Source organism: uncultured Flavobacterium sp., from assembly GCF_963974175.1.
Classification (GTDB): Bacteria; Bacteroidota; Bacteroidia; order Flavobacteriales; family Flavobacteriaceae; genus Flavobacterium.
On record NZ_CAXBBR010000004.1, the window covers coordinates 115,344 to 173,014 of the forward strand.

Consider the following 57,671-nt stretch of genomic DNA (forward strand, 5'->3'; position numbering starts at 1 on the left):
TCGATAATTTAGGATCTATTGGGATAAAATCTACTGTGTTTGGTTTTAATGCAGATTTCAGTTTAACAGCTGGTTCTAATAAGGTAGATTACACAGTGGGTAATACATTGAATGTATCTTTGGGAGCTAATAGTCCTACTGAATTTAATGTTGGTGGTTATACTTTCAGTCAGTTAGTAGGTAATGCTGATTTTAGCAGAACTTTTGATAAAGTAACTTTTGGTTTTGGAACAGAATTAAGAAAAGAACAGTTTGAAGCTAGAGCGGGTCAGGAAGAATCTTATGTAGGAGGTGGCGCACAGTCATTCCCTGGATTACAGCCTGCTAATGCATTAAAAAAAGATCGTAACAACTTTGGTGTGTACACTACTTTAGATTACGATATGACAGAGGCTTTCTTAATAGGAGGATCTATCAGATATGAGAATTATTCTGATTTTGGGGATAATGTCTCTTGGAAAGTAAACTCTCGTTACAAGCTTAATAATGATGTTGCTATACGTGCGTCGTATAGTACAGGATTTAGAGCTCCAGCATTGCACCAAATTTATTTGAGTAATATTCAAACTCTTGTTTCTGGAGGTACAATTTCTAACCAAGGAACTTTTAACAATGTTGATCCAGCGGTTATTGGATTAGGTGTTCCTCAATTGCATGCTGAGAAATCACAAAACATATCTACAGGAATTACTTTTAGATCAGGTCCTAATTTTTCTGCTTCGCTTGACTTCTACCATATAAAGGTAAAAGACCGTGTGTTGTTTTCTGGAGAGGTTGGCTTTGACGGAGATGATACAACTACAAACCCGGTTGAACAGGTTTTACTTGCTAATGATATTACTAGTATGAAGTTTTTTATCAACGCAGTTAATACAATAACTAAAGGTGTTGATGTTGTTTTGAATTACAAAAACTTAGAAATAGGAACTGGTAAACTTGGACTTAGTTTAGCATCTAATATTGCTAATACTAAAATTGACGGACAAATTGCTACACCCGCTATCTTGAAAGCTAACGGATATGATATTTTTAACCGTAAGGAGCAAGGTAGAATTCTAAGTGCAAGACCTAATACAAAAGTATTGTTAGGAGCTAACTATGATTTGAAAAAAACAACTTTCATTTTTAATAACACTTATTTTGGTGAAGTTACATGGCAACATGCTACTGATATCTCTAAAGATCAAACTTTCGCAGGAAAGGTTATTACAGATTTAGGAGTTGCTTATAAATTTACAAGTACTATATCTGCTAATGTGATGGTAAACAATTTATTCAATGTGTATCCAGACAAATTGGATCCAAAAGGAGATGTTGTTACTGATTTAGGAGGTCGTTTTAAGTATGCATGGGAAGTAAATCAATTTGGATTTAGCGGAACTACATTTACAGCGGGATTAAACTTTAAGTTTTAAAGGTTGATTAACAAAGACAATAAAAAAAAACGGGATTTATTCCCGTTTTTTTTATGCTTATATTTTGTCTTTTAATGTATTACAAGAAATAGAAGAATGGAAATCTCGCCATTGAAAAACCCTCTTTATAGAGCGCGAAGGGCTAAGTAGGGATTTTTTCGATCAAGATGGCATCAGCTGCTGGATCAAAATAAGTACAGGTCATTTCGATGATGTCCACACGCCATTTAGCAATTCCAGATTGGGCTGCCTGTTGGCAAAAAGTAAAATAATCAGTTTGTCCGTCTTGATGCATTACCAAAAACTCTATAAAACGTTCTTTATTTGCAGTTGAAGCAATCTTAATTACGTCATATTTTTTATCAGTGCTCACGGAGTAGTCATCGCTGCCATAATAGGCAACGCTACCATCGTTGAGTAGGGTATCGTATCCTTTTACACCCAAATTGATTAAGTCTTGGATATAATTTGAAAAATCAGCACCCGTTTGGACTTTATCATGTGCTTGTTTAATTTGTTCTAGGGTAAACATGTTTTTTTGTTTTATTTTTTGAGAGTTCAAATATAGTTTAAAATACTATAATTGGGCATTTATAGGTGTAGCTTTGGATTTTTTCACACCGTAAATTTACAAATCAGCAAAGGTTTAATTAGCGTATTTGTTAGATACGACTCGATAAGAAGGAGCTTATGGAGAGAGAATATGTAATGATTACATCTATTTACTTGACTTTTTTATGAATGCTGAGGCACTTGAACCCTACGTACTATTCTAGATTTTAGTTTCTCCATTTAAATCAGTTGTAAGAACAATACTTAGGTAGTCAAAAAAGGGTCGTACAGATTTAAATAATTCATTTACCTTATAAATAAATTGGGGATCAACTATCTCTTTATCTGTAAAATCATGTCTAAGGATAAATTGTTTATACCGAATTAAATCGATGGCTTCATGATCTTTAGAAAAACCTCTTGGCGAAGTTGGGACTTTATTTCCTGCTAATTCCACAAAATTATCTTTGATTTCCTTTGAGTTTAAAATTTTGCGCCACGCTGTAGGATTTAGCTCAATATCTTTCCTTATTCTTTTAAGATCATCAGGATTAGGAGAAAAGAACCCGCCCGCTAGAAAGTTATTACCAGGTTGTATGTTTAAATAATAACCCCCTCTTTTTAACTTAGTTGCTCTTTGTAAACCTAGCGCAAATCGAGGTTTGTAAGGTGCTTTGTCTTTACTGAAACGGACATCGTTATAAATACGGTACAGACTTTTCTTTCCAGACACATTTTCAATAGCATCATGAGCGTTCATTAGTACTATGAGTTGGTCAGCAAACGCAACAATGTTACTTTGTGCTGTCGTATATTGTGTTTTATTTTCGGAAAACCAGTCTCTGTTGTTGTTCTTTTCTAGATTTTTTAAAAAAGTAATGCTGCTTGATGCTATAGTAGGTTTTTCCATTTTTTTAATTTATTGGGGTTTTTTGTAGTTTGCTTTAACTGGAATGGGTAAGCTCCAAATTTAGGTAACTTTTTTATGTAGTAGAAATGAAAGAGGTTAAAGTTTCGATTGTGAAACGCGTTTTTACGGGAAAGAGCAAGTTTCTAAAATTAATATATTTAATCCTGAATGACTAACAAGATAGCTTATGTATTGGAATACATTTTCACCATTGTTATAGCGAATTGAAACGACAAATGCCCTAGCCCTGATAGCAGCGGCATCCTTTATGTTCTTTCTTTAAGAACATAAAGATACAGCGGAGAGCAGGAATAGCTTCTGAATAGTACTATTGAAACTGCCAACCGAATTTTATTGTTTTATCAATGACAGTCAGCCTAAAATGTCATCTTGGCAGATTATTTTCCGCCATTTTAACAAAAACTGACAATTTATTAGCCCCTGTTGTATTGGCATAGTGATTGACTTATGCACCATGAGTTATTAAAATAAGTATACATTATAATTAAATATAAATAAAAATGGGTAAAATAATCGGAATTGATTTAGGTACGACAAACTCTTGTGTTTCTGTAATGGAAGGTAATGAAGCAGTTGTTATTCCTAACGCAGAAGGAAAAAGAACAACACCATCTATCATCGCTTTTGTTGAAGGTGGAGAGATTAAAGTGGGAGATCCTGCAAAAAGACAAGCGGTAACAAATCCTACTAAAACAATTGCTTCTATTAAACGTTTTATGGGTCATTCTTTTAGCGAAGTTTCGGCTGAGACAAAAAGAGTTTCTTACAAAGTAGTAAAAGGGGACAACAATACACCACGCGTGGATATTGATGGTCGTTTATATACTGCACAAGAATTGTCAGCAATGACTCTTCAAAAAATGAAAAAAACTGCTGAAGACTATTTAGGTCAAACAGTTACTGAAGCAGTTATTACTGTTCCTGCTTACTTTAATGATGCACAACGTCAAGCGACTAAAGAAGCTGGTGAGATTGCAGGTCTTAAAGTTATGCGTATTATCAACGAGCCAACTGCTGCGGCACTTGCTTACGGATTAGACAAAAAAGGAACTGATCAAAAAATTGCTGTTTACGATTTAGGTGGAGGTACATTTGATATTTCTGTTCTTGAATTAGGAGACGGAGTTTTTGAAGTATTGTCTACAAATGGTGATACTCACCTTGGTGGAGATGATTTTGACCACGAAATTATTGACTGGTTAGCTGACGAATTTAAAACTGAAGAAGGTATTGATTTACGTTTAGATCCAATGTCTTTGCAACGTTTGAAAGAAGCTGCTGAAAAAGCAAAAATTGAATTGTCTTCTTCTACTGAAACTGAAATTAACTTACCTTACGTAACTGCTACAGCTTCAGGACCAAAACACCTTGTTAAAAAATTATCTAGAGCTAAATTTGAGCAATTAACTGATTCATTAGTAAAACGTTCTATGGCACCAGTTGCTAAAGCGTTGAAAGATGCAGGTTTATCTGTTTCTGATATTGACGAAGTTATCCTTGTAGGAGGTTCTACTCGTATGCCAAGAATTGCTGACGAAGTGGAGAAATTCTTTGGTAAAAAAGCGTCTAAAGGAGTTAACCCTGATGAAGTTGTTGCAATTGGAGCAGCTATTCAAGGTGGAGTTCTTTCTGGAGATGTAAAAGATGTATTGTTACTTGACGTTACACCTTTATCTTTAGGTATCGAAACTATGGGTGGTGTTATGACAACTCTTATTGAGTCTAATACTACTATTCCAACTAAAAAATCGCAAGTATTCTCTACTGCTGCAGATTCTCAACCAACAGTTGAAATTCACGTATTGCAAGGAGCTAGAGCAATGGCTGCTGACAACAAAACTATTGGTCGTTTCCATTTAGATGGTTTACCACCAGCTCCAAGAGGGGTTCCACAAATTGAAGTAACTTTTGATATTGATGCTAATGGTATCATCAAAGTTTCTGCAACTGATAAAGGAACTGGAAAATCTCACGATATTCGTATCGAAGCTTCTTCTGGATTAACATCTGAAGAAATCGAAAAAATGAAACAAGATGCTGAAGCTAACGCTGAGTCTGACAAAATCGCAAGAGAAAGAGCTGAAAAATTGAACGAAGCAGATGGAATGATCTTTCAAACTGAAACTCAATTAAAAGAGCTAGGTGAGAAATTATCTGACGAAAACAAAGTAGCTGTAGAATATGCATTAACTGAATTGAGAATGGCTCACCAATCTCAAGACATTCCTGCAATTCAAACTGCACTTGATAACATCAATGCTGCTTGGAAAACTGCTACTGAAGCAATGTACGCGCAAGGAGAACAAGGTCAAGCTGATGCACAGCCACAAGCTGATGCTCAAGGAGATGATGTTCAAGATGTAGATTACGAAGAAGTAAAATAATTATTTCCTGTAGAAATACACTTGGGTGTATTTCTACTATATAATAAAAAAAACCGAGCTAGAAATAGCTCGGTTTTTTTTATGCGTTTTTTGTATTTTTTATATGCATCATTTTGAGAATTACTAATACGTGTGGAAATGTGATAGCTGCAAGAAAAGAGAAAAACAGAGCATTAAATATCTCCTCATCTCTAAATACGAAATAGAGAAGTCCGATTCCGAATAATGAAGCCAGCCAATACGCAAAGGCGTTCCTATAATAGGCTATAAAGTTGCTAAGAGTAAATGAACCATAAATAAATTTCATTTGATCTAAAATAGAAGGAATACTATGCCAAATAATAAAGTAGATTGCAAACCCCCATATTAAACTCGAAGTTTTAAATATGATGGCAAAAACCACAAGCAAAAATAATTCTGTCTGTAATTTTTTTCGAAAGGATTCGAATTTCCAATAAAAGTAAGCGCTTATACTTAGAAAGATCAATCCGCTAGTCATGAGGATTTCATTTATATATAACGTAGGGAGTTTAAATCGTATAATCTCAGTTACGATCACTTTGACTTCGTTAGAATGAAAGAAAAACAATAAAAATAATATAACGATTCCGTAAATGAAAGGGTAAAAAATCAAGATGTATTTTGATACTTTAAAATCTAAATAGAACCCTTGCTGATCGCCAAAGTGAAAGGCACTAACTAAAATAAACAGAAGCAAAGCTACTATCGGTATCAAATAGAATAATAATAATCCAAATAGGACTACAATAACATAATACAGTACTATTTTTTTAGATGAAATTATATTTTTTGAATCGTTTGTATTCTTAATTAAAAGCAAATCATTAGCGCCATGTAGAATTCCGAAGCTAAAAATGAGTGAAAATGCAATGATTATTTGAGTTTTTTCTGTTAAAAATGAGTTTAGCCACAAACAAAAAAAGCTTGCCACGATTGCGAAATTGGTGTATTTAAGCATGGAGTTCTATTTTTTGTTTAAAATTAGGTAAAAATAATTAAACAAAATGCATTTTATTTGTTTAACTTTAACTACATTTACTTAAACAAATAGCATTTAACTTCTAAATTTTAATTATGACAAATTTTATGTTTATTTCAGGAATGGTTTCAAAATTATCTCCTACTGACTATGTAGGATTTACTTTTTTCGTAGGGTGCATGGCAATGATGGCTGCGTCTGCGTTTTTCTTTTTATCACTGAGCCAATTTGACAAAAAGTGGCGTACTTCAGTGTTGGTTTCGGGTTTAATTACTTTTATTGCTGCTGTACATTATTTCTACATGAGAGATTATTGGGCTGCATTTGGGGAGTCACCTACTTTTTTCCGCTATGTTGACTGGGTTCTAACTGTGCCATTAATGTGTGTTGAGTTTTATTTAATATTGAAAATAGCAGGAGCAAAGCAATCCTTGTTATGGAAAATGATTATTTATTCTTTAATCATGTTAGTTACAGGTTACTTTGGAGAAGTTGTTTTCACTGAGAGCGCCGCTTTTTGGGGGGCAGTTTCAGGATTAGCTTATTTCGCAATTGTTTATGAAATATGGTTAGGAGAAGCTTCAAAACTAGCGAAAGCTGCAGGGGGTAATGTACTTGCTGCGCACAAAATATTATGTTGGTTTGTACTTGTAGGCTGGTCAATCTACCCATTAGGGTATATGATGGGAACAACTGGATGGTACAACGGAATAATTCCTGCTGGTAATATTGATGTTGTTTATAACATTGCTGATGCAATCAATAAAATTGGTTTTGGATTGGTAATTTATACATTAGCTGTGAAATCACAAACGAACTAAATAAAATATTTTGTTTATTAAAACCGAGCTAGAAATAGCTCGGTTTTTTTTGTTTTATAGTAAAACATGATTTATCTCATAAAACGAAAGTAGCTGTCTTAGTACCTTTGTTTCCTATTATGATGAAATAATAGAAATCTTAGTTAATACTTATTTCAAAAACGTTAAGGAACTATTCATTGAAGAAACTTTTTTGTAATATTACTGTAGATATTATATTGTATGAGAAAAATTAAATTTAAGAAAGGCAGAAAAGCACAACCAAATCAGCTTGAATACACCGGAAGGCATAAGAAGATGGAATCGGAGATGCAATTGTTTGTATATGACACTGCAGACTTTCTTGAATATGAAGATGTTGATATTATCGACTTAAAGAGTTGTATCAATGATCAAAAAACAAATTGGCTGAACTTGCATGGTTTAAATGAGCTTGAAATAATTGAAGCAATAGGAGCTTTTTTCAAGATTGATAATTTTATGCTTTCTGACATTTTAAATACTACTAGGAGAACAAAGTTAGAAGAATCGCCGGACACTTTGTTTTTTAATATAAAATCCATGTTGCCTACTGAGAACTCTGATAACATCAGTGTGGAGCAGATTAGTTTTTTAATAAAGAATAATGTACTGATTTCTTTCCAAGAAAAGCGAAGTGATTTTTTCTCTCATATAAGGGAAAGAATTAGAAGCCAAGCGGGTAGTGTTCGCACTAAAAAAGCTGATTTTTTACTTTATTTGCTATTAGATGCAGTCATGGAGAATTTCTATGTCACTATTGAGAATGAAGAAGACAAGGTTGAAGAATTAATAAATCTATCTAAGGCGAGTGCAGACCCACAAATTCTGATACGAATTGAAAAACACCGTGATAACTTTAATTTTTTGAAACGGGCGATAATTCCGCTTCGAGACTCATTGTATGCTATTAAAAGTTTAAAAGAAGATGAAGATTTCAGTGTTATAGAATCTGAAACCTTTGGTTATTTTTCTCGTTTACACCAAAAAAGCTTGGAACTTTTAGAACAAATTGATTCAGATATGGGGATGTTAGAAAGTGCTTCTAATTTCTTTTTTTCGTCGCAGTCTCATAAAATGAATGAGATCATGAAAACCTTAACTATTGTTTCGGCCATATTCATACCCTTAACATTTATTGCAGGTGTTTATGGAATGAATTTTCAACATATGCCTGAGCTTGAGTATAAAAATGGCTATTATACGGTCATTGGAGTAATGGTTGTAATAGGGATCATTATGGTGTTTTATTTTAGAAAGAGAAAGTGGTTTTGAGTTAAGTATAGAGTTTAGAATAAATAATACAAATAGTCAGAATAGAGTTTAGTTACGAGATAGAGCGTAATCAACTGTATTTTAAAATAATATAAAAAATAAGCAAAATGAATAAAGCCATATATATAGCAACATCTGAGCATAATAGTGGGAAATCGATTATTACTCTAGGTCTAATGAGTATGCTTATTGGAAAGACAGCTAAAGTGGGCTATTTCCGACCAATAATAGAGGATTTTGAAGATGGTAAATTGGATAATCATATTGAAACTGTAATCTCTCATTTTGGTTTGGATATTGCATTTGAAGATGCTTTTGCAATTACTAAAAGCAAGCTGATTAAAAAGAAAAACAAAGGTAAAATAGGAGAGGTCCTAGATTTGATCATTGATAAATACAAACGACTGGAGGAACAATTTGATTTTGTTTTAGTTGAGGGAACCAGTTTTAGCGGTGAAGGGACCGTTATCGAACTCGATATGAATGTGCTTATCGCTAAAAATCTAGGGATACCAACAATAATTGTGGGTTCAGGTGTAGGAAAAACTTTGGAGGAGTTAGTAGATAGTTTATATTTAGCTTATGATTCCTTTAAAGTAAAGGACGTAGAAGTACTTGCAATTATTGCCAATAAAGTACAACCTGAAAACATCAAATTAGTAACAGACGGTTTGAGAGCGAGTTTACCGAAAGAAATTTTAGTAAATGCTATTCCTATAATTTCTAGTTTAAATAATCCAACGATTAAAGAAATTGTGGATGAACTGGATGCCAAAGTATTATTTGGTGGTGAATTCTTAAATAATGAAATAGGGAATTTTAGTGTTGGAGCCATGCAGCTGCGCAACTACTTGTTACACCTAAAAGATAAGGCACTAGTGATTACTCCTGGTGACCGTGCTGATATTATTTTGGGTGCATTACAAGCTAATGAATCTGCAAATTACCCAAGTATTTCAGGTATCGTTTTGACAGGTAATATAGTTCCTGATGACAGTATTCTAAAGCTAATCGAAGGGTTGACTAGTATTGTTCCCATTATATCTGTTGAAGGTGGTACCTATAGTATTACCAATAAAATAGGAGATATAAAGGCTAAGATTTATGCTGACAATAAACAAAAAATAGAGACCTCAATAAATACTTTTGAGAAGTATGTAGACTTGGATAGCCTAGCTAAAAAATTAAGTTCTTTTGAAGCAGAAGGGATGACACCTAAAATGTTTCAGTACAACTTGGTAAAAAGAGCTAAAAAACATAGAAAACATATCGTTTTACCCGAAGGGAATGATGAGAGAATTCTCATTGCGGCCTCACGATTGTTAACAATGAATGTCGTTGATATTTCTATTCTTGGAAATAAAAAACAAATTGAAAGTAAGGTCGCAGAATTAGGTATTGCCTTTGACTTTTCGAAAGTAAAAATTATCAATCCGATTGAGTCTGAGAATTATGAAGATTATGTAAACACCTATTATGAGCTTCGAAAGAATAAAAATGTGACATTGGGTATGGCCAAAGACTTAATGGAAGACGGTTCTTATTTTGGAACGATGATGGTATATAAAGGTGATGCAGACGGTATGGTTTCTGGAGCCGCACATACAACGCAACATACGATTTTACCTGCATTACAATTCATAAAAACTAAGCCAAATACGTGTATCGTTTCTTCCATATTTTTTATGTGTTTAGAAGATCGAGTTTCTGTTTTTGGGGATTGCGCGATTAATCCAAACCCTACCGCAGAACAATTAGCAGAAATAGCTATTTCATCTGCCGATTCTAGTTTGGCATTTGGCATAGAGCCAAAAGTAGCTATGTTGTCTTATTCTTCGGGGGCATCCGGTAAAGGGGATGAAGTAGACAAAGTGAGAAAAGCGACCGAAATAGTTAGATTGAAACGTCCTGATTTAAAAATTGAAGGACCTATACAATACGATGCTGCTGTGGATATGGAAATAGGGCAAAGTAAAATGCCAAATTCCGAAGTGGCAGGACAAGCAAGTGTACTTATTTTTCCTGATTTGAATACAGGAAATAACACCTACAAAGCAGTTCAAAGAGAAACTGGAGCATTAGCCATAGGACCAATGTTACAAGGATTAAACAAACCTGTAAATGATTTAAGTCGTGGTTGTACTGTTGATGATATAATTAACACGGTAGTTATTACAGCAATTCAAGCGCAGGGGTTGTAGAAAAAAGTTTCAAGTTTCAAGTTTAAAAAAATAACGACAAAGAAACTCCGCCCAGTCACCCTCTCCTTTGGAGAGGGCTGGGGAGAGGAAAAACATATTAGTTCAATGAAAATAATAATTATAAATTCAGGTAGTTCATCTATAAAATATCAGTTAATCAATATGCCTACTCAGGAAGTAATTTGTAGCGGTATGATTGATAGAATAGGATTAGATACTTCAAATCTTACCTACGTCACTAGTACTACAAAATTAGAAGAATCTTTACCAATTGCTGATCATAAAATAGGTTTAGAGAAGATTGCTCAATTATTAATGAATGTTAATATAGGGGTAATTAAAACTACGGAAGAAATTAATGCTGTGGGTCATCGAGTGGTGCACGGAGGAAGTTATTTTACAGATACAACCATTATCAATATAGACGTTAAAGAAAAAATAAAAGAACTTTCTATTTTAGTGCCATTGCATAATCCAGCGCATTTGCTAGGAATAAATGTTGCCGAAGAAATTTTTGCAACAGCGAAGCAAGTAGCAGTATTTGATACCGCTTTTCATCAAACAATACCTGTCGTAGCATACAAATACGCTATACCTAATGGTCTTTTGACAGAAAGTAAAATTCGGGTTTATGGTTTTCACGGAACTAGTCACAAATACGTTTCTGAAAAAGCAATAGAATATTTAGAGAAAAGTTCAAAAATAATAAGCATTCACCTCGGAAACGGCTGCAGTATGACGGCAATTCAAGATGGAAAAAGTATTGATCATACGATGGGTTTTTCTCCGTCAAATGGGTTGATAATGGGAACAAGAAGTGGGGATATTGATCATTCGCTTATATTTTATTTGATAAATACATTAGGATATACAGCCACTGAGGTAAATAATTTATTACTTAAAGAAAGCGGAATGCTGGGACTTACTGGATACAGTGATTTGAGAGATATTGAAGCTAATGCTGAAAATGGAAATATTGATTGTCAATTAGCACTGGCTATGAATGCCTATCGAATCAGGAAGTATATTGGTTCGTATGCGGCTGCAATGAATGGTCTCGACGCAATTATTTTCACTGCAGGAATAGGAGAAAATTCATCTTATATTAGAAAATTAGTGTGTACGGATATGGATTATTTCGGAATCGAAATAGACATGGAAAAGAATGATATTCGTTCAAAAGAGATAAGGGAAATCAATACTTTAAATTCGAAAACAAAGATCATGGTGATTCCGACGAATGAAGAAATAGAAATTGCCAACCAAGTTTATAATTTACTTTTGAATTAAAATAATATTGTATTCTAAAGCCTCTCGAACGAGAGGCTTTTTTATGCTTTAAATTGAATAAATGTGTTTATATTTGGAAATAAAACCTTCCCACAAATTGAAATCAAAGACATTACCACTACTTTTTTTCTTTTTTATATCTATTCAATTGTATGCACAGGAGTTACTTCCTTTTGTAGAGAACTACAGTAAATCTGATTATCAGGGAGATAACCAGATTTGGAATGTGGCTCAAGGTAGTGATGATGCAATGTATTTTGCTAACAATCACTATTTACTACGTTATGATGGTGTAAAATGGGAGAAAAATATGTTGCCTAATAAAACTATTATTAGGTCAATATATGTAGATGGTGATAAGGTATATTCAGGATCCTACAAAGAGTTTGGGTATTGGATTCGTAAAAATGGGAGAATGAATTATGTGTCAATTTCTAAGGGGAAATCTGTTTTTGACGATAAGGAGAATGAAGAAATATGGAAGATTTTTAAATTTAATGACGCAATTTATTTCCAATCTTTTAATACGATTTACAAATACGATGGACGTAGTGTAAAAAAAATAAAACTATCCTTTCTTATTTCGTATTGTTATGTAATAGACAATCAAATTCTAATTGCGTCCGTTAGCAGCGGTATTTATAGGATGGTCAATTCTCGTATTGAAAAAGTGATAGGATGGGACGTTTTAGAGAACAACGTGATTCATGACATCGAAAAATTTCAAAATAAAACGTACTTTTTTACAAAGAAAAATGGTGTTTATGTTGAAGAAAACGGAATCTTAACTCCTTGGACAAACCCTTTAAATGTAACTTTAAAAACGGCTAACATTAATGTTGCTCATTTCCTAAAAAACAACAAATTAGCAGTAGGAACAGGCAGTAGAGGTGTTTTTATTTTTGATCTTGACAAGAATTCGTATATTAATATTGATCGAAATAATGTGTTGATGAATAATTCTATTTTAAGCATAGGGTTAGACAAAGAGAATGACTTGTGGTTAGGGTTAGATAATGGAATCGCCCATATAGAGATTAATTCGCCAACTGCTATTTTTTATGATAATAGTGGCGCTTTAGGGTCCGTGTATTCTGTTGTTAAAACCGACAAAGGTTTTTTGATGGCATCAAATCATGGAGTATTTAAATATGTAAGTAAAAATTTGTCGTTAATACCAAACTCAGAAGGTCAAGCTTGGATTATCAATAAAATAGGCAATAAGTATATCATAGGGCATAATGAAGGAACTTATATCTATAAGGATGCGATTTTTTTAAAAATAAACAATATCAATGGAGGTTGGAACTTAGTGAAAAGCAATGTGGATAATTCTTATTTGCAAGCTACCTATAGTGGTATTTATATTTATAAAGACATCAGAAATTCATCGGAGCGAATTCAGCTGAAAGGTCTTCTCAAACCAATAAAATATGTTGCTCAAAATAAAAAAAATGAAATATGGGCTGCGGATAATTATAGAGGTTTATATAGAATAAAGTACAATGATGCTTTTGAAACTACGAGCGTGGAGAATATTACACAGAAAGGTAAAAAAAATGCTAATGACTTTGGAGTAAAAATATTTGAATTTAGAAATGAAATTCTTTTTCTGATTCACAAAAAATGGTATACATATAATTCAATTTCGAATCAATTGGTAAAAAATGAATTGTTTAACTCTAATTTTGAAAACACATCTGATATAGTTAAAATAGACGAAGACCATTTTATAGTGTTGCAAGAGGGGTTGCTATATCAGGTTGATGCTAAAGGAAATAATTTTGTTAGAAGTTTAATTCAGGAGAAATATTACAAGGGTAAAATTATCAATGATAATTTAAAAATTTTTAAAGATGGCGATACCTATTTACTGAATTTGGATGACGGGTTTATATCACTTCAATTAAAGAATGCGAAGCCAGTGAGTCCGGAAATAAAGATTGAAGCTTTTAATGAGGAAAACTTGGTCATAGGTAATTCTAAAATCAATTATAATTCAGAATTAAAAGTAAATGTAATTTCAGGAATATATGGATCAAACAAACCAAGTCTTTTTTACAAGATAAATGCGGCAGAAAACTATTCATCGGTAAATGGAGGATTGATTATTTTAAATAATTTAGACAGTGGCAGTCATACCCTTAGGGTCTACAATCACGATGGGGTACATTTTAATGAAGTTTCAAGTTTTAATTTTTATGTCGCACAACCATGGTTTTTTTCTTTTTGGATGATGCTGATGTATGTGGTCGTAATAGCAAGTGTATCATTTGTGTATTATAGATGGAATAAAATGCGCTACATTCAAAAACTCGAACTTCGAGAAGAAGAATTGAAACACCAGAAGAAAATTTTGGAAATTGAATTAAAAGCGGAGAATGAATTGAACAGTCAAGAATATGAAAAACACATTTTAGAACTAGAGTTGCAATCTAAATCGTCTGAGGTGACTGGTAAATCGCTGTCCATTGCTAAACAAAGTGAAATGATAGAAAGTATCCAAGGAATTTTAGATTCGGAAACTGATCTAAACAAACTGAAGAGTGAAATAAATAAGACTATAAAAATCAATGCGATCAATAAGCATGAGTGGGAGACTTTTGAAACCAATTTGAATCAAATCCACAACGAATTTATAATTACGCTTTCCAAGAAGTTTCCAAATCTTACTCCTAAGGATATAAAGTTGTGTATCTATTTAAAGATGAACCTTACCTCTAAAGAAATTGCACCAATGATGAATATTTCTTTTCGAGGAGTAGAACTACATCGCTATAGGTTAAGAAAGAAATTACAGCTTGTACAGGATGATAATCTTTCTAAGTTTTTATTATCAATATAAAAACTATTTAATTTTTACATATAATATATTTTTTAGGGTAATTTTTAACAGAATTACAATACATCATTACTACATCATAGTGATGTAATGTAACGCCTTGTTACTACTCTTAATACCTTTAAAAGATTGATTTATATAGGACCTCTGCTGCTGTGATGTATCTATGTAGTAATTCAGATATTGTTACTATAACGTTGTAATTAGCTAATTTGGCTCAACTAACTTTAACAAATTATTAATACATGAGAAATTTTATATTTAGCTTTTTAGCACTCATTCTACTTCCGGCATATATGTCTGGTCAAGTAATTAAAGGAAAAGTATTGGATAAAAATGGAATTGGAATACCAGGAGCCATTGTGGTTTCTCCAAGTTCAAATGCTGATACTGATTTTGACGGAAATTTTAATATCAATGCCAGTGTAGGTGATGTGTTAAAAGTAAGCATGTTGGGATTTGAAGCGGTTTCAGTGAAAGCTACGGTAAATCCAATGAACATAACAATGTTAGAATCTGAGGATACAGCATTGAGGGAAGTCGTTATTATTGGTTACGGTACTAGAAAAAAAATTGATAATACAACTGCAATTACGTCATTAAAAGCAGAAGAGATTTCTAGAACTAAAGTTTTGAATGCTTCTCAAGCCATTCAAGGAAAAGCTGCAGGAGTACAAGTAGTATCATCCGATTTACCTGGAAGTAGCCCTTCGGTTATTATTAGAGGTTTAGGAACTGCATTAGGAGGTAGAACTCCGTTGTATATTGTGGACGGAATGCCTACAGAGAATATCAATAATATTAATACAAATGATATTACTTCTTATGAAATCTTAAAAGATGCTTCGGCATTAGCAATTTACGGTACTAGAGCTGCAAATGGGGTAATCATCATTACGACTAAAAAAGGTAAAGGTGACGGTGTTACCGTTGAAGTTGAAAGTTTTGTAGGTTTTAGAGAGCCGTTGAAGAAAGTAAAAATGGCTGGAAGTAATAAATATTCTTATTATTCAAATTCAGCTTTACAAACAACAACTTTTTCGCAAGATCAACCTGTGAACACAGATTGGTTTGATGCCATTACTAGAACAGGATCGTATACTCAAAATAATATTTCCGTTTCTGGATCAACAGAAAATATAAAATATTTTTTCAGTTTAGGAAATTATCAAGAGAAAGCGGTTCTAAATGGATTGGATTATAATCGAACTACATTTAGAAATAATAACGAATACAAAATTTCTAAAAAACTGACGTTAAATCAAAACTTTAGCTTTGGTTTAACTAATTCAAATCCAAAACCTTTAAGTGCATTTACAAATGCTTACAAGCAATCACCAATTATCCCGGTTCGTTTCTCAACTGGACAATATGGTGTGTCATTTGTTGGAAATGATGGTTTTGCAGGAACTACTGGATCTTCTTTTAACAATGTAGGTAATCCAGTTGCGCAATTAGATTTCTTTGATGAAGAACAAAAAAGTATAATATTACAAGGAGGTTTAAAATTAGATTATGAAATTTTAAAATCATTAAAATTTACCTCTCAATTTAACGGTGAATATTATACTTGGAAGAATTATAATTTTGAAGATACAAAAAACATTTGGTTAGCTGCTGATCCTAGCAGAACCGAATCTCAGTACAGTACCACTGCCAATGTAAACTTATTGACCAAAGGTAGAAACCAATATTTCAATTGGAATCTATCAAATTACGTTACATACAATGAAGTATTTGGTGATATTCATGATATTGAATTAACAGGAGGGATTGAAACTTCAATTAAAGGAGCACGAGAACAATTAACAATATCAAGAAAAAATGTAAATGAAGATTCTAATTATTGGTCTCTAAGTGGTGTTAATGAAGTAGGGAATGTTACAAATTACACTGACGAAGTTTTTAATGAAACTAAACTCGCTTCTTATTTTGGTCGTTTTCAATATAAATTGATGGACAGATACTTGATTACTGGGACAATTAGACGTGATGGTTCTTCTAATTTTGGTAAAGATTATCGTTGGGGAACTTTTCCTGCCTTTGGTTTAGGATGGGTTGTGAGTAAAGAAGATTTCATGGCTAATGTAAAAGGAATCAATTTATTAAAATTAAGAGGAGGTTGGGGTAAATTAGGAAACCAAAATGTACCTCTTAATAATCAGGCTTATTCTTCAGGATTAAGTAGTTATTTAGGCGGTTCCATATTGTATCAAGGAACTACAATTAACTCTCAAGTTGATCCAAGTTTGTCATGGGAAATAACTGAAGAGGCATCAGCAGGTTTGGATTTTGAATTACTAGATAGTAGGTTAAAAGGATCGTTTGATGTTTATGATAAAACAACAACAAATGTTATTCTAAATACAAAACCTTATATCACATCTGGGATAAGTAATTCCTCGCCAGCCCATGTTGGAGAAGTTTCAAATAAAGGATACGAAGTTGCTTTGCGTTGGGACGATAAAATTACTGATAATTTGAGCTACTGGGTTGGAGGTAACTTCTCAAATAATACAAATGAATTAAAAAGTCTTAAAGATGCTACTCTCGCCCCAATTAATGGTGGAGGTTTAGGAAATGGACAGTGGACAAAATTACTAGACAATACCTCTATAGGAAAACCATTAGGCAGTTTTTACATGTATGAATATGCTGGTTTTGATCCTGAAAATGGTAAAATGTTGTATTACACTGCAGCTGGTACCACGGTATTCCAAGATGCATTAGATGCTAATAAAGATAAAAAATATACGGGTTCTATTTTACCTAGTTCGACTTACGGAGTTACTTTAGGTGCAAACTATAGAAACTTTGACCTATCAGTTGACGGATATGGAACTTCTGGAGCAAAAGTGTACAATGGTAAAAAAGCACAACGTTTTTCAGGGGAAAATATAGAAGAATCTGTAGCTACAAATTTTTGGACTTTAAATAACACTTCGGCTTCAAATCCAGCTCCATTTAATCAGGTTCCAGTTGCCTCAACTTATTATTTAGAATCTGGAGATTTCTTCAGAGTAAATAATATTAGTTTGGGATACAAACTTCCTTTGGCTGAGAATAGCTTCTTAAACTATTGTCGAATATATGTAAATGCTATAAATCCATTTATTACACAAAAGTTCTCAGGTTTTTCTCCAGAGTTAAATGGTAATGGAGATCCTTATGGTAGTCAAGGTATTGAGCTAGATGCCTACCCAACTTTAAGATCGCTCGTTATTGGTGCTAATTTAAAATTTTAATATAATGAAAAAGATATATATATCAATGTTTGTTTTATCCGTCTACTTTTTTTCTGGATGTTCAAACGATTATTTAGATGTTGATCAAACTGAATCTATCTCGACAAAAGATATTGCCTTATTTAATAATGACGAAGGAGCGACGACTTTTGTTACTGCAGTCTACAGTAAATTTTTAGAGTGGAATATGACATCATTTTCTTGGATAGGAGTGTCAAGTATCGCTTCTGATGATGCAGATAAAGGATCTTCTCCAGGCGATACAGGTTCTGATAAAGATGTTATGGATGCACTGACTTATAATGCTTCAAGTCCATCGACTAGTGAGATTTTTTCGGCTAATTATGAAGGTATAAATAGATGTAATCAAGCATTAAATATTGTACCACAATTAGATAAAGCAAATCCAGCTTTACGTACTAGATTGTTAGCTGAAGCCAAATTCTTAAGAGCTTTTATGTACTTTACTTTGGTTAAAACATACGGAGGAGTTCCTATTATTGATCATTTGCCAAACCCTTCTTCTGATGAAGATAGAATAATGCAATTGACACGTAAAACAACTGCTGAAGTATATGTTTTTATCGAAAGTGATTTAGCTGATGCTATTGCTGCATTGCCTAATAAATCAGAATATGCTGCATCAGAAAAAGGAAGAGCTTCAAAAGGTGCAGCTTATGCTTTATTAGCAAAAGTGAATCTATATCAAAAGAAGTGGCAGAAAGTAGTAGACAACTGTAATTTGGTTACAGGATATTCTATCGTTTCTAATTATGCCTCTATGTTTAGACTAGCAGGTGAGAACGATGCAGAATCAATTTTTGAAATTCAAGGTACTGGTTCAGTTCCAGCTAAAGGAATTCAGGGATACTCTGCCACACAAGGTGCTCGTGGTGCCGGAGGTTGGGGATGGGGTTTCAATACACCTTCTCAAAGTTTAGTAAATGCTTATGAGCTGGGCGATGTTAGAAAAAATGCAACTATTATTTTTGCGGGAACAACTTTATATGATGGTAGAATAGTACCAACAACTGTTGAAAATCCTAGATACAATTATAAGGCTTATTCTTCTGCTTATACTGATGCTTGGGAATCAGATATTAATATTAAGTATTTGAGATATGCTGAAGTAGTATTAATGAAGGCAGAAGCATTAAATGAATTAGATCAAACTCCTGCTGCCATTCTTCTATTAAACCAAATAAGAAAAAGAGCTGAATTAGGAAATACTACTGCGGCTTCAAAAGCAGATGTAAGAATTGCTATATGGAAAGAAAGAAGAGTAGAAATGGCTTTTGAGCACGATCGCTTTTTTGATTTAGTAAGAACAGGACAAGCCGTTGCTGCATTTGCTATTGACGGAAAAACATTTGTTGCTGGAAAACATGAAGTGTTTCCATTGCCACAGGCTTTCATTACACAGGCAAACGGATTGTCTACACAAAATTTAGGGTATTAATTTAAAAAAACAGTAAAGATGAAAATAAAAAAATATATAGGCTTATTTGCTTCTGTTCTGGTTTCACAGTTTTTCATAAGCTGTAATGAGGATAGTATTGACAAAGTAAACAGTCCAATTCCATATGAATCCATTGGTGGATACGATAATTCAGATGACATTGCTCCAAGTAATTTAATTACTAAAGTAAGTTTTGAAAATAGCGTTGCTGATTCAAAAAACGGAATAAGTGGCGGGGTTGGTACCGCTGTAACCTATGCACCCGGAATTAAAGGGCAGGCTTATAAAGGATCTTCAAGCTCTTTTATTGCTTATAGTACAGTAGCAAATTCCTTAGTAGGAGTGAAAAGTATTACCGTTTCTATGTGGATTAATACCAATCCACATACTGGAGGAGCACAATCTTTATTTATGTTACCAAAAACCACTGATTTTTGGGGTAACATCTTCACTCTGGTTGAAGGTACAGGACCTGCTACTACAATGTTGATGAAAAATCACATTCAAAAGGACGTAACGCCTAGTATTCCATGGTCTGGTCAGTTTATAGAGCATACTGGTGCTAATCTTTTGCCTAATATGTTTGGATCATGGAAGCATGTTGTTTGGATGTATAATGGAACTAGTTCCACTTATAGCATGTATATCGATGGAAAAAAGCTTGATCTACCAGCTTCATTAGCAAAGCGCTACGCTAGCGATCCTCTTGCGGGAGGAGTTGGATATGGAGAATTGGCAAATTCAAATGTTTCTAAATTCATTATTGGAGGTTTTCAGCAACATTTAGGAGCTCCTTGGGGTGCTGCTGATGGATGGATGTTAAATTATACTGGGTTAATGGACGAGTTTAGAATTTACAACACAGTACTTTCTGACAATGAAGTGGTGGCACTATATAAGTTAGAAAAAGACAATAGGTAAAAATTGTAAGAGCTAGTCCTTAAAAAACTAGCTCTTAAATTATAAACAATATTATTTTATGAAAATGAAAATTTCAATATGCTTGTTAGTAATTAGTCTCTTTAACTCTTGTTCATCATCATCTGATGAAAAAGGGACAAGTGGGGGTACACCACTACCTACTACTCCAGATGCAACTGTTAGTCCATTGACAGACACTGAAGCACTGGACCAAGTTCAAAAAGATGCATTAAAATATTTTTGGGAATATGCTGAATCCAACTCGAAGTTAGCCAGAGAACGCTACTATACAACTGATCCCGGATTTGAGTCTAATATTGTTACAACAGGCGGAGCTGGTTTTGGTTTAATGACAATTATTGCAGGTGTTGATAGAGGTTTTGTTCCTAGAGCAGAAGCCGTTTCCCGCCTGACAACGGCAATGAATTTTCTTGAGAAAGCAGATCGTTTTCATGGTGCATGGTCCCACTGGATTAATGGTAATGATGGTAAAGTAATCCCTTTTGGCACAAAAGATAATGGGGGAGATTTAGTAGAAACTTCATTCCTATGTCAAGGATTATTGACCGTAAGAGAATATTTTAAAAATGGAAGCACCGAAGAAAAGGCATTAGCTGCTAAGGCAGATGAGCTTTGGAAAGGGGTAGAATGGGATTGGTATACTAAAGGAGAAGAAGCCTTATACTGGCATTGGTCTCCTAATTACGGTTGGGAAATGAACTTCAAATTAGAAGGATATAATGAATGTTTAATTACCTATGTAATGGCTGTTTCATCGCCTACACACCCAATATCTGCAACTGCATACCACAAAGCATGGGCTAGAAATGGTTCAATTGTTAGTGGAGCCGCTCAATATGGAATTCCAGTTGTATTGAATTATAATGGAGCTAGCGGAAATGTAGGGCCAATGTTTTGGTCTCATTATTCCTATTTAGGTTTGGATCCTTCTAATCTAAAAGATCAATATGCTGATTATTGGGCATTAACACAAAATCACGCTAAAATCATGAATCAGTATAGTATTGCTAATCCAAAACAATGGAAAGGGTATTCAGATAAGGTTTGGGGTTTGACAGCAAGTTATAGTAGAAACAGTGACGGTACTACAGGATATGCAGCACACCAGCCGAATAACGATTTAGGTGTTATTTCGCCCACTGCAGCCTTGTCCTCATTTCCATTTACACCAGCAGAATCATTGAAATTCTTACATTATTTATATGATGAAAAAAAATCAGAATATGTGGGAATAGCAGGACCTTATGATGCTTTTTCACCTCATTATAACTGGGTTACTCCGAGATATTTGGCTATTGATCAGGGTACGATTGTCCCTATGATTGAAAACTACCGTACAGGTTTATTATGGAAATTATTTATGAACGCTCCAGAAGTAAAACCAGGTTTAGTAAAATTGGGATTCCATTCTGGGAAATATAATTTTTAAGAAATGAATAAATATTTATTTTTAGCAATAACGTTTTTAACCACATTGTTTTCATTTGCTCAAACTGATGTTACAGGAAAAATAAAAACGGAAATCGTTACAACCCACGAACTAAATTATGCATTGCATGTACCTAAAAGTAGTAAAGAAAAGAAACCATTACTGATTTTTCTTCATGGTTCTGGTGAAAAAGGGACTGATATAGAGAAAGTAAAAGTACATGGTCCTTTTAAATATTTAAAGTCAAATTCCTTAGACGCTTATGTTTTAGCTCCACAATGTCCAGAAAATGAATATTGGGATTCTGAAGTATTGTACCAATTGATTTTAAAAATCCAAAAAGAGAATAATATTGATTCCAATAGAATTTATCTAACTGGATTAAGCATGGGAGGCTGGGGAGCATGGAATTTAGCTTTTGCACATCCAGAAATGTTTGCTGCTTTAGTACCTATTGCAGGATTTGTAGATCGTGTTCCAATGATCGAAAATTGTAAAATAGCATCGCTTCCCATTAGAATTTTTCATGGCTTAGTAGATGATGTTGTAGATGTTAATTATTCGATTGCTATTTACAAAAAGCTTAAACCTTGCAATAGTAATATTGAACTGACCATTTTTGACAATGCAAATCATGATAGTTGGACGCGAGTATACGATAACAAAGAAATTTACGATTGGATGTTCCATCAAACAAAAAAACAAAAAAATGAATAATAAATTAATTATAGCGTTTTTATGCTTTTCTCTATTTGGCTACAGCCAAAAAAAAGCGTCAAAGAAAGCAGTTGCAATTAAAGCAAAATCAGAGTTTGTTGCCGATTTAATGGCACGAATGACATTGGATGAAAAAATTGGACAATTAAATTTACCTACATCTGGAGATATCACCACAGGAGCTGCTAACAGTTCTAATGTGGCTAAAAATATCGAAGAAGGTAAAGTAGGCGGTTTGTTTAATATTAAGTCGGCTGAGAAGATTAGAGAAGTACAGAAGATTGCCGTTGAAAAAAGCCGATTAAAAATTCCATTGCTTTTTGGTATGGATGTAATTCACGGTTATGAAACTACATTTCCTATTCCGCTTGGATTATCTTGTACTTGGGATATGAAATTAATTGAGCGCAGTGCACAAATTGCAGCTCAAGAAGCCAGTGCTGACGGAATCAACTGGACATTTTCTCCTATGGTTGATATCTCTCGTGACCCACGTTGGGGAAGAATTTCTGAAGGTTCAGGTGAAGATGCTTTTTTAGGAAGTCAGATAGCCAAAGCAATGGTCAACGGCTACCAACAAGATGATTTATCTAAAAATAATTCCATACTGTCATGTGTTAAACATTTTGCATTGTATGGAGCATCAGAAGCAGGTCGCGATTACAATACTGTGGATATGAGTAGAATAAAAATGTACAATGATTATTTCCCTCCTTATAAAGCAGCTGTTGATGCAGGTGCTGGTTCTGTAATGGCTTCGTTCAACGAAGTTGATGGAATTCCCGCAACTGGAAACAAATGGTTAATGACAGAGGTCTTAAGAAACCAATGGGGCTTTAAAGGCTTTGTGGTAACAGATTATACAGGAATTCCTGAAATGATGGCGCACGGAATGGGCGATTTACAAACGGTATCTGCTTTGGCATTAAATGCTGGAATTGAAATGGATATGGTAGGAGAAGGTTTCTTGACCACCTTGAAGAAATCTTTGGCAGAAAATAAGGTGACTGTAGAACAAATCGATAATGCGGTTCGTCTTATTTTGAATGCCAAATATGACTTAGGTTTATTCCAAGATCCGTATAAATATTGTGATGTAAAAAGAGCCAAAAGTGAAATTTTTACTAGCTCAAATCGTTTAGAAGCGAGAGAAATCGCATCACAATCTTTAGTGTTGCTTAAAAACGAAAAGCAATTTTTACCTTTAAAAAAATCAGGAACAATTGCAGTTATCGGACCATTGGCTGATGCCAAAGAAAATATGGCGGGAACTTGGAGTGTTGCAACAAACATGGATAAATCTATTTCGCTAATTGCAGGAATAAAGGAGGTAGCAGGAAGTGGGGCTAATGTGCTTTACGCCAAAGGAAGTAACCTGGATTATGATGCCGCTTTTGAAGAAAAAGCGACTATGTTCGGGAAAACATTGCATCGTGATACTAGGACTTCAGCGGACTTATTAGCTGAAGCCTTAAAAATTGCGAATCAATCAGATGTAATTTTAGCAGCACTTGGAGAATCTGCAGAGATGAGTGGGGAAAGCAGCAGCAGAACCAATCTGGAAATACCTCAAGCACAAAAAGATTTATTGCAAGCATTATTAAAAACGGGAAAACCAGTAGTATTGGTTTTATTTACTGGGCGTCCTTTAGTTTTAGTTGAGGAAAACGAAACAGTACCAGCAATTTTGAATACTTGGTTTGCAGGTAGCGAAGCTGGAAGTGCAATAGCCGATGTTATATTTGGTAATGAAAACCCTTCGGGAAAATTGACGACTACTTTTCCAAGAAGTGTAGGGCAAGTACCTATTTATTACAGTCATAAAAATACAGGAAGACCACTTGGTAACCAAGAAGGAAAATTTGAAAAATTTAAGTCTAACTACATAGATGAGAGAAATGAACCTTTATATCCTTTTGGTTTTGGATTGAGTTACACTACGTTTGACTATTCAAATTTAAAAATCTCATCTGATAAGATGAGCTTCAGTGGAAAAGTAAATGTAAGCGTTGACGTAACGAATACAGGAACTTTTGACGGAAAAGAAGTCGTTCAACTGTATATAAGAGACTTAGTAGGATCGGTAACTAGACCTTTAAAAGAGTTAAAAGGATTTCAGAAAATTGCGCTAAAAAAAGGAGAGAAAAAGACAGTGACTTTTGAGATTTCTATTGAAGAGTTGAAGTTTTATAATTCTGATTTGCAATTTGTTGCTGAGGCTGGACAATTTGAAGTTTACATAGGAGGAAGTTCTAATACAGATAATAAAGTTGGTTTTGAGTTGAATAAATAGTTTGGTTTTTATTTTAACTTGGTTTGCCCTTCGGTAGGGTTCTTATCGAAGGGTTTTTTTAATGTAACACCTAATTACGGGAAGGCTTAAAAGGATATTAAATATGGTTTTAGTATTTTAGCTGTACTAAAAACAAAAAACAATAAAAACATGAAACATTTTTTATCAGCTATACTGTTTTTTGCCTTGAGCATGCTTCAAGCGCAAAGTGTAGCCTCTCCTTCAAAAAATATTATTTTAGACTTTAATCTTAAAGCAAATGGCCAACCTACCTATGCCGTAAATTATAAAAACAAAGCTGTTGTATTAGAAAGTGCAATGGGAATTAAATTAAAAGAAAAGCCTACTCTAGACGCTAGATTTAAGATAGAAGGAACTGAAATTACTAGTTTTAATGAGACTTGGAAACCAGTCTTAGGAGAGCAATCTTCTATTGTTAATCATTATAACGAATTAAAGGTTTCACTTATTCAAAATGAAACAAACGTAAAAATGAATATCATTTTTAGAGTTTTTGATGAAGGTGTTGCTTTTAGATATGATTTCCCAAAACAATCAGAACTTAATTACTTTATTATTTCTGACGAAGTAACGCAGTTTAACTTAACTGACAATTATAAAACATTCTGGATCCCTGGTGATTTTGACAGTAATGAATATGAGTATAATGAGACAAAGCTGTCAGAAATAGACAATTCTAAAATAGACATGAATAATGGGATAGGAGTGAAATCAATTCCAGGAAAATACATCGTTCAGTCGCCATTAATGATGAAATCTGCTGCAGGATTATACGTTAATATTTTTGAAGCAGCAGTGGTGAACTATCCTGTAATGCATTTGAATGTTGATGTAAAAAACTATAAATTAAATGCACAGTTAGTTCCCAATGCAATTGGCGATAAAGTCTACCTACAAACTCCTTGTGTATCGCCTTGGAGAACTATTATGATTAGTGATGACGCGAGGGATATCGTAGGTTCTAAAATGATTTTAAACTTGAATGAACCGTCCAAAATTGAAGATACTTCATGGATTAAACCAATGAAATATGTAGGAATCTGGTGGGAAATGCACGTTGGGAAATCAACTTGGGATTTTGCAGGTTCGCAAAATGCACAAAATTCATTGACACAAGAGTTAATACCTTCAGGAAAACATGGAGCAACTACCGAAAACACAAAGAGATATATTGATTTTGCTGCCAAAAACGGTTTTGACGGAGTTTTAGTTGAAGGTTGGAACGTAGGATGGGAAGACTGGTTTGGAAATTGGAAAGAAGAAGTTTTTGATTTTACAACTCCTTATCCTGATTTTGATATCACAGCTATTTCGGCTTATGCCAAATCTAAAAACGTAAAAATGATTATGCATCACGAGACCTCGGGCTCTGTTGCTAATTATGAAAGACATTTAGATCGTGCAATGGACGTAATGAAAAAGTATGATTATCCAGCTGTAAAAACGGGTTATGTGGGGAAAATAATTCCGCGTGGTGAGTTTCATGACGGACAAACAATGGTTAATCATTTTAACTTTGTTGCCAGACGAATGGCTGATAATAAATTGATGTTGAATTCGCACGAGTCTTCAAGACCTACAGGTTATGGAAGGACATATCCTAATTACATTGCTGCCGAAGCTGCTCGTGGAAATGAATTCAACGCTTGGAGTAAAGGTAATCCTCCAATGCACGAAACTATTTTACCTTTTACAAGACAATTAGGAGGGCCCATGGATTATACGCCAGGAATCTTTGAGATCAAAATGAGCTATTATGATAAAAGCAAAACGGAGCAGGTTCATACAACATTAGCAAAACAATTAGCTTTGTACGTTACGATGTACTCTCCATTACAAATGGCAGCTGATTTACCTGAAAACTATGAGAAATACATGGATGCTTTTCAGTTCATCAAAGATGTGGCTGTAGACTGGGATGAAAGTGTCTATCTTGAAGCTGAGCCTGGAGATTATTTAACCGTAGCAAGAAAAACCAAAGGAGAAGAGTCTTGGTTCTTAGGAGCTATTACAGATGAGAACGCCAGAAAATCTGAAATTAAATTGGATTTCTTGACTAAAGGACAAAAATACAAAGCAACAATCTATGAAGATGCTAACGATGCCGATTGGCAAAAAAATCCTATCGCTTATAAAATCAAAACGATAGTAGTAACAAACAAATCAAAAGTTAATTTGAATTTGGCACCAGGAGGTGGAACTGCGATAAGTTTTGAACCTATTAAATAATTATTATATCCTGCAACTTTAAATAAAGGTGTGGGATATTTAATTTTTAAAATGTATTTTTGAATACTTACAATTATATATTATTATGATAAAAAAAACGTTATTAACCCTATTATTCATAGGGAGTTCAGCTATATATGCACAAAAAAGTGATGAGCAAACGATGAAGGATATTTACAAGTCAGCATTAACAAATTCTAAATGTTATGCTTGGTTGGATGATTTATCTAATAAAATAGGTTCGCGTTTATCGGGGTCAGCCGGAGCGGAGAAAGCGGTTGTATACACAAAAGCTGAAATGGAAAAGTTAGGTTTTGACCGCGTATTTCTCCAAGAAGTAATGGTGCCAAAATGGGTACGTGGAGAAAAAGAAACTGCGTATATCCTTGATAATAAAAATAAAGTTTCGGTTCCTATTTGTGCTTTAGGTGGATCAATAGCTACAGCCAAAAATGGTTTGACAGCAGAAGTGGTTGAAGTAAAAAGTTTTGAAGAACTAACTGCTTTAGGTAAAGATAAAATTAAAGGCAAAATTGTTTTTTATAACCGCCCTATGGAGAACGAACAAATAGAATCGTTTCATGCGTACTCGGGTGCAGTTGATCAACGATATGCTGGTGCTCAAAAAGCTGCAGAACTTGGAGCTGTTGGAACTATTGTACGTTCTATGAACCTAAGATTAGATGATTTTCCTCATACGGGAGCACAAAGTTACGGTAACCTTCCTAAATCACAATATATTCCTACAGCGGCTATTAGTACTAATGGTGCCGAGTTATTAAGCAAGAGTTTAAAAAACAATCCTAAATTGACTTTCTATTTCAAACAATCTTGTCAGCAATTTGACGATGTACTGTCGTATAATGTTGTTGGGGAATTAAAAGGATCTGAAAATCCAGAAAACATTATGGTTGTAGGCGGACATTTAGATTCTTGGGATCTTGCTGATGGTTCTCATGACGATGGGGCAGGAGTCGTGCAAAGTATGGAAGTGGTGAATATTTTTAAAAACATAGGATATAAACCCAAAAACACAATTAGAGTTGTTCTTTTTATGAATGAAGAGAATGGTTTAAGAGGCGGTAATAAATATGAGGAATTGGCTCAAGCTAATAATGAAAACCACATATTTGCTTTAGAAAGTGATTCGGGTGGATTTAGTCCAAGAGGATTTTCTTTAGAATGCAATGAAGCTAATTTTCAAAAAATAAGCAGTTTTTCAAAATTATTTGAACCCTATTTAATACACAGTTTTGTAGAAGGGCATAGTGGTTCTGATATTGGGCCATTAACCTCTACAAACATCGTTAAAGCAGGTTTAAAGCCAGATTCACAACGCTATTTTGACTATCATCATGCCGCTAATGATAAATTTGATGCTGTTGACAAGAGAGAGCTAGAGCTGGGAGCTGGAACAATGGCTTCATTGATGTACTTAATTGACCAAAACGGAATTTTAAAATAGTTATATTTCTTTGTTTGTACCAAAAGCCACAAGAGTAATTCTTGTGGCTTTATTATTTTAATGAAGGTGTAAATTTTGCAGAAAGAGCCTGTACTTCTAAAATATTTGAAATAGACCTAGAGTAAAGGTGATAGAATTAAGGCTCCGTTTTAATTTCGTCTTCATCTTCACCTTCTCCCAATAGTATCGATAAGGTTTTTAAGCTTTCTGTACGATCAGCAATTAGTTTAGCGATACTTGCGAATGGGATGAATAGAATCATTCCAGCAGCACCCCATAAAATCCCTCCTGCAGTGATCATTATGATAATAACCAAGGTATTAATTTTTAATCTACGCCCAACTGCTAAGGGAAATATTACATATGCTTCCAAAGCTTGGACAATTGAAAAAACCACAATGACACCTACTGGATACCAAATCGAATTAAATGTTATCCAGGAAACAGCAATTGGTAAAAGAGAAGATATCATGATTCCTATGTAAGGAATAAAGGTAAGTATGGAAGCGATAAAACCAAACATAAAAGGATGGGGCACGCCAACAATGAGAAGTCCAATACTATTTAAAAGTCCCACAATGATATAGACTACTAACATTCCTTTGATAAAATTATAGTAGGCACTTATCGTTTCAATCAGAACTTCATGAACTGTTTCCTTTTTGTCGGCTGGAAAAATTTGATACAATACCTTTGCTAATATCCTACGATAATAAAGAATTAGTGCTGAAAAAACAGGGATGATTAAAAGAAAAAACAGGGATTCTGAGAGCGAATATAATGAACTTCGAACCAGTGAAAATGCCTGTGTACCTGAGTTATTAATAGCATTTTTTAAAAAGGCAACTTGTTCTGCTGTACTTATTTCAAATCGTTCAGCAATAAAAACACTGATTTGATTCAAAGCTTCCACAAGCTTTTTACTAAAAAGGCTCCATTCATGGGAGAACTCATTAATTTGAAGAATAAGTAAATATACTATGATCCCAATGAATGAGATGACGATTAAAAGAGAGCTAATAATAGCACCCATTTTGTTGATTCCTTTGCTTTCCATCCATTTACAAACTGGAAAAAGAATAAAACTAATCAGTACTGCAAAACTAAGGGGAATGAAAAGTGTTCTTCCGTAATAAAGTATAAAACAAATCAATACGATGTATTGTAGTATTTCAAGTACTGAAAATTTACCGTTCTTGGTGAGTTGATTTGGTATTTTCGGAATTTCTATCATAAGAGTTTTAAAATTAAACAAATATTAGTTTCTATAGCATCACTATTCCACTTCTGATAATTCAAGGCTAACACTTAATCCCGTATTTTTATTTTAATTCTTAAATGAGATAATAAATTTAGCGCCTTCATTTTTTTTACTTTCGACTACGATATGACCGCCAAGACTAGTAATATGGTTGTAAACTAAATAAAGCCCAATACCTTGGCTGTCAAGATTATTATTAAATTTTTGATGTAGCCCGAAAATTTTATCTTTTACCTTGTCCATATCAAACCCAATTCCATTATCAGAAATAATTAATTGCTTGTTTCCATCGACAATTTTTGAATAAATGGAAATTATTGGTACGCAATCAGTCTTAGAATATTTTATTGCATTTGTAAGTAAATTAAGAAAGATACTTTTCAAATAGCCTCTGTTGAAAATAATAGTTTCAAGTTCTGAAAAATCCACATTAATTATCGCATTTGAATTATTGATAATTGAATTTATGGAAATTAGTATTTCATTTAAGGTAGTATTTAAATTCAATTCTTCGAGATGGGAATTGATCTTATTATTTTGGTCTAAAATTGCGATGTATTCATTCAGCGTCTGTCTTAAACCTTCTGTTGAAGATTTTAGAATCGAAATAAATTCAAGTGTTTCTGCATCTTTAATTGTAGAAAGATCTAAAAGTTCAAAAACGGCAAGCATATTATTAACAGGAGACTTGATATCGTGAGCCGTTGAATAAGTTAGTTGTTTGAATTCGTGATTTATTTTTGTCAGCTCAGCTAAATGTATATTTCGTTCCTCTTCAAGTTCTTTCTTATAGGTGATGTTTTTTGCAATCGCATATACTACTTTATCACTTTCTATTGGTAAGGAAGTCCATAAAAGCCATACAACGGTACCGCTTTTAGTCACGTAACGATTTTCGAAATTAAATAAAGAAATCTGATTTCTAAGCTCATTTCTAGCGGTCGATGTATTGTTACGGTCATCATGATAAACAAATTCATTTATTGGTTTAGACAATAGTTCTTCATTCGAATAGCCAAGTAATTTTGAAACTGCTGGGTTTACTTTTCTCAAATAGCCATCATAGCCCGCTACACAAAGTAAGTCGGGTGACAAATCAAAAAATTTCTCGAAGTTCTCGAAACTATTATAATTATCATTAATAACATCTTCATTTTCGCGGTTCATTTTCTCCATTCTCATAGTAATAACGCCTAGTCGATAGCAAAGGCCAGTTTTAGAATTGAATTACTAAAGTAACCATAAATTATTAGATAGCATACTGACAGAGCTAAAACTATGATAATGAATTATAATTTGCTCTACCATTTCTTTTTAGAATGGAAAAAGGAGATTGTCTCTCAAAGACAATCTCCTTTTTTACTATTTATAACTCCCGAATTTTTAAAATTCAGTAGTACTATTCTTTATTTGAATAAAGAACTACTATGTACTTTACTTACTTTCAGGCAATTTGAAAAATTAAAAGGTATTAACCGTTTGTCTAATAGCCACAAGTTTAGTCATTAAGGCCTCAAAATAATCCAAATGTAACATATTTGCACCATCACTTTTGGCATTAGCCGGATCAAAATGAGTTTCTATGAAAATTCCATCAACGCCTACTGCAATCCCAGCTTTGGCAATTGTTTCAATCATATCTGGTCGTCCTCCCGTTACACCAGCCGTTTGATTAGGCTGTTGTAATGAATGTGTTACATCCAGCACGGTAGTTGCATATTGTTGCATCGTAGGAATTCCTCGGAAATCAACGATCATATCTTGGTAACCAAACATAGTTCCACGATCTGTTACCATTACATTTCCGTTGTTACAATCCAATACCTTTTGTACGGCATGTTTCATACTTTCAGGACTCATAAATTGCCCCTTTTTTAGGTTTACCACTCTTCCTGTATTGGCTGCAGCCACAACTAAATCAGTTTGACGAACCAAAAAAGCAGGAATTTGAAGTATATCTACGTATTGTGCGGCCATATCTGCATCTTCATTCGTGTGAATGTCAGTTACGGTAGGAACCCCAAAAGTTTCCGACACTTTTCTAAGAATTTTCAAAGCTTTTTCATCACCAATTCCTGAAAAACTGTCAATTCTTGAACGATTCGCTTTTTTAAACGAACCCTTAAAAACGTAAGGAATTTGTAATTTGTCAGTGATGCCAATTAATTTTTCAGCAATACGCATCGCCATTTCTTCACCTTCTATGGCGCAAGGCCCAGCCAGTAAAAAAAAGTTGCCGCTATCTGTATGTTTAATTTGAGGAATATCTTGTATGTTCATAATAGTTTTTTGAAAGTGCAAAGATAGTTATGATTTGCAACTTATTTTTAGATTTTATTTCTTTTTTAAGAAGCTATTTCCTGCTATTCGCTTGTATCTTACTGTTTTTAAAGAAAAACCAGTAAGGATATCGCTTCTATCAGGGCTAGGGCAATAGCTGTTATATTTAAAACTTTTTTAAACTAAGGCCCATAGGTACCATTAAGGCTCCCTTTTCATAAATATTTACATAGAGAACAATCGGTTTCTTTTGACCCTTCCATGTTATTTCATAGACATCCAGAAACCCAGCTCCCATTTCGCTTCTTTTCGTTGGAAACGGGCAACAGCTTTCTACTTTTTGGAAAGTGATTTTTTCGCCTTTGGGTCCAGCTAATGCATTTAGAAAACGTTCTTGATTTATAGAGTCGTCGTTAGTACTTCTAAAAAAAATATTTATAGGATAGTCCTTGTTGTAACCATATTTTTCATCCTTGCTATATTCAGTAATTACAAATGTGTTATTCCTTGTGACTTGGGGAATAGGAGCATTGTCATCCACGTTTTGCAAGGTAGATTTCGTGCTTACGCAAGAGACGGAGGTAATGAATAAAAAAATAAAAAATACTGTTTTTTTCATGTTTTATAAATATTGTAGGTTCCATTTGAGGCTTAAATAAGGTATTGATTTTTTTTCTATCATTACCATATAAGATACAAATATAGAGGAAACAGAACTCTTAAAATAATTGTGTCACAAATTGTGATTACTATAAAAGTTAGAATCCCTACTTTTGCAAAAAAATAAATTAAAAAGATGAATATTATTTTTCAAACATGGCCGTGGTATGTATCCGGTTTTTTGATCGGCATGATCATGCTTTCCTTAATATATTTCGGAAAAACATTTGGTATGTCTTCTAATCTACGCTCTTTATGTTCTATGACTGGCTTAGGAAAACGTATTGCTTTTTTTGACTTCGACTGGAAAGCACAACGTTGGAATTTAACCGTGGTTTTAGGTGCCATGATGGGAGGTTTTGTCGCGGTTCAGTTTATGAGTGATCCTTCAAATGTTGCGATAAATCCAAAAACTATTGCTCAGTTGGCACAATTGGGAATTGATGCTCCAAACGGAAAATTAATGCCGGACGCCCTTTTTGGACCTGATATTTTCAGTTCTCCAAAAAGTATTTTGATCTTGTTAATAGGAGGCGTTTTAATCGGTTTTGGAACCCGTTACGCAGGTGGATGTACTTCTGGTCATGCTATTTCTGGTTTGAGCAACTTGCAAATCCCATCATTAAAGGCCGTTATAGGATTCTTTATCGGAGGATTGATTATGGCTTATTTATTATTCCCCTTAATTTTCTAAAATATGAAAGTAATAAAATATTTATTGGTTGGTTTTGTATTCGGAATTGTACTCACAAAATCTGAGGCAGTTTCTTGGTATCGAATCTATGAAATGTTTCAGTTTCAGTCGTTTCATATGTATGGAATCATCATGACTGCAATTGGTACTGGAATCATTGGAATTCAGTTGATAAAAAGAAAAAATCTAAAAGACATTAAAGGTTTAGCAATTGAAATCCAAGATAAAGAGCACGGATCGACAAGATATTGGGTTGGTGGATTATTTTTTGGATTTGGATGGGCGCTTGTGGGGTCTTGCCCTGGTCCGATATTCATATTGCTAGGAGCTGGTTTCTGGAGCGTTGGTATTGTTCTTTTCGGAGCTCTGCTTGGGACTTATTTATATGGAGTTCTGAAAGATAAATTGCCTCATTAATTGCAATAACTTCAAGAAGTAAAAAAATAGCATTCTCTAAAAATTGAGAATGTTATTTTTTTTATTTAATTTTAAAATTCCTGATACAATCAAATACTGCGCTGCTAGATAAGTTATCATAATAAGAAAGGAAGATAATACAACAGGTTCGTAAAACTTATTGAACGCAAGAATACTGTCTGAACTTACAAATATAATTGCACCTACTAAAATATACCAATTTGCTGGTGTTCTCCATATCAGGAAACCCTTAAAAGCAAATAATAGCATTGTTGAGATAACTAGTGCATATAGAAAAACAGGAATAGTTAAATCACCTAGACTTGGCAGTAGTACCGCAATCATGATGATAAGATATGCCATAATTGCAGTGGCGCCTATCCAGAAAATAGCTTTATTTTTGGTGTTCTTAGGTTTTATTTGTTTGTTAAACAATAGAATATAAGTAATATGGGAGAGTAGGAAAGCGATTAAACCCATGATAAAATACATCTCGTCTCTATCTGCAAATAATAGGATGATATCACCCAGCCAAGAAAAACTTAAAGCCGTTAGTAAGTATTTTTTTGAGGTAAAATCACTGTGAAAATAGACCGCCAATATTAGAAATGGAAGAAGAAAAGGTTTAATATACCAGGCAATATCATCGTGACCCAAGAGGATAATGAAAAGATAAATTATGCTTATTACTACGTAACTTTTTAATAATGATGTGTTTTTCATTGTCGATTTTTAAGCATTGAAAAGTGTTGCGCGTTTTGGTTTAAATTCTAAAGCTACAAAATAAATTGACATTGCTAATGAAAGTAGGAGGTAGCCAAAAACTATATAATTTCCCCATGGAAATAGGGAATTAAGTCCAAACCAATCTCCAAAATAATATAGAATCCCCAAACCAAATAGAAAACGAATTGTTTCCCAATAAACAGAGAAACGGCTTTCATCCATTAATTCAGTATAACTGTATACTGTCACAAATATAAACAATCCATAAATAAAAATAACTGGCAATCCTATCATGGCTATGTTACCGAAAAAGAAGCTAACAAGAAGTAAGGTTACTAATGCTTGTGTAATGGACCAATAAATAAGTTTTGAAGAAGCCTCAGTTCCATATTTATCAAAAGAATATACGTTTGTAATCTTGTTTACTGGATATTTTTCTTCGAAGTTTTCTGGACGCCAGCCGGTAGGTTTAAACCAAATTGTAAATATATCTTTCCAGTTCTCGGCACGCCAAGCATCAGAAATTAGTAGGCTTAAATGTTGAAAGTTAATCCGTATTGGATTCCAGGTTTGTGCTGGTCTTGTAATACCAAAAACAGGAGGCACAGCTTCTAATTCCTCTTGGAAAGTATTGAATAATTTATCCCAAACAATAAAAATTTGAGAATGGTTCTTGTCGATATATTCGGGATTGATTGCGTGATGGACTCTATGGTGTGAAGGTGTAACAAGAATGTGCTCTAAAAAACCCATTTTTTTGATATGTTTGGTATGATACCAAAATTGCAAAAATAATTGAATAGGAAGTGTTATTACGATCACAGTGGTGGGAACTCCTATGATAGCTGCAGGAATAAGTAAAAAGGTGAACAAATTTACAAAGCTGGAAACGGTTTGCCTTAAAGCACAAGCCAGATTAAACTCCTCGCTGCTATGATGAATAGCATGTTTGTTCCAGAAAAAATTGACCTGATGCGCTATACGATGCGTCCAGTACCCGTAAAAGTCTATTATGACAAAGGCGACTAAGTAAGTAATGATGTTGGGTTCTAAATGAAAAATAGCGATCTTAGAAACCATCCACCCATAGGAAATAAAAGTAATGCTAAGACCCAATACATCTTTTACGGCATTTGTAATTCCAGAACTTATACTGGAAACACTGTCCATCAAAGGAACGTTATCTTCTCCTTTGTAAGTACCGTAAATTTTTTCTAGGACTATCAATACAAAGAAAAGAGGCATTGCAATCAGTAATATTTTACCATATTCTTCCATAAAAACATTCTATTTTTTTTCAAATATATAATAAAATAGAATGTTTTTGGATTATTTGTAAAAAAAAAGGAATTATGATTTTTTTATTTTTCCTAACGCGGTTTAGATGATTTCTGCACTTAATCCTGCCTCCAGTAAGCTGGTGCATTGTGGCTTCAACTTATTAAGCGGTCCCGTTTTTACAGTGCATTTTCCGTTGTAATGTACAATTAAGGAACATTGTTCCGCTTGTTCGGGAGTATGCTCACAAACACGCATTAAGGTGTCGATTACATGGTCGAAAGTGTTAACGTCATCATTATAAACGATGATTTCGTTGTTTTTAGAAGTAACTTCTTTAACACTAACTTTTTCTCTTATTTTTTCTTTTGTACTCATTTTTAAATAATTTAAGGGTTAGATAAAAATATAGTTTGACTTATCGTTTTTTAAAAATACAAAATATAAAATTTTGTATAGTTTCAAAGGGAGTTCTATGATCTTCATTAATGCATTTTAGTTTTTCAAAAGCGACCTGAAATTCTTGTTCCAGTGCCGTTTCTGTATATTGTTTAATATCAAGGCCACTACATTTTGCAGGGCCTTTATCTGAAAAAGTACCGATAATTAAAAAATCCCCAATCCATTTTTGAGTAATTTTAAAATAATTTTTTATCTGATCATCGCTGGTTAAAAAATGAAATGTAGCCCGGTCGTGCCAAATGTCATAAGTGGTATCAGGTTTGAAATCATTGATGTCCGAAACAATCCAATGTACTTTATCTGCTCTTTCTCCTAACCGAATCTTTGCTCTTTCTAAGGCTTTTGCCGAAATATCTAAAACAGTTATGTTCTCATATCCCTCGTCTAATAAGTAATCGACCAGTTTACTGTCACCGCCGCCGATGTCAATTATTTTGGCAGATTTCCCTAATTTGGTTTCTCTAATAAAGTCCAACGAAGTTTTAGGATTTTCCTGAGTCCAACTCACCTCATTAGGCATTTTAGTTTCGTAAACGGTCTCCCAATGATTTTTTCGGTTGGTTTCCATCGTTCTAATTTAGCTACTAATTTACGTATTTTAGTGAAACCCAATTGTTTCTTTCAAATTTTTTAACATAAGTTAATCCTTTTTCTGTGCACGAAGCATCAATAGAAGGGATATCTTGTTCATAAAAGCCGCTTAAAAGAAGAGTTCCTTTTGGGCTTAAACAGTCTACGTAGCTTTGCATATCGTTCAACAAAATGTTTCTGTTGATGTTGGCAATAATTAAGTCATATTTTTTGCCTTTCAATAAAGAAGCATCCCCTTCATAAACTGTGATGTGTTCACAATTATTGCGTTCTGCATTTTCTATTGAATTTAAATAACACCAATTGTCAATATCAATAGCATCAATTGGTTGAGCGCCTTTCATTTCAGCAAGAATAGCTAAAATAGCTGTACCGCAACCCATATCTAATGTTTTCATTCCTGTAACTTCAGTTTCTAACAAGTGCTGAATCATCATATGTGTTGTCTCGTGATGACCCGTTCCAAAACTCATTTTAGGCTCAATTAGAATATCAAATTCAGCATCTGTTTTTGGGTGAAAAGGAGCACGTACATGACAATTTCCTTCTACATCAATTGCCTCAAAGTTTTTCTCCCACTCTTCATTCCAGTTTACCTGATCAATTTCTTCGAATGTATATTCGATTTTAAATTCTTCAGATTGTAATATTTGGATGTTCTCCAAGACTGTTTCGTCCCATAAGTTCTTTTGAACAAAAGCAGAAATTCCAGTCTCTGTTTCAGTAAAACTTTCAAAAGCAGTTTCTCCTAGTTCAGCGATTAATATTTCTGAACCTAATTCTTTTGGTTCAACCGTAAAATGGTAACCGATATATATGTTTGACATGTTTATTTTTTTTGCAAAGGTACTATTTCCTTTTTATCGAATATTATAAAAATAAAAAAAGCGGTAAATTCAATTACCGCTTTTTCCTGTATTTTAAATAATCAGTTTAAATTGCGTTCACAATCGCTATGAAATCATCTGCTTTTAAAGCTGCACCACCTATTAGACCACCGTCTACATCTGGTTTAGAGAAAATTTCTTTTGCATTTTCTGGTTTTACACTTCCACCATAAAGAATAGAAACATCTTCTGCGATATCGCTTCCGTATGCTTTACGTACTGTTTCTCTAATAAATTCGTGCATTTCTTGTGCTTGCTCTGGAGAAGCAGTTTCGCCTGTTCCGATAGCCCATACAGGCTCGTAAGCTAAAACAATATTGGCCCAATCTGAAGCTTGAATACTGAACAATCCATCTCTCAATTGATTTTCTACTACATTGAAATGATTTTTAGATTGACGGTCTTTTAATTCTTCACCAAAACAAAAAATCACCGTCATGTCATGCTCTAAAGCAGTATTTACTTTGCTTGCAATTAATGCGTCAGTTTCATTAAAAATGGCTCTGCGTTCTGAGTGTCCAAGAATTACAATATTCACACCGACGTTTTGCAACATATCAGCAGATATTTCTCCTGTAAAGGCACCACTTTCTGCTTGATGCATGTTTTGAGCAGCAACGTCAATAGCGACGAACTCTAAATGATCAACGGCCGTAGACAAATTAATGAATGTTGGAGCTACAATTATTTGCACTTCAGTTTCAAAAGGCATTTTGTCAATCAATTCATTCAACAAATCTTCAGTTTGCTCAGCATTTTTATGCATTTTCCAGTTTCCTGCAACTATCTTTTTTCTCATTTCAATTTGTTTTATTTAGTTCTTTGTTTTTAGTTTTTTTTCGAAATTCTATTATTTTAACGAAGCTAATGTTTCATTAATTTTATCAAAATCAGTTTCTATCGCACGATATAAAACAATTTTACCGGTTTTATCCACGATGATATATCTTGGAATCCAATCTAAATCAATCGCTTTTGCAAAAACACCTTCCATTTGGTCATTAGCCATAAAATGATCCCCTTTAAGTTCGTGTTTATCTATACCTATTTTCCATTTATCCGCCGTTTTATCCATTGAGATAAATACGTAGGCTACGTCAGGATTATTTGCTTGAAGTTCTTTTATTTTAGGCATTGCTTTTACACAGTCTCCACACCAAGAAGCCCACATTTCTATAACCACCGTTTTTCCTTCGTGTTTCTTTAAAATATCCTGAAAAGCAACCTGACTTCCATCAGTCGCTAATAATGTTTCTGCTAAAGCTTCTTTAGAAAATTCGGTTTTACCCGTATTTGATTTAGAACAAGAAAATGCAAGGAATGCAATTAATAAAGCAACTATTTTTTTCATTTTTATATTTTTAACAAAGTTAAACAAACAATCTAATTTGGGTATACAGATTAAGGAAAATTGAATAAGCCCATTTTAAATAACAAAACCACACACTTTAGTTATGAAATCAGAAATGAAATCGTAATAGTTGAGCTTAAAATTAATTTGGGCATAAATTAATTAGTGATTTTATTACAAAGACGAACAAAAAAAACAATTTTAAGTACTACGAGAGTCTTATTTTAGGGTCAAGATAGGCATAAATAATATCGACCAAGATGTTGATAACGACAAATGTCGTTGAAATTACCAATACTGAACCCATTATTACAGGCAAGTCTAAATTGTTCAAAGCTTCCACTATTTCTTTACCCAAACCATTCCATCCAAAAATAAATTCAACAAATACTGCACCGGCAAGCATCGAGGCAAACCATCCTGAAATTGCAGTTACGACAGGGTTTAAGGAGTTTTTTAAGGCGTGTTTTCTAATAATTTGATATTCAGAGAGTCCTTTTGCTCTTGCAGTACGGATATAATCTTGACCAAATGTTTCTAGTAAGGAGTTACGCATCAATTGGATTACCACTGCCAAGGGACGAATTCCTAAAACCACGGCTGGTAAAATAATATTTTTCCATTGGATATAACTTCCTTCACCAAAATCGTCTACTTCATACAAGCTTCCCGTCATGTTCAGGTGTGTATATTTTTGCAATACAAAGCCAAATAACCAAGCAAATAAAATGGCGCTAAAAAAGGAAGGAATACTCATTCCTAGTGTACTTACCAGCGCAATTAAACGGTCGATCCAAGTGTCTTTATGCAACGCCGATATGATTCCAAACAGAATCCCAAAGACAATAGCGATTACAATAGCAAAAAAGGCCAATATCGCTGTACTTGGTAGGGTATTTCCAATAATTTCTGACACTTTCTTTCCGCTTTTCTGGAAGCTTTCTCTCAAATATGGAGTCTTAATTACAAGATTTGAATTGGTAAAACTGAATAATTGTGCTGCATTGTATTTTCCTTCACTCAAATAAGTATAATCGGATTCGTTTTTGCTGTGCAAGGAAATAGGAGAGAGGTCATTGAGATAATATAAATACTGGGTAGCAATAGGTTTGTCAAAACCATACTTCTTTTTAATCAATGCCAGTTGCTCTGAGTTTTCATTTTGATCCAGCATCATTCTTGCGGGATCTCCAGGCAAAACATTAAATAAAAAGAAAATGACCGTAATCACGCCATATAGTGTGAGCAGTGCATATCCGAATTTATTTAAAAAGTATTTAAGCATTGGTATTTCGTCTACAGTCAAATGCCTAAAGTTCTCGAGTAAATATATTTTTTTTCCTCGAGAACTTTAGGCTTCTGGGCTATTTATAATTTCAAATCTTTAATGTCGTTGTAATGAACTTTTTGTTTAATAGTTCCTTTCTCTAGAACTACAATACTTGGATTCGCTCTTTCAATAGTTTTTAAAGCTATGGCGTCACAAGTATAAAAGTCAAAAGTAAGACCATATTTCTTCTTAGCTTTTTCAATTTCTTCTACTGCAGAGTTTGTCATTCCAATTACTTTATATCCGTTGGCTTTAGCTTCCTGGTTTAATTTTTCCAGTTTTTCCATACCACCCTCTTCAGAAATGGTTAAGTCATAAGTTACAAACATTAGCAATTTGGGCTCTACTAACAACTCTTCTTTATAATCTGAATCGTCTTTCATCATCGTGAAATCATGAATAGGAGGAACATATCCTTCGGTGATTACTTTGTCTTTTCGATCGACGAAAGTGGCTCCTTCTGGAAGATTCATCAAGTCATCCGTCGAAAATTCTTTATCGACTCCATTCACTTTATAAATAAAAATCATTTCTACAACAGACTGTGGCGCACCTTCGGGTATTTCCATTCCTTTTTGGATATTGGTTCCTACTTTATATGGGCGAAAGTCAATTAAAGGCAAATGATTAAGTACCCATACCGCCATAAACATACATAAAATGATACTGGCATAGGCTATTATGTTTTGGGCGCTATTTGCAAAAAGCGGTTTCACTAATTTTTGATTAATGAATAAAATAAGGATGAAGAATAATAAAACGATATCCTTAGTGAAAGACTCCCAAGGCGTTAAATGCAAGGCATCGCCAAAACAACCACAATCTTTTACAACATCATAATAAGCAGAATAGAACGTTAAGAATGTAAAAAATACAATCATAAGCAACAGGCTTCCAATCGTGAATTTAGATTTGTATCCTATAAGCAACATTACACCAAGCACCACTTCGACAATGACTAAAAATAAAGCCAAGCCTAGTGCAAACGGAACTAAAAATGGAATATTAAAAACAGGTTCGCCAAAATATTCAGCCAGTTTATAAGAGAAACCTACTGGGTCGTTTAGTTTTATTAATCCTGAAATGATGAAAAGTAAGCCTACGAATATTCTAGAAAATTGAGTAATTATGTTTTTCATTTTTATCTTCTTTTTATTTACCGAAACCCATTAATATTAAAGCGAAAATGGAATAGTTAATCATGTCTTGATAATTAGCATCTATGCCTTCTGATACAATTGTTTTTCCTTTGTTGTCTTCGATTTGTTTTACACGAAGTAATTTTTGCAAAATCAGATCAGTAAGCGAACTCACACGCATCTCTCGCCATGCCTCACCATAATCATGATTTTTATTTTCCATTAATTCTTTGGTTAGTTTGACTTTAGCGTCATATAATTCAGTTGCTTTTTCAACATCTAAATCAGGTTGATCCGCTACTCCAAGTTGCAATTGGATTAAAGCCATTATCGAATAATTGATGATTCCGATGAATTCTCCGGTTTCGTCTTCGTTTACTTTTCGAACCTCATTTTCCTGCAAACTCCGAATTCTTTGTGCTTTTATGAAGATTTGATCCGTTAATGAAGGCAATCGTAAGATGCGCCAGGCACTACCGTAATCAGTCATTTTATTGATAAATAGCGAACGACAAATCGCAATTACGTTATCGTATTCTTGAGAAGTATTCTTCATTATTGATGTATATTTGTCTAAAATTTCCTCAAAAATAGGGATTAATTTTAAAAGGTTTAAAGTTTCATGTTTAAAGTTATTGGAATAGTTGAGTTTTGTATTTGAACAACTTTAATCTTTAAACGTAAAAAACTTTAAACAAGGAAAACCTTAAACAAATAATTAATGACAATCAACTGTAAAGGACGACTAATCGATTTATCAACCCCCAAAATAATGGGGATTTTGAATGTGACTCCCAATTCGTTTTTTGATGGAGGAAGGTACAATGACGAAAGCGAATTATTGACACAAGTCGGCAAAATGATAAGCGATGGCGCTACTTTCATTGATATTGGGGCTTATTCTAGTAAACCTAGTGCAGAATTCGTTTCAGAAGAGGAAGAATTGAGCAGAATCATCCCTACGGTTCGATTGATCTTGAAACATTTTCCGGAAGCCTTACTTTCCATCGATACTTTTAGAAGTGAAGTAGCCAAAGCCTGTATTCAAAATGGAGCATCTATCATAAATGACATTTCGGCTGGAAATTTAGACGAAGGGATGTTTGAAGTTATTGCCGAAGATAAAGTGCCATATATAATGATGCATATGCGTGGTACACCGCAAACGATGCAGAGTATGACGCACTATGATGATATTGTCAAAGAAATGTTATTCTATTTTTCAGAGAAAATCAATAAGGCAAGGAGTTTAGGTATCAACGATTTGATTATTGATCCCGGTTTTGGCTTTGCCAAAACAATGGACCAGAACTATGAAGTAATGCGTAAAACAGAATTATTTAAACAATTGGAAGTGCCTTTATTAGTGGGGATTTCTAGAAAATCAATGGTGTATAAACCATTAGATATCAGTGCGAAAGAAGCATTAAACGGAACCACAGTTTTAAATACTATAGCCTTAACTAAAGGAGCTAGTATCCTTCGGGTTCACGATGTGAAAGAAGCGGTGGAATGTGTGCAACTTTGGAATAAAATGAATCTATAAGTCGGAGACAAACATGACTCCAATTCGATGCAAACACGAATAAAGAAATGCAAATTCCATATTCCTTTAAAATAATAAATAATATATATCTATGAAATATTTAAGTTTAGTTATTCTTTTTATAATACTGTCCTGCGGAAATAAAGAAGATATCTTACTGCCAAAATCTAATGTGACCATGGTCGCTGATGTTAAAGATCATTCGCCAATTTATATGTTTTTTAGAACGAATGGCAAAGATACTTTGGCAGAAGTCAACAGAAAAAACAGCATCATTACAACCAACTGGATTCTAAATATTGATAAGCGCTTGCCCTTGAGGATCGTAATTCCACAAGTGATAATATTGCAAGAGAAAAAGCGTCAAGAGAAAGCTCATAAAAACGAAAAGGCCGAAAATTATTATTCTTATGCCGATAGTATCGGGAAGAATATGGCATTTATTCCTTTCACGAAGGTGTATTATAAAATGGAGAAGCCTTTTTCTGGAAATCCTAGAATTTCTTTTTATAAAGATAAAATACAAGTAAATGATTCTTTTGTGTCAAAAGCAATATTAGAAGACTACCTTAATAATATGCGAAAAGAAAATGACACTCCATTTATATTATGCTTTGATAAAAACAGTAGTTACGGATCTTACATTCAAAATAAAATTTTTATAAAAAGTATAAAACTAAATAAGAAATTAAGCGTTGATGACAACCAAGAGTTTGTTTTTTGATGTTCGAATCGAAGAACGCAAACTAAAAAATATGGAGAATGGTACCACTCCTTCTTTAAAATGGTAAACCCGCGATACAATTGTTCAATATGAAATAGCTGTCCCACTTGATGTGAGAAAGTCATTAATTAAAGGGAGAATTTTTCTTGTACTTTGGTGTAGAATATATCCTAAACCCCGTCGGATTTAGCAATTACAAATACAAAATTTGTAAGGCAGAAATCCTCTTTTTTAAAGTTCTTCGGAGAGAGCAATTGTACTAAAACCACATCGTTATGATATTATAAACATCTTTATTTCAGTTATTTAAGTTTTCGTACATGATGCATTTACTTAACTTTTCGTAAGGATTTTGCTGATTAATCGATATTAAAAGCGTTTTTAATCTGTCCTAATGGCATTTAGTCGAGTTTAATTGGTTTTATTTATTTGTAGTGATATAAAATTTAAATTTATAGTAATAACATTTTTAAATAAGTGATTAACTTTTTAAATTTAAACATTATGAAATTAGTAAAAATAATACCAATCATTGCGGTGCTATTGGTTGGAGTGCTATCAAGTTGCGATTCGGAAAATGGTTTTTCTGAGACTGTGGTTGCAAATTTAACAAAAGAAACAACTGCTAAACATTTAGATGCTGATCAATCTAAATCTTCGGAATTGAAAGACGTACATCTTGGTGTTGCTGGAAGTTTTGTTATTCTATCTAAGAGTGGAGTTACAGATGTTTATAAATCTGACGTGACAGGTGATGTTGGAACAAGTCCAATAACGGGGGCTGCTCTTTTATTAAAGTGTAATGAAGTGACAGGAACGATATACACCGTTGATGCTGCAGGCCCAATTGATTGTAGAATAACTGATGCTACGCGTTTAACAACTGCTGTGGGTGACATGCAAACAGCCTATACGGATGCCGCAGGGCGTCCTAATCCAGATTTTATTAATTTAGGAGCAGGTAATATTGGAGGAAAAATACTTACTCCAGGACTTTATAAGTGGACTAGTAATCTTTTGATTCCAACTGATATTACTATATCTGGTAATTCTACTGATGTATGGATATTCCAAGTTGCAGGAACTCTTGATATGAGCTCTGCAGTGAGAATTACGTTAGCTGGTGGTGCTTTGTCTAAAAATATTTTTTGGCAAACTGCTGGTGCAGTAACATTAGGTACAACAAGTCATTTTGAAGGGAATATATTAGGTAAAACAGGAATTAATCTAAAAACTGGAGCTTCAATAAACGGAAGAATGTTAGCACAAACAGCAGTGACACTACAAATGAATACAGTGGTGCTACCTAGTCATTAAATGTAAGAAAGAGTAAAGAGTGCTGTCAAATACGAAACTAAAAGGAAATAGTATTAAAAGTGTCGAGAAAGACTACTTCGGTAAGAACCTAGGATCACTATAATACTACTTCAAGAGTTGCCAAGAATAAATATTGTATTCAGTTCGGTTAAAATGACCGTTAATAACTTCCCGTAATTTTGTTTATTATTATGCAAGTTATGTTTAATAGAACTAGGTAGTGTAAACCAAATAGGGTTCTAATTAGGACATGAATTACTGGTGTTTTTAACTGTACAAAATCAAGAACTATTAGTAGCTTCAAGCGGGAATGCTACAGAAATAAAGGTAGGTTATATAAGTTATTCCGTTGGTCAATTAGTGTATTCTTCAACTTCAAAGGAGTAGCTCACCCTTTTGAGCATAGCAAGTTTTTTAAATTGCTAAGACCGTAGGTATTATTTCAAGGCAGGTATAATTATGTTCGATTAACTCTCAAAAAAGATTTATTTTTAGAAATTGGATTTATTACGGAACATTTTTCACTACTGATGATGATACGGTTCATTTTTCAAAATAGTGAATCCGCGATATAGTTGTTCGATAAAAAATAAACGGACCATTTGATGAGAGAAAGTCATTAAGGAAAGCGAAATCTTTCCTTGTGCTTTGGCGTAGACCGTATCAGAAAAGCCATAAGGTCCACCAATTACAAATACTAAAGTTTTTACTCCAGAATTCATTTTCTTTTGGAGTTCTTCTGAGAATCCAACGCTAGAGAAATTCTTCCCGTTTTCGTCCAATAAAATCAATTGGTCAGTTGGGGATATTTTTGCTAAAATCAATTCACCTTCTTTCTCTTTCTGTTGGCTTTCAGATAAGTTTTTTACATTCTTAATATCTGGAATAACCTCTAATTCAAACTTGATATAAAAAGACAACCGCTTGGTATAATCGTCAATTAAGGATTGCAATGCTTTATTATCAGTTTTGCCAATGGCGATCAATTTGATATTCATTAGAATCTATTTTAAAGGAAAATTAGCTTCAAAAGTTTTAAATCTCAAGTCAAGATCTTTTAATAATTGTTTTTTCACCTTATCGTCTTGTATAAAGCTGTAGTTAATACTATTGTACACGTACTGCTTAATATCAGCATAGGATACGTCTTTGTATCTCTTAGTCAACAAAACATATTGTTCGGTCATATTAGTTCTTAATATTCCGGCATCGTCAGTACTAATTACAATAGGCACATTGAATGCTCTATATAAAGAGATAGGATGACGATTTTCTTTGACTTTCAAAATAAATTCGTTACTCACTAGATTGATTTCGATGGCCACCTTATTTTTTGCCATGTAACGTAACAACTCGTATGATTTTGCTTCGTACGCCATGTCAACTCCATGTCCAATGCGATTGGCTCCAGCCGTATAAACAGCATCGCTAATATGCGATGTCAGATCTTCAGGTTGAACTAGTCCTAAGGTGAGTTCGCCCGCGTGCATCGAGTATTTTACATCAGGAAATTTAGTATGGCAATAGTTGAACATCACCATGTGCAACCAGTAGTCTTTCATGGACGTTTCACCGTCTTCTGGAGAAACGATATTAACACCAGCCATTAGCGTACTGTTGTTTGCAGAGATAAAAGCGACGACTAAATTTTTAAATAGATCAACAGGCTCCATGAAACGTAATACAAAATTTTGATAACGCATCGTGAAACGTTCATCGTCAATTTTTAAATCGGTATGTAGTTTAGTTACAAAGTTCGTATTGAAATCCATCGCATCTGCCATTGCATTTCTTTTTAGCATCGTGTTGTAAAGCGAATCAAGAAGTGATTTTACTCCTTTTTCGTTTCTGTTGTTTGCCAATTGTCTTAATTGGGTATTAAAACCTAATAGATCAGCGGTATTGATTTTAGAAGGGATAGTCGAGAATTCGGTTTCGATATAACTCACGTTTTCCTTGATTGCTCTATTTTTTAGTTCCAATAAGCCTTCGCCAAAATGCCCCGCAATTGCCGGACTGAACTTGCCAAACGACTCAAAAAATAATTTGTCTGATGGATAGCTCACATGATTATAGTCTTTTATAGACCATTTTTCCATTATTTTTTGTTTGTAAACGCTAAGTTCACCGCGATCTTTTATTGCTGAGAATTTCTCCCATGTTCCAGTAGCAGGTTTATCCTTAAGGACATCCATAGTGGTAGTATTCAAGTAAAAATCTTCAGATATGGCATCTTCCAATATCGGCTCAGCATAAATGGAACCACTAAAATGGTGGTGTAGATCTCCGCCTTTTGGCATTTGGGAAAAGAAAGCTGTAAGTTCAGCTTCATTATTTCTGATTTTCTCTAAATAAAGGCTAGGGGATTGGGAGTAGCTTAGATTCAGCATTGCCGAAAAAAGAAGCGTATAAATTAATTTCATAGTATCTGTTTTTTGTGGTTCCGATAACTATCGGTAAAATTCCAGTAAAGGAATTCATTTTGGATACCTGAATTCCAGTTTGGGTATCTTGATATAGATGCCAAGTGTGTTATTCAGAATAAATTGGAGGCAAATATAAGCGATTAAACGTATAAAAAAAATAACCTTAATAAATTACTCTTTATTCAATTTTACATTAAACGGAGGTGCTTGATATTCTTTATCCAAATAACTTTCAGGAATCGTGGTCCTATTTCCATCTCTCGCAGCACGGTAATGCGGCGACATGATTTCAATTCCTCTTTCGTTGCACACATCTTGGATGTTTTGATGAAGATCAGAGTAGATTACCGCCTGCTTGTTAGGCTCTTTGATATAAGCATTAATCTCATAGGAGACATAGAAGTCATCTAGGCTAGTTTGTAACACAAAAGGTTTTGGTTCTTGTAAAATTAAGGCTGTTTGTGAAGCAGCGTCAATCAAAGCCTGATGCATCTCTTTCCAGGGCACATCGTAACCAATAGTTACTGTGGAGTGAATAATTAGCCCTTTCTCAGGCGCATCGCTGCTGTAATTGATAGTGTGACTGCTCATGACGGTCGAGTTAGGAATAGAGATGATTTCGTTTTTAATCGTTCTTATTCGGGTGACCAATAATGACTTTTCGATTACGTCACCTACCACTTCGCCAATTTTTACTCGGTCGCCAATTTTAAACAAACGCATATACGTCAGTATCAAACCAGCAATAATATTCGAAAGTGATCCTGCTGATCCAAACGTAAACAGGAAACCCAGAAAAACAGAAACGCCTTGAAATACAGGAGAATCACTTCCTGGAAGATAGGGAAAAATTACAACAACCATAAAAGCGAATACAATAACTCTAATGATTTGATAGGTGGGATTAGCCCAATCTGGATAAAAACCAGGTAGTTCTAAATTCCCTTTTTCAATTTCGTTTTTAAGGAACTTAATTCCTTTTAATACGTATCGGAACACAAAAATAATAACCAAAATCGTAATCAAATTTGGTAGATAATTCCAAAAACCAAGACCTATCTTTTTAAGCGGATTTAGGATATATCCAAAAAGGGTAGAAGCAAAGCCTTTAGTCCATGGGAAAATTCCAAAGAGAATGGGTAATGCTATATAAACGAGTAATGCGATTAACAACCACTTAAGTACCGTATTGACATTAAGTAATGCATTCACCTGTTGCTTGGCATCAAATAAAATAAAGTTCCTAATTTTTATTCCTTGGATTCGTTTGTCTTCCTGAAATTTAATTTTAAATGCTGTCCAGTTAAAAAACTTTTTCAAATAAGAAATTAATACAAACATAATAATCAAGACAAGTAATGCTAATCCGATTTCTTTGGCTAATGTGGCCAAGCTGGTTTCACTTTTATATTTGATAATAGCGGCACTGATCAATGCTTTGTATTTCTTAGCTAACTCCTCTTTTGAGATGTTATTCCAAAGAGCATCATTTTCAGAAATACTCATAATAATGTTTTCTTCATTCACTAAATCCAACGTCGTTTCTGTTTCAGCAATTTTGATGGAATCGGTATTAAAACCATATTGGTCAGCAAGATTTGTTATCCTAACACTGATCGCATCGGCTCTTTCCTTGGCCGAGAAACTACCTAATTTACTATAGACATGAAATAGTGTGTCATTAAAAAACCCGTGAACGGGATATCCTTTAGCCGTTAGGCGCATCGAGTCAATTTGTGCTTTTTTTTCTCTAAGGCGAAGCGAGTCTTTTTCGTGCAACGCCAGTAGTTGTTTTTCTAGGTCTTGTTTTTTTAGATTATCGGTTGTTTTTAAAGAAAGGAGTTGTTTTTCTAATGCCACTTTTTTGATGGAATCGGTAAGACGTTGCGCTTCAATAATAGACAGTTTTTTGTTGAATGCCTGAATCAAGGAAGTGTTTATGGAATCATTTTGCTTATTGACGCTATCGTTTTGCGATAAGGTCACCACCGAAGCAAACAGAAAAAAAATAGCTATCAATAAGGTTCTTATTTTTGTAATAGTAAAACCCGATACAGTTTGATTGGATATTGAAAGACAAACGGTTTTATTATGTTTAGTAGGTTGGTGCTGCATAAATTAGTTCCTTTAAAGGTATTAAAAACAGTATTTCTTTATAATTGTTTGGTAAATAAACTCTCGCTTTTTAATAGGCTAAGATCTCCATTAAATTTCATTTCTATTTCTGCCCTTTCAAAAGCTTGATAGGAATGATGCATAGCGGCTATTTTTATAGCAGAATTATCGATGGCATAAACGCTGTTAAAGGCTTTTTGAAGTCGGATCATCACTTCAATATTTCCTGCACCATCTCGAGCTAAGGGTCTAAATGCATCTTCAAATAAATCTTCAATTGTAAGTTCTGGAACCGCAATGCGGTCGTATGGTTTTTTCTCTGCTTTTTTCGAGTCAAGTGGTTCAGCCCACAAAGAAAATAAACGGACATAACTGCTGATTATTTGTATTGCCGTACCAGGGTCATTGACCGCAGGAGACAAAGCACGACTTGCAATTTCGCTTAAAGTGATGAGCCCAAAACGAGGGTCTTCATCAAAATACCGCATATCACCTATTACAAATGCTTTTCTCATATCATTGTAATCCTGCTCTGTGGTTGTGCTTTCTTGTAACGATATATAAAACAAAGGCTGATCTATGGCAGAAAAACTTCCAGGAATAGCATTTATAGTAATCAACGCATCTAATTTTTCTGCAATTTCCTGTAGTTTAGACAGGTAGATTTGCTGGACATAACCGGTAAATTCACCATAAACGGCTGTACCTTTTTCTTGATTTGGATTAATAACTATTCCGTTTAGCGTAGGTGATGCTAGTCGGTTTTTTATCGCATTTGCAGTAGCATCTTCCACTAATTTAATGGTGTGGCCCATGCGTCCCAATCGCGAAATACGCTCCACCCATCGTAAAAAAGTAAGAATAACTAATGCGAAAAACAGTAGTGTAAAAACAAATAAAGTAAAGTTGCCTGCGACACCATAATAGCCATTTTTTAGCGCTACCGTGGCCACAATGCTATAAATAAACGAACCTATAAAAACAGAAAGTGCGTTTCGAGAAACGTCATCGGCAATGATTAGTTTAAAAGAGCGAGGAGTGGCTGTGTTACTGGCTGCCGAAAAAGCAGAAATCATTGAGCCCACGGCGAAAATGGCAATTACTAACATACTCGATGAAATAGTATGTAGTAATGTTTCTAAGGATTCTGTATTTATTTCAGGAACTAATTCATGAAGACGTGTACTGTCAGCCACTTGTGCAATTAGTGCTCCCAAGATGGAAAGCATACAAAAAATCAATGGTCTAAACCATAGTTTTTCTCTAAGGCGATTCATTGCAAAAAGCACATTTTCTTTCATAAATTGAAGGTTTGGGACTAAATTAATATTTATTTCTTTAAATAACTAAAATCCTTCGTCGTTACGGTTTTCTTACAATAGCTACGAAAAGCTTTCTTTAGCCTCTTTAATGCTTTTTACGAAATAATAAACGTTTTAAAATTTTAATGTAAATAGATGATTTTGCTGTTGAATATATTAGGGTAGTGAAATCAGATTTTAAATAAAGGAGATTGTTTTACAATATAAATATTAAGGATAATAATATGAGAAGGGTTTGTAGCGTAATAACGTGAATAGTAATTTTATGAAAGATAGATAGCAAATTGATAAAGATAATTTTATAACAGAAAGTTACTTTGGAATAAGATTAATTGCAGTTTAAAGTATTAAAAAAGGCGAAAATCTTATTTGTAAGTGTATAGTAATAAACTATAACACCTATTTTGTTTTTCTATATTCCAAGCGTGGGCCGTCGCAGTTTTGCCAAGTACTCACTAAGACATCAGCGTTGTCGAAATAAAGTTCTTCTTTTAAATTACCGTAACAGCTACCAATGATGTCACTTTGGGATGAATAAGTAAGTTCAAAATAAGTTTCGGTACCGCTAATTGTGATTTTATACGTCCCTGTACTTCTAGAAGTATTGCCATCTCGGGTTCTAGACTTAGTAAAAGTACTGTTGTCATTAAGTAAATAGAATTCCTGCCACTCCATAGCAGCGCCGGAAGTTTCAGAATTCAGGGTTCTGCCGCTCATTTTTACCAATTCCCATTTTCCTTGAGAATTAGTCTCTGAAACATTAACATCTGTACCTGAACAGGAAGTAAGAACGATAAATGCGATAAAAATTACGATAGTTGATTTCATTTTGTTTTTATTGTTTTAATACTCCTTCTTTTGTCAAAATAAATTTTAAAAAACAGTAAAGCAACTGATAATCTAAATAGCCGGTAAACCCAAATATTGGCATTCCAGAAAAGTAATTCGTGCGCTGAACCTTTATCAAATAAGGAGTCAACAAAAATAAGAAAAGAAATAATTGCTAATATTAGGTAGACAGTATTGGGTATTTTCATTTTGAGTTTTTTTATTCATTCTATATTTAATTGACTCGTCTTCTTTTAGCTGTTCATAACTTTTTTCGAGCCGTGGGCTTCAGTATTTATCATCTTTCCAAATATAAGAATTATTTTACTAATGGTCTAAAGATAGAATTGTATTTTTTAAATTGTTAAAAGTTGATTATTAGCTGATTAGTCTATTTTTATTAAAATTAGGGTTCAGGTAATCTGCAGTTTATTAGTCATATGACGACTGCTTTTCTATATGTGGTTGTTTTGCTTCTTCAAGCTTTGTAAATATCGGGAACTCCACATCAATAGGGAAACCAATTTTCAATTTGACAAAAATTACCTACTTTAGCATTATATAAATTTCTGAGAAAGATGATTAGCGAAGCACAATTTCAAAACGAGTTACAGATACTAATTGCAAATGCCATTCGAGAAGATGTAGGCGATGGCGACCATAGTTCGCTGGCTTGTATTCCTGCTTCGGCAGAAGGCAAAGCAAAACTATTAGTCAAAGATGACGGGATTATCGCAGGTGTTGAATTTGCCAAAATGATATTCCAGTACGTAGATCCAAATTTAATAATAGAGACTTTTATAGTTGATGGAACGCCCGTGAAATACGGCGATATAGTGTTTCATGTTTCAGGTAGTTCGCAATCTATCCTGAAAGCAGAAAGAATGGTATTGAATTCAATGCAACGAATGTCAGCCATTGCTACTAAAACCAACAAATATGTCAAATTACTAGAAGGAACGAATACTAAAATCCTGGATACCCGTAAAACTACACCTGGTTTTCGTGTTGCCGAAAAATGGGCTGTGAAATTGGGTGGCGGCGAGAACCACCGTTTTGCTTTATATGATATGATTATGCTAAAAGACAACCATATTGATTTTGCAGGCGGAATAGCTTTGGCTATATCCAAAACTAAGACGTATTTAAAGGAAAAACAACTGGATTTAAAGATCATTGTCGAGGCTAGAGACTTAAACGAGGTAAAAGAAATAGTTGCCTGTGGAGGCGTTTATAGGATTTTGTTGGATAATTTTGATTACGAAATGACGAGAAAAGCAGTAGTCTTTATTGGGAATCAAAGCTTAACAGAATCTTCGGGAAATATTAATGAAGAAACCTTAAGAGCATATGCTGAATGTGGAGTGAATTACATATCTTCGGGTGCTTTAACGCATTCTGTTTATAATATGGATTTAAGTTTAAAAGCGATTTAAAGTAATTGTTTTGTAACCTAATAGACATAGATACCCGAAACTTGCAACCTGAATACAATGAGTCACGAAATTGAAGAAAGAATTGATAGAATCCCGGTACTGCGTAATTTTGCTCGTTATATAAAAGGGGTAAAGTTAAGTTGGTTAGGAGGTTTGTCTCTTTATGAATTAATGGAATTGTACGTCATCGGTATAGCTGAAGGCGCTTTATCTAACAGGGCTGGCTCTATTGCATTCAGTTTTTTTATGGCTTTGTTTCCTTTTGCACTATTTATTCTTAATCTTATCCCATATATTCCGATTGAAGGATTTCAACAGGATTTTTTAAAATTTGTATCAGAAGGCGTTCCTCCTAATACGTATTATGCGATTGAAAACATTGTTAATGACATACTTCATAATAGTCACTCTGGTTTGCTGTCAACGGGTTTTATATTGTCTATTTTCTTGATGGCTAATGGGTTAAATGCAATATTAGGGGGGTTTGAAAATTCAAAGCATGTACTGGTTAAAAGAGGGTTTTTCCGGCAATACTTGATTGCTGTAGGAATGTCAGTTTTTTTATCAATGTTGCTATTGGTAACTGTAGGTATTATTGTTGTTTTTGAGGTGTTTATTCATAAACTAACGGCTCATCAAGTATTAAATGAACAAATTCCATTAATTGTTATGGGACGTTACGGTTTTTTAATTACAATGATTTTGATTACGACCTCAATACTTTTCAAGTTTGGAACAAAGCACGATAAAACAAGGGCTTTCATATCAGTTGGTTCTGTTTTTACTACCGTTTTGACCATCATTATTTCTTACTTTTTTGGAATTTGGGTTATCCAATTCTCGCAGTACAATCAACTTTATGGTTCTATAGGTACTTTGTTAATTGTGATGTTCTACATTTGGATTAACTGTATGATTTTACTTCTTGGCTTTGAATTAAATGCCGCGATAAATAACCTAAAAAGAAAAAAGAATATTGAATTAATCTAAATGTTTTTCGGTAAATTTATAGTAAGTTTGATAAAAATTGGGCGGTTTCAAGCTGAAAAATGGATTAGTTATAGGCAGCGCTTCTGTAATTTTTAAAAAAAAGTTTTCTCTTTATGGGAATTATAAAAAAAGTAAATAAATTATGAAAAAGAGTATCACATTAGTATTGTTATTTGTTTCAACATTGTTTTATGCTCAAGGTCAAGGGGTCATTGGAAAATGGAAGACTATTGATGATCAATCCGGTGAGGAGAAATCGGTTGTTGAAATTTATGAAAAATCAGGAAAAATTTACGGAAGAGTACTTGAGATCTTTGACGCAAGCCATAGAAAAGACCGCTGTGTTGACTGTGAAGGAGAAGATACAAATAAGCCAGTGTTAGGGTTGACAGTGATAAAAGGACTTAAAAAAGATGGAGACGAATATAACTCAGGGAAAATATTAGATCCTAAAAACGGAAAAATATATAAATGTTTCATTACGTTAGAATCAAAAGACAAGCTTAAAGTACGCGGTTATATTGGCTTCGCTTTATTGGGAAGAACCCAATATTGGTATAGAGTTAAATAATTTTTATTTTCAACTAAACTAATTAATACCCAATACCTAAAGAATGTTTTTTTTTGCCGAAGTAATTTTACCGCTTTCTCTTGCCAAGACTTTCACGTATAGTATATCTGAATCCGAGTATAATTATATAAAGAAAGGAATGCGAGTAGCGGTTCCTTTTGGAAAAAGCAGAATTTATACTGCGCTGGTAGTAGAGACTCATCAGAATCAACCCACATTATACGACGCTAAAGAAATTCATCAAATCCTTGATGAAAGTCCTATAGTAACCGAAATTCAGATTGCTCATTGGCAATGGATTGCATCTTATTATATGTGTGCCATCGGGGATGTGTATCGTGGTGCGATGCCAAGTGCTTTAATATTAGAAAGCGAAACTGTAATTTCTCAAAAAACAGATGTTTTCGTTGATGAAAGTGATCTTTCTGATGATGAGTTTTTAGTTTATCAGGCATTGCAACAGCAATCGTCGCTTAAGGTTCAGGATATCACTTCAATTTTAAACAAGAAAAATATTTTTCCTGTCATTCAAAAACTAATTGACAAAAACATATTAGTGCTTCAGGAAGAAATGCTTGAAAGTTATAAACCTAAATTAGTGCGATACATTCGTTTGCATTCTAAATACGAGTCCAATCAGGGGCTAGGGGAATTACTGGAAACGTTAAAAAATGCTAGCAAGCAAAAAGAAATTGTTTTAACGTACTTTCAATTAATCGCTTCCGAAAAGAAACCTCTTACCGTAAAAAAACTGGTGGAGGCTGCTAATTCTACCTCGGCAATTGTAAAAGTATTAATTGAAAAAGAAATATTTGAAGACTACTATATTCAAGAGGATCGTGTTAATTTTACCGGAGAAACCAATGAAAGGGATTTGCAACTAAGTGTTGCACAACAAAATGCTTTTTATGGGATAAGAGATAGTTTTATCCAAAAAGAAGTTTGTCTTTTACATGGTGTGACTTCCAGTGGAAAAACAGAGATTTATATTAAACTGATAGAGGAATATCTCGTTACAGGAAAGCAAGTCTTGTACCTGTTGCCGGAGATTGCGCTTACCACTCAATTAGTAGGAAGGTTAAGAGCTTATTTCGGGAATAAAGTAGCTGTTTTTCATTCGAAATACAACAATAATGAACGGGTCGAAGTGTGGAGTCAAGTTTTGCGAAATTCTGAAAAAGCACAAATAGTAATAGGAGCGAGGTCGGCCTTGTTTTTGCCATTTGCCGACTTGGGATTCGTAATTGTAGATGAAGAACACGAGCAAACCTTTAAGCAAATAGATCCTGCCCCCAGGTACCACGCTAGGGATGCTGCGGTGGTGTTGGCAAATTTCCATAAAGCTAAAGTTTTACTAGGTTCGGCAACCCCAAGTATTGAAACGTATTTTAATGCCAGTTCAGATAAATATGGTTTGGTCGAAATCAAAGAAAGGTACGGCAACGTAATGATGCCAGACATTCAGCTGGTTGATTTAAAAGATAAATATTTTCGAAAAAGGATGAAAGGTCACTTTAGTGATACCCTAATAGAAGGAATTACAAATGCAATTGCATTAGGAGAACAAGTGATTTTGTTTCAAAACAGAAGAGGGTATTCTCCTCTCGTGGAATGCATGACCTGTGGACACGTGCCGCACTGTCAGCAATGTGATGTGAGTTTGACCTATCATAAGCACAAGAATCAATTGCGATGTCATTATTGCGGCTATTCGATAGCTAAACCAACTCATTGCCACAGCTGTTCTAGTGTTGATTTAACCACCAAAGGTTTTGGAACAGAGCAAATACAGCAAGAATTAGTAAGCCTTTTTCCTGCTAATAAAATAGGAAGAATGGATCAGGATACCACTCGCGGTAAATTTGGATTCGAAAAAATCATTGATAGTTTTAAAAACAGGGAAGTTGATATTCTGGTGGGAACACAAATGTTAGCTAAAGGGCTTGATTTTGATAATGTAAGTTTAGTAGGGATAATGAATGCCGATAATATGCTTTATCATCCGGATTTTAGGGCTTTTGAAAGAAGTTTTCAAATGATGACACAAGTGTCTGGACGTTCAGGACGATCAGAGAAGCAAGGAAAGGTAATTATTCAAACCTATAACCCTGATCATAACACGATACAACAGGTCACTAATAATGACTATGCAGGAATGTATAAGGAACAATTATATGACAGGCAAATTTATAAATACCCACCGTATTTCAGGATTATCAAAATCACTCTAAAACATCGTGATTTTGATAAACTTAAGGAAGGTGCTATGTGGCTGTATCAGGTAATAAGCCAAAATCTAAATATACCAGTCTTAGGTCCGGAAGAACCGGCTATAAACAGGATACGAAATGAGTATATCAGAACAATAATCATCAAGATTCCAACTAATATTTCAATAGTAAGTACTAAGAATATTATTCAGAAAATGTTGAATAGTTTTGATTCAGTTGCTCAATATAGAGCAATTAAGGTTGCGATAAACGTCGATTTCTATTAAAGTAGTTTTTTATACAAATGAAAGTGCTTTTACTAAATCTTCTTTTTTGTTTCTGCTTAAAGGTATTTTAGTAATACCGATTTCTGCAAATTTACTATTGAAACGTTCTACTTTGTCAATATTAATGATGTACGATTTATGTACTCTTACGAATTTCTTTTTCGATAAATCATTTTCAAAAGACTTCATGGTAGAAAGAACCAAGTTGCTATCGTCCTCAGTAACTACTCTTACATAATCACCAAAAGCTTCAATCCATTTTATTTTTGAAGTAAAAATCTTCAATTTTTTCAA

At 33.9% G+C, this 57,671-nt stretch carries 47 protein-coding genes and 1 pseudogene (2 of these 48 cut by a window edge); 24 read left to right on the forward strand and 24 right to left on the reverse strand.

Annotation, left to right across the window (positions count from 1 at the left end):
* Nucleotides 1-1,415: the 3' portion of a TonB-dependent receptor gene (locus tag AAC069_RS07900; RefSeq protein WP_339919933.1), read on the forward strand. 1,204 nt of this gene lie to the left of the window's left edge; the window shows 1,415 of its 2,619 coding nt (coding positions 1,205-2,619); the start codon falls outside the window, past its left edge; the stop codon is at nucleotides 1,413-1,415.
* A gap of 142 nt (nucleotides 1,416-1,557) precedes the next feature.
* On the opposite strand, the gene AAC069_RS07905 is transcribed toward AAC069_RS07900, so the two are convergent.
* Together AAC069_RS07905 and AAC069_RS07910 are read right to left on the reverse strand one after the other, a co-directional pair.
* The gene (locus tag AAC069_RS07905) at nucleotides 1,558-1,947 is read right to left on the reverse strand and encodes a DUF1398 family protein (RefSeq protein ID WP_339919934.1); all 390 of its coding nucleotides are present in this window, start codon (nucleotides 1,945-1,947) and stop codon (nucleotides 1,558-1,560) included.
* A 240-nt stretch (nucleotides 1,948-2,187) separates the two neighbouring features.
* On the reverse strand, nucleotides 2,188-2,877 hold the full coding sequence (locus AAC069_RS07910; RefSeq protein ID WP_339919935.1) for a DUF2461 domain-containing protein: 690 nt from the start codon (nucleotides 2,875-2,877) through the stop codon (nucleotides 2,188-2,190).
* Between the two features lie 521 nt (nucleotides 2,878-3,398).
* On the opposite strand from AAC069_RS07910, the gene dnaK reads away from it, so the two are divergent.
* Nucleotides 3,399-5,282: a molecular chaperone DnaK gene (gene dnaK / locus AAC069_RS07915; protein WP_339919936.1), complete on the forward strand. Its 1,884-nt coding sequence runs from the start codon at nucleotides 3,399-3,401 to the stop codon at nucleotides 5,280-5,282.
* A gap of 79 nt (nucleotides 5,283-5,361) precedes the next feature.
* On the opposite strand, the gene AAC069_RS07920 is transcribed toward dnaK, so the two are convergent.
* Nucleotides 5,362-6,261 carry a Brp/Blh family beta-carotene 15,15'-dioxygenase gene (locus AAC069_RS07920; RefSeq protein ID WP_339919937.1) on the reverse strand — a complete coding sequence of 300 codons (900 nt, stop codon included), beginning with the start codon at nucleotides 6,259-6,261 and terminating at the stop codon, nucleotides 5,362-5,364.
* A 116-nt stretch (nucleotides 6,262-6,377) separates the two neighbouring features.
* Here AAC069_RS07920 and AAC069_RS07925 point away from each other — a divergent pair, with 116 nt between their 5' ends.
* The 13 genes from AAC069_RS07925 to AAC069_RS07985 all read left to right on the forward strand — a co-directional run bounded on the left by AAC069_RS07925 (nucleotide 6,378) and on the right by AAC069_RS07985 (nucleotide 28,529).
* Entirely contained in the window at nucleotides 6,378-7,103 is a 726-nt protein-coding gene (locus AAC069_RS07925; protein ID WP_339919938.1) for a bacteriorhodopsin-like, read from the forward strand.
* A 222-nt stretch (nucleotides 7,104-7,325) separates the two neighbouring features.
* Complete coding sequence (gene corA / locus AAC069_RS07930) at nucleotides 7,326-8,396, forward strand: magnesium/cobalt transporter CorA (protein WP_339919939.1); 1,071 nt, start codon at nucleotides 7,326-7,328, stop codon at nucleotides 8,394-8,396.
* 107 nt (nucleotides 8,397-8,503) lie between these two features.
* Nucleotides 8,504-10,597, forward strand: a complete 2,094-nt coding sequence (gene pta, locus AAC069_RS07935) for a phosphate acetyltransferase (protein ID WP_339919940.1) — start codon at nucleotides 8,504-8,506, stop codon at nucleotides 10,595-10,597.
* Between the two features lie 105 nt (nucleotides 10,598-10,702).
* Nucleotides 10,703-11,887, forward strand: coding sequence for an acetate kinase (locus tag AAC069_RS07940; protein WP_339919941.1), 1,185 nt, complete (start codon nucleotides 10,703-10,705; stop codon nucleotides 11,885-11,887).
* Between the two features lie 97 nt (nucleotides 11,888-11,984).
* On the forward strand, nucleotides 11,985-14,732 hold the full coding sequence (locus AAC069_RS07945) for a histidine kinase (RefSeq protein ID WP_339919942.1): 2,748 nt from the start codon (nucleotides 11,985-11,987) through the stop codon (nucleotides 14,730-14,732).
* Between the two features lie 242 nt (nucleotides 14,733-14,974).
* Nucleotides 14,975-17,974 (forward strand): SusC/RagA family TonB-linked outer membrane protein, encoded by a 3,000-nt coding sequence (locus AAC069_RS07950; RefSeq protein ID WP_339919943.1) that lies wholly within the window; start codon nucleotides 14,975-14,977, stop codon nucleotides 17,972-17,974.
* Nucleotides 17,975-17,978: 4 nt separating this feature from the next.
* Complete coding sequence (locus AAC069_RS07955; RefSeq protein ID WP_339919944.1) at nucleotides 17,979-19,433, forward strand: RagB/SusD family nutrient uptake outer membrane protein; 1,455 nt, start codon at nucleotides 17,979-17,981, stop codon at nucleotides 19,431-19,433.
* An 18-nt stretch (nucleotides 19,434-19,451) separates the two neighbouring features.
* Nucleotides 19,452-20,354 carry a LamG domain-containing protein gene (locus AAC069_RS07960; RefSeq protein WP_339919945.1) on the forward strand — a complete coding sequence of 301 codons (903 nt, stop codon included), beginning with the start codon at nucleotides 19,452-19,454 and terminating at the stop codon, nucleotides 20,352-20,354.
* A gap of 58 nt (nucleotides 20,355-20,412) precedes the next feature.
* Nucleotides 20,413-21,804, forward strand: coding sequence for a glucoamylase family protein (locus AAC069_RS07965; protein WP_339919946.1), 1,392 nt, complete (start codon nucleotides 20,413-20,415; stop codon nucleotides 21,802-21,804).
* A 3-nt stretch (nucleotides 21,805-21,807) separates the two neighbouring features.
* Entirely contained in the window at nucleotides 21,808-22,521 is a 714-nt protein-coding gene (locus tag AAC069_RS07970; protein WP_339919947.1) for a prolyl oligopeptidase family serine peptidase, read from the forward strand.
* Nucleotides 22,514-24,814: a beta-glucosidase BglX gene (gene bglX / locus AAC069_RS07975; protein WP_339919948.1), complete on the forward strand. Its 2,301-nt coding sequence runs from the start codon at nucleotides 22,514-22,516 to the stop codon at nucleotides 24,812-24,814. The genes AAC069_RS07970 and bglX overlap by 8 nt, the downstream gene beginning before the upstream one ends.
* Nucleotides 24,815-24,964: 150 nt before the next feature.
* Nucleotides 24,965-27,064, forward strand: a complete 2,100-nt coding sequence (locus AAC069_RS07980) for a glycoside hydrolase family 97 protein (protein ID WP_339919949.1) — start codon at nucleotides 24,965-24,967, stop codon at nucleotides 27,062-27,064.
* An 85-nt stretch (nucleotides 27,065-27,149) separates the two neighbouring features.
* Nucleotides 27,150-28,529 (forward strand): M28 family peptidase, encoded by a 1,380-nt coding sequence (locus AAC069_RS07985; protein WP_339919950.1) that lies wholly within the window; start codon nucleotides 27,150-27,152, stop codon nucleotides 28,527-28,529.
* Between the two features lie 136 nt (nucleotides 28,530-28,665).
* Here the strand turns inward: AAC069_RS07985 and AAC069_RS07990 are convergent, their stop codons facing one another.
* From AAC069_RS07990 to AAC069_RS08005, 4 genes are all read right to left on the reverse strand, one after another.
* Nucleotides 28,666-29,763 carry an AI-2E family transporter gene (locus AAC069_RS07990; protein ID WP_339919951.1) on the reverse strand — a complete coding sequence of 366 codons (1,098 nt, stop codon included), beginning with the start codon at nucleotides 29,761-29,763 and terminating at the stop codon, nucleotides 28,666-28,668.
* A gap of 93 nt (nucleotides 29,764-29,856) precedes the next feature.
* Nucleotides 29,857-30,966 (reverse strand): PAS domain-containing sensor histidine kinase, encoded by a 1,110-nt coding sequence (locus tag AAC069_RS07995; protein ID WP_339919952.1) that lies wholly within the window; start codon nucleotides 30,964-30,966, stop codon nucleotides 29,857-29,859.
* Nucleotides 30,967-31,251: 285 nt separating this feature from the next.
* A complete protein-coding gene (kdsA, locus tag AAC069_RS08000) occupies nucleotides 31,252-32,070 on the reverse strand; it encodes a 3-deoxy-8-phosphooctulonate synthase (protein ID WP_339919953.1) in 819 nt (272 codons plus the stop codon).
* 166 nt (nucleotides 32,071-32,236) lie between these two features.
* Nucleotides 32,237-32,689, reverse strand: a complete 453-nt coding sequence (locus AAC069_RS08005) for a 2-dehydro-3-deoxyphosphooctonate aldolase (protein WP_339919954.1) — start codon at nucleotides 32,687-32,689, stop codon at nucleotides 32,237-32,239.
* A 177-nt stretch (nucleotides 32,690-32,866) separates the two neighbouring features.
* Here AAC069_RS08005 and AAC069_RS08010 point away from each other — a divergent pair, with 177 nt between their 5' ends.
* Both AAC069_RS08010 and AAC069_RS08015 read left to right on the forward strand, forming a co-directional pair.
* The gene (locus AAC069_RS08010) at nucleotides 32,867-33,424 is read left to right on the forward strand and encodes a YeeE/YedE thiosulfate transporter family protein (protein WP_339919955.1); all 558 of its coding nucleotides are present in this window, start codon (nucleotides 32,867-32,869) and stop codon (nucleotides 33,422-33,424) included.
* A 3-nt stretch (nucleotides 33,425-33,427) separates the two neighbouring features.
* Entirely contained in the window at nucleotides 33,428-33,841 is a 414-nt protein-coding gene (locus AAC069_RS08015) for a DUF6691 family protein (RefSeq protein WP_339919956.1), read from the forward strand.
* Nucleotides 33,842-33,877: 36 nt separating this feature from the next.
* On the opposite strand, the gene AAC069_RS08020 is transcribed toward AAC069_RS08015, so the two are convergent.
* The 10 genes from AAC069_RS08020 to AAC069_RS08065 all read right to left on the reverse strand — a co-directional run bounded on the left by AAC069_RS08020 (nucleotide 33,878) and on the right by AAC069_RS08065 (nucleotide 42,161).
* Nucleotides 33,878-34,564, reverse strand: coding sequence for a lysoplasmalogenase (locus tag AAC069_RS08020; RefSeq protein WP_339919957.1), 687 nt, complete (start codon nucleotides 34,562-34,564; stop codon nucleotides 33,878-33,880).
* Nucleotides 34,565-34,573: 9 nt separating this feature from the next.
* Entirely contained in the window at nucleotides 34,574-35,845 is a 1,272-nt protein-coding gene (locus AAC069_RS08025; protein ID WP_339919958.1) for a sterol desaturase family protein, read from the reverse strand.
* A gap of 102 nt (nucleotides 35,846-35,947) precedes the next feature.
* A complete protein-coding gene (locus tag AAC069_RS08030) occupies nucleotides 35,948-36,223 on the reverse strand; it encodes an ATP-dependent Clp protease adaptor ClpS (RefSeq protein ID WP_339919959.1) in 276 nt (91 codons plus the stop codon).
* 40 nt (nucleotides 36,224-36,263) lie between these two features.
* Entirely contained in the window at nucleotides 36,264-36,875 is a 612-nt protein-coding gene (locus tag AAC069_RS08035; RefSeq protein ID WP_339919960.1) for a class I SAM-dependent methyltransferase, read from the reverse strand.
* Between the two features lie 16 nt (nucleotides 36,876-36,891).
* Nucleotides 36,892-37,725: a 50S ribosomal protein L11 methyltransferase gene (gene prmA / locus AAC069_RS08040; protein WP_339919961.1), complete on the reverse strand. Its 834-nt coding sequence runs from the start codon at nucleotides 37,723-37,725 to the stop codon at nucleotides 36,892-36,894.
* A gap of 106 nt (nucleotides 37,726-37,831) precedes the next feature.
* Entirely contained in the window at nucleotides 37,832-38,584 is a 753-nt protein-coding gene (gene tpiA, locus AAC069_RS08045; protein WP_339919962.1) for a triose-phosphate isomerase, read from the reverse strand.
* A 51-nt stretch (nucleotides 38,585-38,635) separates the two neighbouring features.
* Nucleotides 38,636-39,136: a TlpA disulfide reductase family protein gene (locus AAC069_RS08050; protein ID WP_339919963.1), complete on the reverse strand. Its 501-nt coding sequence runs from the start codon at nucleotides 39,134-39,136 to the stop codon at nucleotides 38,636-38,638.
* A gap of 208 nt (nucleotides 39,137-39,344) precedes the next feature.
* Nucleotides 39,345-40,421 (reverse strand): ABC transporter permease, encoded by a 1,077-nt coding sequence (locus tag AAC069_RS08055; protein ID WP_339919964.1) that lies wholly within the window; start codon nucleotides 40,419-40,421, stop codon nucleotides 39,345-39,347.
* Between the two features lie 83 nt (nucleotides 40,422-40,504).
* A complete protein-coding gene (locus AAC069_RS08060; RefSeq protein WP_339919965.1) occupies nucleotides 40,505-41,605 on the reverse strand; it encodes a BT_3928 family protein in 1,101 nt (366 codons plus the stop codon).
* A 13-nt stretch (nucleotides 41,606-41,618) separates the two neighbouring features.
* On the reverse strand, nucleotides 41,619-42,161 hold the full coding sequence (locus AAC069_RS08065; protein WP_339919966.1) for a DUF1599 domain-containing protein: 543 nt from the start codon (nucleotides 42,159-42,161) through the stop codon (nucleotides 41,619-41,621).
* A 165-nt stretch (nucleotides 42,162-42,326) separates the two neighbouring features.
* On the opposite strand from AAC069_RS08065, the gene folP reads away from it, so the two are divergent.
* Together folP and AAC069_RS08075 are read left to right on the forward strand one after the other, a co-directional pair.
* Nucleotides 42,327-43,151, forward strand: a complete 825-nt coding sequence (gene folP, locus AAC069_RS08070; protein WP_339919967.1) for a dihydropteroate synthase — start codon at nucleotides 42,327-42,329, stop codon at nucleotides 43,149-43,151.
* Between the two features lie 91 nt (nucleotides 43,152-43,242).
* Nucleotides 43,243-43,875, forward strand: a complete 633-nt coding sequence (locus AAC069_RS08075) for a hypothetical protein (RefSeq protein ID WP_339919968.1) — start codon at nucleotides 43,243-43,245, stop codon at nucleotides 43,873-43,875.
* A gap of 38 nt (nucleotides 43,876-43,913) precedes the next feature.
* Here the strand turns inward: AAC069_RS08075 and AAC069_RS08080 are convergent.
* Nucleotides 43,914-44,018, reverse strand: a pseudogene (locus tag AAC069_RS08080) (23S rRNA (pseudouridine(1915)-N(3))-methyltransferase RlmH); the annotation flags it as partial.
* Between the two features lie 361 nt (nucleotides 44,019-44,379).
* Here AAC069_RS08080 and AAC069_RS08085 point away from each other — a divergent pair.
* On the forward strand, nucleotides 44,380-45,192 hold the full coding sequence (locus AAC069_RS08085; RefSeq protein WP_339919969.1) for an ice-binding protein: 813 nt from the start codon (nucleotides 44,380-44,382) through the stop codon (nucleotides 45,190-45,192).
* A 524-nt stretch (nucleotides 45,193-45,716) separates the two neighbouring features.
* Here AAC069_RS08085 and rlmH read toward each other — a convergent pair.
* The 5 genes from rlmH to AAC069_RS08110 form a co-directional block, all read right to left on the reverse strand.
* Complete coding sequence (rlmH, locus tag AAC069_RS08090) at nucleotides 45,717-46,190, reverse strand: 23S rRNA (pseudouridine(1915)-N(3))-methyltransferase RlmH (protein WP_339919970.1); 474 nt, start codon at nucleotides 46,188-46,190, stop codon at nucleotides 45,717-45,719.
* Between the two features lie 6 nt (nucleotides 46,191-46,196).
* A complete protein-coding gene (locus AAC069_RS08095) occupies nucleotides 46,197-47,615 on the reverse strand; it encodes an adenosine deaminase (protein ID WP_339919971.1) in 1,419 nt (472 codons plus the stop codon).
* Nucleotides 47,616-47,789: 174 nt separating this feature from the next.
* Complete coding sequence (locus AAC069_RS08100; protein ID WP_339919972.1) at nucleotides 47,790-49,733, reverse strand: mechanosensitive ion channel family protein; 1,944 nt, start codon at nucleotides 49,731-49,733, stop codon at nucleotides 47,790-47,792.
* A gap of 38 nt (nucleotides 49,734-49,771) precedes the next feature.
* Entirely contained in the window at nucleotides 49,772-51,034 is a 1,263-nt protein-coding gene (locus tag AAC069_RS08105) for a DUF2254 domain-containing protein (RefSeq protein WP_339919973.1), read from the reverse strand.
* A gap of 420 nt (nucleotides 51,035-51,454) precedes the next feature.
* Entirely contained in the window at nucleotides 51,455-51,883 is a 429-nt protein-coding gene (locus AAC069_RS08110; RefSeq protein ID WP_339919974.1) for a hypothetical protein, read from the reverse strand.
* Nucleotides 51,884-52,461: 578 nt separating this feature from the next.
* Between AAC069_RS08110 and nadC the strand changes: the two genes are divergently transcribed.
* From nadC to priA, 4 genes are all read left to right on the forward strand, one after another.
* The gene (gene nadC / locus AAC069_RS08115) at nucleotides 52,462-53,319 is read left to right on the forward strand and encodes a carboxylating nicotinate-nucleotide diphosphorylase (RefSeq protein ID WP_339919975.1); all 858 of its coding nucleotides are present in this window, start codon (nucleotides 52,462-52,464) and stop codon (nucleotides 53,317-53,319) included.
* A 57-nt stretch (nucleotides 53,320-53,376) separates the two neighbouring features.
* Entirely contained in the window at nucleotides 53,377-54,309 is a 933-nt protein-coding gene (locus AAC069_RS08120) for a YihY/virulence factor BrkB family protein (RefSeq protein ID WP_339919976.1), read from the forward strand.
* Nucleotides 54,310-54,451: 142 nt separating this feature from the next.
* Nucleotides 54,452-54,880 (forward strand): DUF2147 domain-containing protein, encoded by a 429-nt coding sequence (locus AAC069_RS08125; protein ID WP_339919977.1) that lies wholly within the window; start codon nucleotides 54,452-54,454, stop codon nucleotides 54,878-54,880.
* A 43-nt stretch (nucleotides 54,881-54,923) separates the two neighbouring features.
* On the forward strand, nucleotides 54,924-57,377 hold the full coding sequence (priA, locus tag AAC069_RS08130) for a primosomal protein N' (RefSeq protein WP_339919978.1): 2,454 nt from the start codon (nucleotides 54,924-54,926) through the stop codon (nucleotides 57,375-57,377).
* A gap of 9 nt (nucleotides 57,378-57,386) precedes the next feature.
* On the opposite strand, the gene AAC069_RS08135 is transcribed toward priA, so the two are convergent.
* Nucleotides 57,387-57,671, reverse strand: the final stretch of a protein-coding gene (locus AAC069_RS08135; protein WP_339919979.1) for a LytTR family DNA-binding domain-containing protein. It continues 411 nt past the right edge of the window; only the last 285 of its 696 coding nucleotides appear in the window; its start codon lies off the right edge, out of view; it ends in the stop codon at nucleotides 57,387-57,389.

Bases quoted from the DNA above. Each gene is read 5' to 3' on its own strand.
- AAC069_RS08020 (WP_339919957.1), bottom strand. From the start codon at position 34,564: ATGAAAAACACATCATTATTAAAAAGTTACGTAGTAATAAGCATAATT.
- AAC069_RS08035 (WP_339919960.1), bottom strand. From the start codon at position 36,875: ATGGAAACCAACCGAAAAAATCATTGGGAGACCGTTTACGAAACTAAA.
- tpiA (WP_339919962.1), bottom strand. From the start codon at position 38,584: ATGAGAAAAAAGATAGTTGCAGGAAACTGGAAAATGCATAAAAATGCT.
- AAC069_RS08120 (WP_339919976.1), top strand. From the start codon at position 53,377: ATGAGTCACGAAATTGAAGAAAGAATTGATAGAATCCCGGTACTGCGT.
- AAC069_RS07905 (WP_339919934.1), bottom strand. From the start codon at position 1,947: ATGTTTACCCTAGAACAAATTAAACAAGCACATGATAAAGTCCAAACG.
- kdsA (WP_339919953.1), bottom strand. From the start codon at position 32,070: ATGAACATACAAGATATTCCTCAAATTAAACATACAGATAGCGGCAAC.
- AAC069_RS08100 (WP_339919972.1), bottom strand. From the start codon at position 49,733: ATGCAGCACCAACCTACTAAACATAATAAAACCGTTTGTCTTTCAATA.
- AAC069_RS07940 (WP_339919941.1), top strand. From the start codon at position 10,703: ATGAAAATAATAATTATAAATTCAGGTAGTTCATCTATAAAATATCAG.
- AAC069_RS08050 (WP_339919963.1), bottom strand. From the start codon at position 39,136: ATGAAAAAAATAGTTGCTTTATTAATTGCATTCCTTGCATTTTCTTGT.
- AAC069_RS08030 (WP_339919959.1), bottom strand. From the start codon at position 36,223: ATGAGTACAAAAGAAAAAATAAGAGAAAAAGTTAGTGTTAAAGAAGTT.
- AAC069_RS07925 (WP_339919938.1), top strand. From the start codon at position 6,378: ATGACAAATTTTATGTTTATTTCAGGAATGGTTTCAAAATTATCTCCT.
- priA (WP_339919978.1), top strand. From the start codon at position 54,924: ATGTTTTTTTTTGCCGAAGTAATTTTACCGCTTTCTCTTGCCAAGACT.
- AAC069_RS08095 (WP_339919971.1), bottom strand. From the start codon at position 47,615: ATGAAATTAATTTATACGCTTCTTTTTTCGGCAATGCTGAATCTAAGC.
- AAC069_RS07955 (WP_339919944.1), top strand. From the start codon at position 17,979: ATGAAAAAGATATATATATCAATGTTTGTTTTATCCGTCTACTTTTTT.
- AAC069_RS08065 (WP_339919966.1), bottom strand. From the start codon at position 42,161: ATGAAGAATACTTCTCAAGAATACGATAACGTAATTGCGATTTGTCGT.
- AAC069_RS07920 (WP_339919937.1), bottom strand. From the start codon at position 6,261: ATGCTTAAATACACCAATTTCGCAATCGTGGCAAGCTTTTTTTGTTTG.
- rlmH (WP_339919970.1), bottom strand. From the start codon at position 46,190: ATGAATATCAAATTGATCGCCATTGGCAAAACTGATAATAAAGCATTG.
- AAC069_RS08015 (WP_339919956.1), top strand. From the start codon at position 33,428: ATGAAAGTAATAAAATATTTATTGGTTGGTTTTGTATTCGGAATTGTA.
- AAC069_RS07960 (WP_339919945.1), top strand. From the start codon at position 19,452: ATGAAAATAAAAAAATATATAGGCTTATTTGCTTCTGTTCTGGTTTCA.
- bglX (WP_339919948.1), top strand. From the start codon at position 22,514: ATGAATAATAAATTAATTATAGCGTTTTTATGCTTTTCTCTATTTGGC.
- AAC069_RS08025 (WP_339919958.1), bottom strand. From the start codon at position 35,845: ATGGAAGAATATGGTAAAATATTACTGATTGCAATGCCTCTTTTCTTT.
- AAC069_RS08085 (WP_339919969.1), top strand. From the start codon at position 44,380: ATGAAATTAGTAAAAATAATACCAATCATTGCGGTGCTATTGGTTGGA.
- AAC069_RS08010 (WP_339919955.1), top strand. From the start codon at position 32,867: ATGAATATTATTTTTCAAACATGGCCGTGGTATGTATCCGGTTTTTTG.
- corA (WP_339919939.1), top strand. From the start codon at position 7,326: ATGAGAAAAATTAAATTTAAGAAAGGCAGAAAAGCACAACCAAATCAG.
- AAC069_RS08125 (WP_339919977.1), top strand. From the start codon at position 54,452: ATGAAAAAGAGTATCACATTAGTATTGTTATTTGTTTCAACATTGTTT.
- dnaK (WP_339919936.1), top strand. From the start codon at position 3,399: ATGGGTAAAATAATCGGAATTGATTTAGGTACGACAAACTCTTGTGTT.
- AAC069_RS07910 (WP_339919935.1), bottom strand. From the start codon at position 2,877: ATGGAAAAACCTACTATAGCATCAAGCAGCATTACTTTTTTAAAAAAT.
- AAC069_RS07950 (WP_339919943.1), top strand. From the start codon at position 14,975: ATGAGAAATTTTATATTTAGCTTTTTAGCACTCATTCTACTTCCGGCA.
- AAC069_RS08110 (WP_339919974.1), bottom strand. From the start codon at position 51,883: ATGAAATCAACTATCGTAATTTTTATCGCATTTATCGTTCTTACTTCC.
- AAC069_RS08005 (WP_339919954.1), bottom strand. From the start codon at position 32,689: ATGAAAAAAACAGTATTTTTTATTTTTTTATTCATTACCTCCGTCTCT.
- AAC069_RS08055 (WP_339919964.1), bottom strand. From the start codon at position 40,421: ATGCTTAAATACTTTTTAAATAAATTCGGATATGCACTGCTCACACTA.
- AAC069_RS07995 (WP_339919952.1), bottom strand. From the start codon at position 30,966: ATGGAGAAAATGAACCGCGAAAATGAAGATGTTATTAATGATAATTAT.
- nadC (WP_339919975.1), top strand. From the start codon at position 52,462: ATGATTAGCGAAGCACAATTTCAAAACGAGTTACAGATACTAATTGCA.
- AAC069_RS07970 (WP_339919947.1), top strand. From the start codon at position 21,808: ATGAATAAATATTTATTTTTAGCAATAACGTTTTTAACCACATTGTTT.
- AAC069_RS07980 (WP_339919949.1), top strand. From the start codon at position 24,965: ATGAAACATTTTTTATCAGCTATACTGTTTTTTGCCTTGAGCATGCTT.
- folP (WP_339919967.1), top strand. From the start codon at position 42,327: ATGACAATCAACTGTAAAGGACGACTAATCGATTTATCAACCCCCAAA.
- prmA (WP_339919961.1), bottom strand. From the start codon at position 37,725: ATGTCAAACATATATATCGGTTACCATTTTACGGTTGAACCAAAAGAA.
- pta (WP_339919940.1), top strand. From the start codon at position 8,504: ATGAATAAAGCCATATATATAGCAACATCTGAGCATAATAGTGGGAAA.
- AAC069_RS07990 (WP_339919951.1), bottom strand. From the start codon at position 29,763: ATGATAGAAATTCCGAAAATACCAAATCAACTCACCAAGAACGGTAAA.
- AAC069_RS08105 (WP_339919973.1), bottom strand. From the start codon at position 51,034: ATGAAAGAAAATGTGCTTTTTGCAATGAATCGCCTTAGAGAAAAACTA.
- AAC069_RS08075 (WP_339919968.1), top strand. From the start codon at position 43,243: ATGAAATATTTAAGTTTAGTTATTCTTTTTATAATACTGTCCTGCGGA.
- AAC069_RS07985 (WP_339919950.1), top strand. From the start codon at position 27,150: ATGATAAAAAAAACGTTATTAACCCTATTATTCATAGGGAGTTCAGCT.
- AAC069_RS07965 (WP_339919946.1), top strand. From the start codon at position 20,413: ATGAAAATGAAAATTTCAATATGCTTGTTAGTAATTAGTCTCTTTAAC.
- AAC069_RS08060 (WP_339919965.1), bottom strand. From the start codon at position 41,605: ATGAAAAACATAATTACTCAATTTTCTAGAATATTCGTAGGCTTACTT.